This window comes from uncultured Hymenobacter sp. (genome assembly GCF_964243305.1).
Classification (GTDB): domain Bacteria; phylum Bacteroidota; class Bacteroidia; order Cytophagales; family Hymenobacteraceae; genus Hymenobacter.
In genome coordinates, this window is the sequence record NZ_CAXTEF010000022.1 from 1 (window position 1) to 49322 (window position 49322).

At 61.5% G+C, this 49322-nt stretch carries 48 protein-coding genes and 1 tRNA gene; 32 read left to right on the top strand and 17 right to left on the bottom strand.

Going from position 1 to position 49322, the window contains the following annotated elements; genetic code table 11:
* Nucleotides 1–527, top strand: a 527-nt coding sequence (locus ACFE70_RS13030) for a hypothetical protein (RefSeq protein ID WP_375418191.1), incomplete at its 5' end; no start/stop codon positions are given.
* An 18-nt stretch (nucleotides 528–545) separates the two neighbouring features.
* On the opposite strand, the gene ACFE70_RS13035 is transcribed toward ACFE70_RS13030, so the two are convergent.
* Complete coding sequence (locus tag ACFE70_RS13035; RefSeq protein WP_375418192.1) at nucleotides 546–3176, bottom strand: polynucleotide kinase-phosphatase; 2631 nt, start codon at nucleotides 3174–3176, stop codon at nucleotides 546–548.
* Between the two features lie 44 nt (nucleotides 3177–3220).
* Between ACFE70_RS13035 and ACFE70_RS13040 the strand changes: the two genes are divergently transcribed.
* From ACFE70_RS13040 to ACFE70_RS13050, 3 genes are read left to right on the top strand one after another with little or no spacing between them, the layout of a single operon-like run.
* A complete protein-coding gene (locus ACFE70_RS13040) occupies nucleotides 3221–3571 on the top strand; it encodes a type II toxin-antitoxin system RelE/ParE family toxin (protein ID WP_375418193.1) in 351 nt (116 codons plus the stop codon).
* Nucleotides 3555–3857, top strand: a complete 303-nt coding sequence (locus ACFE70_RS13045; RefSeq protein ID WP_375418194.1) for a helix-turn-helix domain-containing protein — start codon at nucleotides 3555–3557, stop codon at nucleotides 3855–3857. The genes ACFE70_RS13040 and ACFE70_RS13045 overlap by 17 nt, the downstream gene beginning before the upstream one ends.
* 13 nt (nucleotides 3858–3870) lie before the next feature.
* Nucleotides 3871–4404, top strand: a complete 534-nt coding sequence (locus ACFE70_RS13050; RefSeq protein WP_375418195.1) for a hypothetical protein — start codon at nucleotides 3871–3873, stop codon at nucleotides 4402–4404.
* Here ACFE70_RS13050 and ACFE70_RS13055 read toward each other — a convergent pair.
* The 4 genes from ACFE70_RS13055 to ACFE70_RS13070 form a co-directional block, all read right to left on the bottom strand.
* Nucleotides 4382–5893: a 3' terminal RNA ribose 2'-O-methyltransferase Hen1 gene (locus ACFE70_RS13055; RefSeq protein ID WP_375418196.1), complete on the bottom strand. Its 1512-nt coding sequence runs from the start codon at nucleotides 5891–5893 to the stop codon at nucleotides 4382–4384. The two genes, ACFE70_RS13050 and ACFE70_RS13055, sit on opposite strands and share 23 nt — an antisense overlap.
* Before the next feature lie 235 nt (nucleotides 5894–6128).
* Nucleotides 6129–6210, bottom strand: a tRNA-Leu gene (locus tag ACFE70_RS13060).
* A 37-nt stretch (nucleotides 6211–6247) separates the two neighbouring features.
* On the bottom strand, nucleotides 6248–6781 hold the full coding sequence (locus ACFE70_RS13065; RefSeq protein ID WP_375418197.1) for an iron-sulfur cluster co-chaperone HscB C-terminal domain-containing protein: 534 nt from the start codon (nucleotides 6779–6781) through the stop codon (nucleotides 6248–6250).
* A gap of 115 nt (nucleotides 6782–6896) precedes the next feature.
* Nucleotides 6897–7193 carry a putative quinol monooxygenase gene (locus tag ACFE70_RS13070; RefSeq protein ID WP_375418198.1) on the bottom strand — a complete coding sequence of 99 codons (297 nt, stop codon included), beginning with the start codon at nucleotides 7191–7193 and terminating at the stop codon, nucleotides 6897–6899.
* Nucleotides 7194–7353: 160 nt separating this feature from the next.
* Here ACFE70_RS13070 and ACFE70_RS13075 point away from each other — a divergent pair, with 160 nt between their 5' ends.
* Nucleotides 7354–8520, top strand: a complete 1167-nt coding sequence (locus ACFE70_RS13075; RefSeq protein ID WP_375418199.1) for an alpha/beta hydrolase — start codon at nucleotides 7354–7356, stop codon at nucleotides 8518–8520.
* Between the two features lie 161 nt (nucleotides 8521–8681).
* On the opposite strand, the gene ACFE70_RS13080 is transcribed toward ACFE70_RS13075, so the two are convergent.
* Complete coding sequence (locus ACFE70_RS13080) at nucleotides 8682–9467, bottom strand: S-adenosyl-l-methionine hydroxide adenosyltransferase family protein (RefSeq protein ID WP_375418200.1); 786 nt, start codon at nucleotides 9465–9467, stop codon at nucleotides 8682–8684.
* 235 nt (nucleotides 9468–9702) lie between these two features.
* On the opposite strand from ACFE70_RS13080, the gene ACFE70_RS13085 reads away from it, so the two are divergent.
* From ACFE70_RS13085 to ACFE70_RS13145, 13 genes are all read left to right on the top strand, one after another.
* On the top strand, nucleotides 9703–10785 hold the full coding sequence (locus tag ACFE70_RS13085) for a PhoH family protein (RefSeq protein ID WP_375418201.1): 1083 nt from the start codon (nucleotides 9703–9705) through the stop codon (nucleotides 10783–10785).
* 415 nt (nucleotides 10786–11200) lie between these two features.
* A complete protein-coding gene (locus ACFE70_RS13090; protein WP_375418202.1) occupies nucleotides 11201–11887 on the top strand; it encodes a hypothetical protein in 687 nt (228 codons plus the stop codon).
* 11 nt (nucleotides 11888–11898) lie between these two features.
* A complete protein-coding gene (locus tag ACFE70_RS13095) occupies nucleotides 11899–12336 on the top strand; it encodes a GNAT family N-acetyltransferase (protein WP_375418203.1) in 438 nt (145 codons plus the stop codon).
* A 60-nt stretch (nucleotides 12337–12396) separates the two neighbouring features.
* A complete protein-coding gene (locus ACFE70_RS13100) occupies nucleotides 12397–14682 on the top strand; it encodes a ComEC/Rec2 family competence protein (protein ID WP_375418204.1) in 2286 nt (761 codons plus the stop codon).
* A gap of 151 nt (nucleotides 14683–14833) precedes the next feature.
* Entirely contained in the window at nucleotides 14834–15640 is an 807-nt protein-coding gene (locus ACFE70_RS13105; RefSeq protein WP_375418205.1) for an enoyl-CoA hydratase/isomerase family protein, read from the top strand.
* Nucleotides 15641–15731: 91 nt separating this feature from the next.
* Nucleotides 15732–16217 carry a sterol desaturase family protein gene (locus ACFE70_RS13110; protein ID WP_375418206.1) on the top strand — a complete coding sequence of 162 codons (486 nt, stop codon included), beginning with the start codon at nucleotides 15732–15734 and terminating at the stop codon, nucleotides 16215–16217.
* A gap of 98 nt (nucleotides 16218–16315) precedes the next feature.
* A complete protein-coding gene (locus tag ACFE70_RS13115) occupies nucleotides 16316–17221 on the top strand; it encodes a MerR family transcriptional regulator (RefSeq protein WP_375418207.1) in 906 nt (301 codons plus the stop codon).
* 206 nt (nucleotides 17222–17427) lie between these two features.
* Nucleotides 17428–17982: an RNA polymerase sigma factor gene (locus ACFE70_RS13120; protein ID WP_375418208.1), complete on the top strand. Its 555-nt coding sequence runs from the start codon at nucleotides 17428–17430 to the stop codon at nucleotides 17980–17982.
* Nucleotides 17983–18156: 174 nt separating this feature from the next.
* A complete protein-coding gene (locus tag ACFE70_RS13125) occupies nucleotides 18157–19653 on the top strand; it encodes a phytoene desaturase family protein (RefSeq protein ID WP_375418209.1) in 1497 nt (498 codons plus the stop codon).
* Nucleotides 19654–19738: 85 nt separating this feature from the next.
* Nucleotides 19739–20581, top strand: coding sequence for a phytoene/squalene synthase family protein (locus ACFE70_RS13130; RefSeq protein WP_375418210.1), 843 nt, complete (start codon nucleotides 19739–19741; stop codon nucleotides 20579–20581).
* A gap of 89 nt (nucleotides 20582–20670) precedes the next feature.
* Nucleotides 20671–21264, top strand: a complete 594-nt coding sequence (locus ACFE70_RS13135) for a hypothetical protein (protein ID WP_375418211.1) — start codon at nucleotides 20671–20673, stop codon at nucleotides 21262–21264.
* Nucleotides 21265–21383: 119 nt separating this feature from the next.
* Complete coding sequence (locus tag ACFE70_RS13140) at nucleotides 21384–22235, top strand: 4-hydroxy-3-methylbut-2-enyl diphosphate reductase (protein ID WP_375418212.1); 852 nt, start codon at nucleotides 21384–21386, stop codon at nucleotides 22233–22235.
* Nucleotides 22236–22249: 14 nt separating this feature from the next.
* The gene (locus ACFE70_RS13145) at nucleotides 22250–22990 is read left to right on the top strand and encodes a fatty acid desaturase (RefSeq protein WP_375418213.1); all 741 of its coding nucleotides are present in this window, start codon (nucleotides 22250–22252) and stop codon (nucleotides 22988–22990) included.
* 141 nt (nucleotides 22991–23131) lie between these two features.
* Here the strand turns inward: ACFE70_RS13145 and ACFE70_RS13150 are convergent, their stop codons facing one another.
* The 3 genes from ACFE70_RS13150 to ACFE70_RS13160 form a co-directional block, all read right to left on the bottom strand.
* Nucleotides 23132–23515: a heavy-metal-associated domain-containing protein gene (locus tag ACFE70_RS13150; protein WP_375418214.1), complete on the bottom strand. Its 384-nt coding sequence runs from the start codon at nucleotides 23513–23515 to the stop codon at nucleotides 23132–23134.
* 155 nt (nucleotides 23516–23670) lie between these two features.
* Nucleotides 23671–25995 (bottom strand): TonB-dependent receptor domain-containing protein, encoded by a 2325-nt coding sequence (locus ACFE70_RS13155; RefSeq protein WP_375418215.1) that lies wholly within the window; start codon nucleotides 25993–25995, stop codon nucleotides 23671–23673.
* Between the two features lie 93 nt (nucleotides 25996–26088).
* Nucleotides 26089–26520: a hypothetical protein gene (locus tag ACFE70_RS13160; RefSeq protein ID WP_375418216.1), complete on the bottom strand. Its 432-nt coding sequence runs from the start codon at nucleotides 26518–26520 to the stop codon at nucleotides 26089–26091.
* A 381-nt stretch (nucleotides 26521–26901) separates the two neighbouring features.
* Here ACFE70_RS13160 and mraZ point away from each other — a divergent pair, with 381 nt between their 5' ends.
* The 14 genes from mraZ (at nucleotide 26902) to ftsZ (ending at nucleotide 45245) form a co-directional block, all read left to right on the top strand.
* Complete coding sequence (gene mraZ / locus ACFE70_RS13165; protein ID WP_375418217.1) at nucleotides 26902–27375, top strand: division/cell wall cluster transcriptional repressor MraZ; 474 nt, start codon at nucleotides 26902–26904, stop codon at nucleotides 27373–27375.
* Nucleotides 27372–28352 carry a 16S rRNA (cytosine(1402)-N(4))-methyltransferase RsmH gene (rsmH, locus tag ACFE70_RS13170; protein WP_375418218.1) on the top strand — a complete coding sequence of 327 codons (981 nt, stop codon included), beginning with the start codon at nucleotides 27372–27374 and terminating at the stop codon, nucleotides 28350–28352. Before mraZ ends, rsmH begins: the two co-directional genes overlap by 4 nt.
* A 140-nt stretch (nucleotides 28353–28492) precedes the next feature.
* Complete coding sequence (locus ACFE70_RS13175) at nucleotides 28493–29494, top strand: FtsL-like putative cell division protein (protein ID WP_375418219.1); 1002 nt, start codon at nucleotides 28493–28495, stop codon at nucleotides 29492–29494.
* A gap of 139 nt (nucleotides 29495–29633) precedes the next feature.
* Nucleotides 29634–32132 (top strand): penicillin-binding transpeptidase domain-containing protein, encoded by a 2499-nt coding sequence (locus tag ACFE70_RS13180; RefSeq protein WP_375418220.1) that lies wholly within the window; start codon nucleotides 29634–29636, stop codon nucleotides 32130–32132.
* A 103-nt stretch (nucleotides 32133–32235) separates the two neighbouring features.
* Nucleotides 32236–33726, top strand: coding sequence for a UDP-N-acetylmuramoyl-L-alanyl-D-glutamate--2,6-diaminopimelate ligase (locus ACFE70_RS13185; RefSeq protein WP_375418221.1), 1491 nt, complete (start codon nucleotides 32236–32238; stop codon nucleotides 33724–33726).
* A gap of 186 nt (nucleotides 33727–33912) precedes the next feature.
* Nucleotides 33913–35133: a phospho-N-acetylmuramoyl-pentapeptide-transferase gene (gene mraY, locus ACFE70_RS13190; protein ID WP_375418222.1), complete on the top strand. Its 1221-nt coding sequence runs from the start codon at nucleotides 33913–33915 to the stop codon at nucleotides 35131–35133.
* Between the two features lie 114 nt (nucleotides 35134–35247).
* Nucleotides 35248–36621, top strand: a complete 1374-nt coding sequence (gene murD / locus ACFE70_RS13195; RefSeq protein ID WP_375418223.1) for a UDP-N-acetylmuramoyl-L-alanine--D-glutamate ligase — start codon at nucleotides 35248–35250, stop codon at nucleotides 36619–36621.
* A gap of 19 nt (nucleotides 36622–36640) precedes the next feature.
* Nucleotides 36641–37030 carry a hypothetical protein gene (locus ACFE70_RS13200; RefSeq protein WP_375418224.1) on the top strand — a complete coding sequence of 130 codons (390 nt, stop codon included), beginning with the start codon at nucleotides 36641–36643 and terminating at the stop codon, nucleotides 37028–37030.
* A gap of 14 nt (nucleotides 37031–37044) precedes the next feature.
* On the top strand, nucleotides 37045–38229 hold the full coding sequence (locus tag ACFE70_RS13205) for an FtsW/RodA/SpoVE family cell cycle protein (RefSeq protein ID WP_375418225.1): 1185 nt from the start codon (nucleotides 37045–37047) through the stop codon (nucleotides 38227–38229).
* A 180-nt stretch (nucleotides 38230–38409) separates the two neighbouring features.
* Nucleotides 38410–39516: an undecaprenyldiphospho-muramoylpentapeptide beta-N-acetylglucosaminyltransferase gene (gene murG / locus ACFE70_RS13210; protein WP_375418226.1), complete on the top strand. Its 1107-nt coding sequence runs from the start codon at nucleotides 38410–38412 to the stop codon at nucleotides 39514–39516.
* Between the two features lie 168 nt (nucleotides 39517–39684).
* A complete protein-coding gene (gene murC / locus ACFE70_RS13215) occupies nucleotides 39685–41118 on the top strand; it encodes a UDP-N-acetylmuramate--L-alanine ligase (protein WP_375418227.1) in 1434 nt (477 codons plus the stop codon).
* A 153-nt stretch (nucleotides 41119–41271) separates the two neighbouring features.
* The gene (locus ACFE70_RS13220) at nucleotides 41272–42030 is read left to right on the top strand and encodes a cell division protein FtsQ/DivIB (protein WP_375418228.1); all 759 of its coding nucleotides are present in this window, start codon (nucleotides 41272–41274) and stop codon (nucleotides 42028–42030) included.
* Nucleotides 42031–42136: 106 nt separating this feature from the next.
* Complete coding sequence (ftsA, locus tag ACFE70_RS13225) at nucleotides 42137–43540, top strand: cell division protein FtsA (RefSeq protein WP_375418229.1); 1404 nt, start codon at nucleotides 42137–42139, stop codon at nucleotides 43538–43540.
* A gap of 160 nt (nucleotides 43541–43700) precedes the next feature.
* Nucleotides 43701–45245 (top strand): cell division protein FtsZ, encoded by a 1545-nt coding sequence (gene ftsZ, locus ACFE70_RS13230; protein WP_375418230.1) that lies wholly within the window; start codon nucleotides 43701–43703, stop codon nucleotides 45243–45245.
* A 91-nt stretch (nucleotides 45246–45336) separates the two neighbouring features.
* On the opposite strand, the gene ACFE70_RS13235 is transcribed toward ftsZ, so the two are convergent.
* The 8 genes from ACFE70_RS13235 to ACFE70_RS13270 form a co-directional block, all read right to left on the bottom strand.
* On the bottom strand, nucleotides 45337–45720 hold the full coding sequence (locus ACFE70_RS13235) for a hypothetical protein (protein ID WP_375418231.1): 384 nt from the start codon (nucleotides 45718–45720) through the stop codon (nucleotides 45337–45339).
* A gap of 147 nt (nucleotides 45721–45867) precedes the next feature.
* A complete protein-coding gene (locus tag ACFE70_RS13240) occupies nucleotides 45868–46194 on the bottom strand; it encodes a DUF5615 family PIN-like protein (RefSeq protein WP_375418232.1) in 327 nt (108 codons plus the stop codon).
* On the bottom strand, nucleotides 46178–46417 hold the full coding sequence (locus ACFE70_RS13245) for a DUF433 domain-containing protein (RefSeq protein ID WP_375418233.1): 240 nt from the start codon (nucleotides 46415–46417) through the stop codon (nucleotides 46178–46180). Before ACFE70_RS13245 ends, ACFE70_RS13240 begins: the two co-directional genes overlap by 17 nt.
* A 50-nt stretch (nucleotides 46418–46467) precedes the next feature.
* On the bottom strand, nucleotides 46468–46623 hold the full coding sequence (locus tag ACFE70_RS13250) for a hypothetical protein (RefSeq protein WP_375418234.1): 156 nt from the start codon (nucleotides 46621–46623) through the stop codon (nucleotides 46468–46470).
* Between the two features lie 24 nt (nucleotides 46624–46647).
* Nucleotides 46648–47019, bottom strand: a complete 372-nt coding sequence (locus ACFE70_RS13255) for a hypothetical protein (protein WP_375418235.1) — start codon at nucleotides 47017–47019, stop codon at nucleotides 46648–46650.
* A gap of 348 nt (nucleotides 47020–47367) precedes the next feature.
* Nucleotides 47368–47895, bottom strand: coding sequence for an NADPH-dependent FMN reductase (locus ACFE70_RS13260; RefSeq protein WP_375418236.1), 528 nt, complete (start codon nucleotides 47893–47895; stop codon nucleotides 47368–47370).
* An 88-nt stretch (nucleotides 47896–47983) separates the two neighbouring features.
* On the bottom strand, nucleotides 47984–48289 hold the full coding sequence (locus ACFE70_RS13265; protein ID WP_375418237.1) for a DUF3817 domain-containing protein: 306 nt from the start codon (nucleotides 48287–48289) through the stop codon (nucleotides 47984–47986).
* Between the two features lie 88 nt (nucleotides 48290–48377).
* Entirely contained in the window at nucleotides 48378–49133 is a 756-nt protein-coding gene (locus ACFE70_RS13270) for a succinate dehydrogenase/fumarate reductase iron-sulfur subunit (protein WP_375418254.1), read from the bottom strand.
* Nucleotides 49134–49322 lie beyond the last annotated feature (189 nt).

Sequence of the window (49322 nt, forward strand, 5' to 3'; positions counted from 1 at the left end):
TCTTAGACAAAAGAAGTTATTGGCTAAGTCTTGATGCAACATCTGGAGAATACTTAACCGTCTTCAGCTTTCACTATAAGCCTAAACTGCGTTACAGAGGAAAAGGACATGCAAACACTTCTGGTGATTACGAAACCAAGTATCTAACCAATATCAGTAGTTTCAACAGCCCAGATTATGAATCTAATGATATTGTCAAGAAGTATTTTGGGCAAGAAATTGAGGTGAAATATCCGGCAATACTTTTTTTTCAAGTTCAAAACAATCAAGTGATAGACTACACTATGATTGAGCTTGAAGAGAATATGATTGAACAGTCATTTTTAGAGCTTCAGCAATACATTAGTGCAGCTGTTAATGTATTGAAAAATATTGACGAGGAGAATCGAAATAATAGCAAGGAAATATTTCACTTGGTCAATCTGCGGGTAGGCGATATGAGAAGCCGCCGAACAGCAAGAAAAGCTCTTAGGAGAATTACATCTGTAGCTGAACTTGGGTCCACAATAATGGGACTTGGGGCATAGAAACATGCTTCATTATATCTACAGCCGCGGGTCCACAGCCTCGCTTTCCAGCGCGAGCACGCCGAACACGCACTGATGCACCCGGCGCAGCGGCTGCCCGGCCACGAAGCGCTCCAGCCCTTCCACGCCCAGGGCAAACTCGCGCAGCGCCAGGTTGCGCTTGCCCTTCACGTTGCGCTGCTTGAGGCGTTCCAGGTTGCCGGGCAGCAGGTAGTCGGGGCCGTAAATGATGCGCAGGTATTCCCTACCCCGGCACTTGAGCGCTGGCTGCAAGATGCCTTTGCGGTTGCTGGCCACGAAGTCGTAGGGCTTCACTACCATGCCCTCGCCGCCGGCCGCCGTCAGCTCGGTCCACCACTGGATGGCCGCCTCTACCTCGGCCGGGTCGGCCAGGGGCACGACGCGGTAGGGCGTGGCGCGCAGCAGGCCAGGGTCGGCCAGGCTCAGGGCGCGCAGGGTTTCCATATGCCAGGCGTGGTCGCGGTCGAAGTACGTTTTGCCCTCCGTGGCCAGCAGGTGAAAGGGCGCCAGCTTCAAATCATCGAGCGAATGCACGGGCCAGCAGTAGCGGCGGTAGGCGTCGGCGTAGTAGGCGGCGGCTTCGCGGCGGGCCGTGGTGCGGGCCAGCAGGGCTTCGGCGCCATCGAGGTCGCGGGCGGCGGCCTGCGCGAGTACGGCCTCGACCTGGGGCAGGGCGGCGCCCGCTGCCGCCGCCACGGCCGCGTACTGGTTCTTCACCAGCTCCTGCGCCTTGGCCGACCACGGCAGCAGCTCGGCATCCAGGCACACCCAGTCGGTATCAAACTTCTCCCAGAAGCCGGCCGAACTCAGCGCATCGCGCAGCCGGGTCAGAAACGCGGTTTCCAGCGCCGAATCAGTGAAGAAGTTGCGGCCCGTGCGAGTGTAGCATTTCCCTACCCCCTCGCCGGCCGGCAAGCCCAGCCGCCGCCGAATGGCTTCCTCATTCTTGCCCAGCACCACCACCACGCGGCTGCCCATGTGCTTTTCCTCGCATACCACCCGCTCCACGCCCAATTGCTTGTAATAGGCCAGGGCCTCGGCCGGGTGCTCCAGCAGGTCGGGCAGCTCCGACGTTTCCGTGGGCGACATCGTGGGCGGCAGATACAGCAGCCACTTCGGATGCAGGGCAAATCGCGACATCACCTCCAGCGCCGCCACCGCGTTTTCCTCCCGAATGGTGACGCCGCGCAGCAGCCGGGTCTCGATAAACTGCTTGCCCGTCACGTCCTGAATGTCGAGCAAATCGTCCTGCTGCTGCTGCGCGCTTAGCTCGTCCGCGCCCATCCCTACCCCCCCGTCCGGGAGCAGCCGCGCGGCCGGGCGGTAGTTAAGCGGGCGCACCGGCTCGCAGTACACCCGCGCGGCGGGCACGCTCACCAGCTCGCGCTCCGGGTAGCGCAGCGCCGTCAGCCGGCCGCCAAACACGCAGCCCGTGTCGATATCAATGGTGTTGTTGAGCCACTCCGGGTCGGGCACGGGCGTGTGGCCGTAGGCTACCAGGGCCCGGCCGCGGTACTCGCGCGCCCACTCGTAGCGCACGGGCAACCCAAACTCGTCAATCTCGCCCGTCGTCTCGCCAAACAAGGCGAAGGCTCGCACCGCCCCCGAGCCGCGGCCCTGCATGTCTTCGGTCAGGCCCGCGTGGGCCACCACCAGCCGGCCGCCGTCGAGCACGTAGTGGCTCACCAGCCCATCCAGAAACTGCCGCACCTGCCCGCCAAACGCCGCCGGCTCGGCTTCCAATTGCGCCAGCGTCTCGCCCAGGCCGTGGTTTATGCTCACTTTCTTGCCGCTTAAGTGGCGCAGCAGCTTGATGTCGTGGTTGCCGGGCACGCACAGCGCCACCCCGTCGCGCACCATGCGCATCACCAGGCGCAGCACCTGCGGCGAGGCCGGGCCGCGGTCCACGAGGTCGCCCAGAAACACGGCCCGCCGCCCCGCCGGCGGCGTCACCCGCACGCCCAGGTCGCGGTCGTCGGCCACCGGCTCGGCCTCCACTTGGTAGTCCAGCTGCCCGAGCAGGGCCAGCAGCTCGTCGTAGCAGCCGTGCACGTCGCCGATGATGTCGAAGGGCCCAGTTTCCTCCTGGCGGTTGTTATAAAGCCGTTCGCGCTGAATGCCTTGCACCACGTCCACTTCCTCCACGCCGCGCAGGTGATGCACGTGCCGAAAGCCTTCCTGCTTGAGGTTGCGCAGGCTCTTGCGCAAATCCTGGCGGTGCCGCGCCACCACGTGCGGCCCCAAGTGCCGCCGCTCGGGCCGGCCGGCGTTGCGCGCGTGGGCCACGGCCTCGGGCACGTCGAGCACGACGGCCACCGGCAGCACGTGGTACTGCCGGGCCAGGGCCACCAGCGGCTTGCGCCCTTCGGCCTGCACGTTGGTCGCGTCCACCACCGTGAGCAGTCCGCGCTTCAGGCGCATGGCCACTAGGTAGTGCAGCAGCTCAAAGGCGTCCTTGCTGGCCGACTGGTCGTTTTCATTGTCGGCCACCAGCCCCCGGCAAGTGTCCGACGACACAATCTCCGTGGGCTTGAACAAGCGCCGCGCAAACGTAGACTTGCCCGCCCCCGTGCTGCCAATGAGGAGAATAAGGGAGAGTTTGGGAAGCTTTAGGATATCTTGGGGCATTGTTTAGGCGTATAGAATGTTAGCTGATGCGCTAACTTTGGCGCATGGCTGAAGAGTTTGTTCGTAACGTATTTTACTACCGTCGCTTTTATCTGGATTTCTTCGCCACGCTCAAACCAGAGGTGCAAAGGAAATTCAACTGGACTCTAAAGCTGCTAGCCACTGTCGAGCGGGTGCCAGAAAAGTACTTCAAGCATCTCGCCGGCAGCTCAGGGCTGTATGAAATCCGGGTCGAAGTCGGCTCCGACATCTACCGCGTCTTCAGTTTCTTCGACAAAGGCCAGCTTATCATCCTCGTCAACGGCTTTCAAAAGAAGACCCAGAAAACGCCAAAAAACGAGTTGGAATTAGCTGAGAAAATCAAACAGCAATACTTCAATGAAAAAGCCAACTAATCACCTTACTTCCCTCGCCGACCATCTTGACGAGCAATATGGCAAGCCCGGCGCCCCCGCCCGCGAAGAGTTTGAAGAAGGCTTTGAAGCCTTTAAGCTCGGGGTTATGCTGCAAGAACTGCGTAAGGAAAAAGGCTTAACTCAGGCGCAGTTGGCCGAAAAGTGTGGCACCACTAAAACCTACATTTCCCGCATCGAAAACGACGCCTCGGATATCCGGCTCTCAACGCTGATGCGAATTATCCGGGAGGGATTAGGCGGGCATTTGAAGCTGAGTGTGGAGTAGCTATCTGTGGTAAATGATTTCCTATTCTGCAAACAGACAGCTATTTCTTAGTTCAGTGATGATTATAGGACTTGCAAGCTATGTTACACAGTCTGATGTCAAGATTCCTGTCACATCCCGGCTAGTAGCTAAGTATCAGGTATTGGACGAAGAAATGAGTCCGCATCATACCAAGTGCGGCGACATCGTCAAAGAATTTCTACAAGCGGATTCTTACACGTGCTCCTTCAAAGTGCAGGAGCTAGAGTTTGACATTGAAAATAAGTACGTCGTTGATAGCACAGGACATTTACAGGAATTTCGCACCTACTTGGCAGAAGGTCCGGTTGCATATAGTCTTGAAGAACTCGCTGAAGATTCAACCTTTATGCGTGACAAGAATTTAGATAGATTTCACATTGCCCTCATAAACAACGCGCAGAGTATACTTGACGGCAGCGACACAATTCATATCGAGCGAGTTTTCCCGGCAGAAAAACTAATCCTAGCCTATAGGAGTGCACACCTAACGCCTGGTCGCCGCTTCATTTACCAGTATCAGGAATAGCTGCCATCGCAAACACCGCCATCTGCGAGGGCGTGCCTACCCCCTCCACTTCGTCGCCCATCCCCGCGAGCCGCACCTGATAGTCGTGGCGCGCGGCCACGCCCGCGGCCCAGGTCGCAAACTCGGCGCGGCGCCACTCAAAGCGGTGGTCGTCGTGGCGAAACTCGCCGGCGTTGAGCTTCTCGAAGAGCTGGTTGTAGTCGGCGTTGGGCGTCGTCACGAACACGTGCGCCGGCCGGGCCTGCCCGAACACGACGTGTTCCAGCGCCGCCAGACGGTTTTCGTCGAGGTGCTCGATGACTTCGACCAGCGCCGCCGCGTCGAAGCCGGCCAGCCGGGCGTCCCGGTAGAGCAACGACCCCTGAATCAGCTCGATGCGGGCGCGCTGGCGCGGGGGCATCTCGGCCAGGTGCAGGCGCTGGGCGGCCCGGCTCAGCGCCTGGTGCGACACATCCATACCAAGGATAAACTCAATTTTGGGCTGGCGCAGCAGCAGGCGCAGGAGCTTGCCCTCGCCGCAGCCCAGGTCCAGCACGCGCTTAGGGCCGAGCTGGTAGATTTCGTTGGCCACTTGCTGCAAGCGTTGGTCGTGCAGCGAGAGTTTCGGCGCCGCCAGCGCCTCATTCCCTACCCCCCTTTCCAGAGCGGAAGGGAGGGCAGGCCCTGCGCCGCTGACGGTTTTGGCATCGGCTGGCACTATTTCTTCTGGTGCCCCTTCATCATTGGCGGGGGGGTAGGGAAATGGCGTTTCCGCAACCTCGTCTTCCAAGAGCCGAGCCAGGGTCGGGTTCACGATGCCGGCCAGGTAGCGCAGGTAGCGCCGCGTGATAAAGCTGCGCTCCGGGTGCTGCGGCAGCCACTCGCCGCCGCGGTGCAGCAGCTTGTCGGCTTCCTGCTGGTCCACGTAGTAGTGCTTATCGTTGTCAAGCACCGGCAGCAGCACGTACAGGTGCGTGAGCAAGTCCTGCAACCGCACGGCCTCGTGCTGTAGGGTCAGGGTGTAGTAGGCGCTGTCGCCCCACTCCGGCACGGTCGGGTCGAGCGGCGTCGTCTCGATTTCCACGGCGTAGCCCAGCGGCTCAAACAGCCGGCGCGGCCAGTCGGGGCCGGGCGCTGATACCACGGCCACCCGCGCCGAGAGGGGTAGGGGCTGCGCCGGCAGGGTGGGCCGGTCCTTGCAGGTGCCGTTCATGGCCGTGCCGAAGGCTTTGCTCAGCGCCACGCTCAGAAACGAGGAGGCCACGTAGGGCCGGTCGTTGACGTACTGCTCCAGCGCAAACCCCTCGCTGCCACCGCGGCCCCGCACCAGCCCCACGGGGTCCAGGTCCAGCAGCAGGGCCACCGTGCAGCGCTCGGCCGTGGCTTCGGGATAGAAAATATGGGCCACGCCGCCGGCCACTTCCACGGTTTGCAGGCGGGCCGGGTTCTTGTGCAGCAAATAGCCCAGGTCAGTGGCCGGCGAATAAGTGGTGGTAAGCGTCAGCAGCATGGGGTAGGAGAGAAGCTTGTGAAAAGCCGAAAGTAGCAACTGCTGCTAGTTCTGAGCCTCAAACCTAATGCTCGCTACCTCAGTCAATCTTCAGCCCGGCAGCAGCTCGAATGAGCAGATAGCCTAACCCGCCTGCCACTTTCCTACCCCCCCCCGAAACCAACGACCCAAATAGCGTCTCAAACGCAAAAGCCCCCGAAAAGCTGGTTTTCGGGAGCTTCGCAATGTGTCAATGTACCCGGAGCCGGAGTCGAACCGGCACACCTTGCGGTATTGGTGTTTGAGACCAACGCGTCTACCGGTTCCGCCATCCGGGCAGGATGATTTCAGCAGCCAAATTCCGCTCTGCCGGTATCAGGAGCGGGCGGCAAAGGTAGAGAGCTGCTGGCGAAGCCGCAAGAGGTAGCGCTTTTTTAGGTAGTAGGTCTGGATTTGCTGCAAGGCGGCGGGGCGATGGTCGGCGGGCAAACCTTCGTAGCCAGCCAGCACGGGCCCGATGCCCGCGTCGAGCGTGTCGCTCAGGGCTGTGACTTCGGCGTCGAGCGCCGCTACGGCTGCCGGGTCGCCGCCCTGGGCTTCCATAAGCTGCTCGTTGAGGTCCATGACCTCCATGAGAAAATCGGGGGGTAGGGATTCCTGGCCGCCGCCCTCACTCAGCAGGCCGTGCTGGCGCAGCAGGTAGGCCATGCGGGCGTCGGGGTCCGAAAGGATGCGGTAGGCGTCGGTGTTGAGCGTGCTCAGGCGCAGCATCTCGGCCTGCTCGGCCGGGCTTTTGGTGGCGTGGAAGTCGGGGTGGTACTCCCGGCTCAGGCGGTAGTAGGTGGCCTGAAGCGCGGCGGCATCGGGAGTGAAGGTTTCGGGCAGGCCGTAGAGTTCAAAATAAATCACAGATGGTGCAGATTAACCGGGATGACGCAGATTCGTTCTGCTGGCATTTAGACACCAGCCTTTTAATCCTACAGCAGAACGAATCCTACAGCAGAACGAATTTGCGGCATCCCGGTTAATCTGCACCATCTGTGATTCGGGAGGAGAAGGCCAGGGGCGGGGCGGCAAACAGCCTTTTGGTAGCCGGCCACACCCGCCCAAACAGTGCTGAACGCCGGTAGGCGTCGAGCGCGGCCTGGTCGTCCCAGTGGCTGTGGGTGCAGAAGATGTGGGGCTGGTCGGCATCCTGCCACAGCTCCAGCAAGCGGCAGCCGGGCTGCTGGCGAATCAGGTCCTGGGTTTGGGCGAACAGGGCCTGAAACGCGGGCACCTGAGCCGGGTCGAAGGTCATGCGCACGAGGCGAATCAGCATTTTTTGGGAGTGAGAGGGGCTTGGCGCAGCGGTGGGGGGTAGGAAATATAGCTGAGCTTAGAATTTCGGCAATGTTACCACCAACCGTCGGGCGGGCTGCTTCGTAGATGAGCTGGCAATTTCTGCTAGCTCTTTCTTCTTTCTTTACCAAACACCTCCCATGCATACCTTTTCCGCCCGCCTCGTGCTGGCTAGCTTGGCCAGCGCCGCGCTGCTGACCGCCTGCGACAGCAAGCCTGCCGCCACGGCTACCGACTCTACGGCTACCGTAGTGGGCGACAGCCCCGCCGCTCCCACGGTGGGCGATACCACCGGCGCAATGGCTGCGGGCGGCGCGGCGGGCGCCGTGAAGCCCACCGGCGCCAAGCCCGCCTGGGGCCCCAACATCACGCCTCAGATGCAGGCCGTAGTTGAGCAGCTGGCCAGCTTCAATCCCAAGCCCCTACCCACGCTCACCGCGAAAGAGGCCCGCAAGCAGCCCGGCGCCAAGGAAGCCGTTGAAAAGCAAATGCGGATGAGCAAAATCCCGATGCCGCCCATGAACTGCGACACGGCCGGCAAGGCCCTGAGCGGCGGCATCAAGGCCCGCATCTACACGCCCAAAGGCGGCACGGCGCCTTATCCCGTCATCGTCTATTACCACGGCGGCGGCTGGGTTATTGCCAACCTCGATACCTATCACGCCTCGGCGCAGGCACTGTGCGAGCAGGCCGGCGCCGTAGTGGTGTCGGTGGCCTACCGCCAGGGACCGGAGCATAAGTTTCCGACCGCCCACGACGACTCGTTTGCGGCCTATCAGTTCGTGCTCAAGAACGCGGCTAGTATGAAGGGCGACCCCAGCAAGGTGGCCGTGGTGGGCGAAAGCGCCGGCGGCGGCTTGGCCTGCGCCGTGAGTATGATGGCCCGCGACCGGAAAGTGGCGCTGCCCAAGTATCAGGTTTTGGTGTACCCGATTGCCGGCTACGACCAGAATACGCCCTCCTACCAGGCTAGTGAGGCCGGCTACAAGCCCCTTGACAAAGGTGGCATGGGGTGGTTCTTCAAGAACTACCTGCGCACGCCCGCCGACGGCAAAGACCCGCGCATTGATTTGGTGAACGCTAACCTGAAAGGTCTACCCCCCACCACCATCATCGCCGCTGACTACGACCCGCTCAAGAGCGAGGGCAAGACCTTGGCCGACAAGCTGCAAGCTGCCGGCGTAAAAGTGAACTACAAGCTCTACCCCGGCACGGTGCACGAGTTCTTCGGCATGGCCGCCGTAGTGCCCGAAGCTAAGCAGGCGCAAGGGGTAGTCGTGGACGATTTGAAAGGCGGGCTGAGGTAGGTAATCTGCTTTTTCAATTAGAAAATAAAGAATTGTCCGTCATCCTGAGCTTGCGAAGGACCTTATCACCAAAGAACGATAGTCAAAACAACGACTCGTTTCAGCGTGATAAGGTCCTTCGCAAGCTCAGGATGACGGACAATTATTTGTTTCCTGCCCCCTCAATCGGCCACAAACCGCACGTCCACCTGCGAATCGTAGTACAGGCCCAGCAGCTCGGCGGCGTGGCCCTGGCCGATGCCGATGCAGAGGCAGTCGCGGGAGTTGAAGGTGCAAACGGCGGCGCCGGGCTCGCCGGCGGCGAAGTGGGGGAGCAGCTCGCGCACGGTTTCGCGGGCGAAGTGCACGGCCGGCGGGCGGCCCCGGCCCACCACCTCCACGGCGCTGCGCGAGATGTTGGTAATCAGGTTGCCGTAGTGGTCGACGTGGATAACGTGGCCGGTGATGCGGTTGTCTTGCAGCCGCAGCTGCCGGTTGAGTAGCTGGTGCAGGTCCGGGGCGGGCGGGCCCAGGGCGCTGAGCGGCTCGCCCTGGGCCAGGCGCACGGCGGCGGGCGCGAGCACGTCGCGGGTGGGCGAGGCAAGGTTACTGCCGCCGGGGGGGGGTAGGGAAATCAGCTCCTCGGGGCGGCCGTCGCAGAGCAGGTTGAGCAGGCCGTTGTCGGCGCTCACGAAGTAGTGGCCCTGGTAGTGGGCGGCGTGCCAGACCGGCTCGGCGCCGTGGCCCCGGCCCAGGTCCGAGACGCCAACCAGGTGCACCGTGCCGGCCGGGAAATCCTGGTACACTGAGCTGAGCACGTACACGGCGTGGGCGATGTTGAAAGCTTCGACGGCGTGGCTGATATCGAGCAGTTGAAGGGCGGGCTCCAGGTGCAGCAGGCGCGCCTTCAGCGCCGCCACGTAGTGGTCGCGGTAGCCGAAATCAGTAAGCAGCGTCAGGAGCGCCATTCCCAGGTGAGAAGTTTTGCGTAGTATTGTTTAGCCGCGCCAGTCGGGGGCGGGCGGCTGCAAAAGTAGCCGGTTTCCGGCCAGGCGCGGCGGCTTTTTCGGGCCGGCAAGCCAACTGCCTGAGACTTTCCGGGTTACTTTTTGGTTGTGTTTCCGTCATCGTTGGCTGAGGCTCAACGGTGGGCGCCCGCTGCTATTTCATTTCCTACCCCCCTTATTCCCCCCCGAACCTCCTTTGGTCGAAAAAGTCATCACCCTTGAAAACGTGTCCCTGCTGGATTTCCTGGGGCCCGACAACCAGAATATTCGCCAGCTGGCGGCGGCTTTTCCGGGCTCGAAAATCATCTCGCGGGGCAACGAAATCAAGATTCAGGGCCAGACGCCGGCCATCGCCCGCATCAACGAGATTCTGTCCTCGCTGATTGAGCACTACCACCAGTACGGGCAAATCAGCGACAAAACCATCCACGAGTACCTCTCGGCCACCAGTGAGGAGGCCGAAAGCCGGGTGCTCGCCGCCTCGCCCGACGTAATTCTGTTCGGGGCCAAGGGCGGCGTCATCAAGGCCAAGACGCCCAATCAGCAGAAGCTGGTCGATGCGGTGATGAGGCATGATTTGACCTTCACGCTCGGCCCCGCCGGCACCGGCAAAACCTACATCTCGGTGGCGCTGGCCGTGCGGGCGCTCAAGAACAAAGAGGTCAAGAAGATCATTATTTCCCGTCCCGTCGTGGAAGCCGGCGAAAGCCTGGGCTTTCTGCCGGGAGATATGAAGGAGAAGGTTGACCCCTACCTGCGCCCGATTTACGACGCCCTGGAGGACATGATTCCGGCCGAAAAGCTGAAATTCTACCAGGAAAACAAGATTATTGAAATCGCGCCCCTGGCCTATATGCGCGGCCGGACCCTGAACAACGCCTTCGTGCTGCTCGATGAGGCCCAGAACACCACGCCTTCGCAACTGAAGATGTTTCTCACCCGCATGGGCCCCACGGCCAAGGTGATGGTCAACGGCGACCGCAGCCAGATTGACTTGCCCACGCGCCAGAAGTCGGGCCTGATGCAGGCGTTGGACATCCTCAAGGACGTGCCCGGCATCGGCTACGTCGAGATGAGCGTCGAGGACGTGGTGCGCCACCGCTTGGTGAAGGAAATCGTAACGGCCTACGACCGCTTCGACGAACAGCAGCAGCGCGAGCAGGCCCAGCAGCAGCAGCGCCCGGCCCAGAACTACCGCCGCGAAGGCTACCCCGAGCGGCGCCCCGAAACAGGCGCCGCCGCACCGGCGCTGCCCGTAAACCACGAGCAAACTTTGTAAAACGCTCAGCCCTGGCAACTTGCCAGGGCTTTTTTGTGGAAAAAGTGGGGGCATCTCGGGCGCGCCCTAATCAGACTGATTAGCCTTGCTCACCACTCAAATGGATAGTTCAACCCTGGCCCGCCTAGCCGACTAAATCGGCCGGCTGCATGAGCACCCGGCCCGCGCCGCCCAGCAAGCCAGCTACTGGCTTATCATCCGCAACTGCTGCATTGGCCGCTACGTGACTAAATACGAGGTTCATAGCGCTGACCGAGCCGAATATGGCGGGCGGCTCGTGTCGGAACTGGCCAGTCGACACGCCGCTCAAGCGCGCCTCCTACGAGGTGCAGGCCGTGAAAACAACTAGCCTTTATGGTGCTACTATTGCGTAAAATTACCCGGCCTCCTACTTCCTGAACAGCTTCACTAGCAAATGACTACCAACCCCTGGTTGGCGCTGCCTAATCAAGCGCCGTTCGTGCTTCCGCAAGACGCGCCGTTCCTTGACGTTCACGATGCGATTCGCAACCCCCGCCCTACGGCCTACCGGCTGCACCTGCCACCGCTGCCGTTTCAGGGTCGGCCCGACGCGCCCGTCGTGCTGCTGGGGCTGAACCCTGGTTATGCCGAAAGTGACGAAACCCTCCAAACCACGCCCTATTTTCTGGAGACTAATTTCCGCAACTACCGCCACGACCCGACGCTGCCTTATCCACTGTTTTTTCTCGACCCTGCGATTGAAGGCGGGGTGCCAGGGGCCGGGCAGCAGTGGTGGCACCGGCGCTTAAAGCCGTTGCGGGCTCACTACGATGACCGGCTGCTGGCGCGGGCCATTTTGAATGTTCAGTACGCACCTTACCGGTCTACATCATACCAGCCCACACGGCAGTGCCTGCCCACGCAGGAATACGGCTTCGCACTGGTGCGGCAGGCTACAGAGCGTAAAGCGCTGATTATTGGACTGCGTTCTAAGCGGTTGTGGGAGGCGGCCGTGCCGGAATTGATAAATTATAAACGATTCTACCCGGTTTCCAGCCCACGTACTCCTGTTTTGAGCGAAAAGCAGTTGGGAAGTGAGGGCTACGTGGAATTGCGCGCCGAATTCGACAAGCTGCGATAAACTGTTGCCCCATGCCTACCGCTCAGCGCGTAACCGACCTGCGCGACCTCGACGCCGCCTTCACCATCCGTGAGCGGGTATTCGTGCACGAGCAGGGCGTGCCCGCCGAGCTGGAATATGACGCCCACGACCGCCAGGCCACCACGCGCCACTACCTGGCCCACGCCACCAACGGCACGCCCGCCGGTGCCGCCCGCTGGCGCGAAACCGAAAACGGCGTGAAGCTGGAGCGCTTCGCCGTGCTGCCCGATTTTCGCAACCAAGAAGTCGGCGCCGCCTTGCTAAAGCAGGTGGTGGCCGATGTGCGGCAGCAGGCGCCCGGCGAGTTGGTGTACCTGCATGCGCAGCTGCGGGCGGTGCCGTTTTATGAGCGCCACGGCTTTGCGCGGGTCGGGGAGCTGTTTGAAGAGGCCGGCATTCAGCACTATAAAATGGCGCTGAAGGGATGAAGTAAGGGGTAGCACGAGGTTTGGCCGCTATCTTGGGGCCGCACTTTTCCCGCCCAACTCATGATTGCCTGGCCGCTGTTTCCGTTCGTGCGGCTGACGCCGGCGCTGCTGCTGGGCATCGTGGCCTACCTCTACCTGGGCGAAAAGGCACCCGACCTGCTGCCGGCGCTAGTCGGCGCCGTTGGGCTATATGCTATGGTGGCGCTGTACGCGGCCCGGCGGCCAGCCGCTTCAGCGGCGACCGATATGGCCGGCTGGCTAGCCTTGCTGACCGTGGGCTTGGCGGGCTTCGTGCTCACGCAGCAGCGCACCGGGAGCCGTCGTGCTGACCACATCGGCCACTTTACCAGCCAGATAGAGGCTTACGAAGCCACCGTGGACGACTACCCCGTGGCGCGCCCCAAAACCTACGCCACCACACTGCGGGTGCGCAGCGTGCGGCTGAATGGCCGCTGGCAGACGGCTACCGGCGGCATCCGCATCAGCTTGCCACGGGCAGGGGGGGTAGGGATGCCGCAGTACGGGCAGGTATGGCTCGTGCGCGGCCACCCCGACTTGAGCAAGGCCCCGCTCAACCCCAGCGAGTTCGACTACCGCCGTTATTTGGAATACCGGCAGGTTTACCATCAGCAGTTCATCCACCCCGATCAGTACCGGGTGCTGCGCACCGAGCCTGGCAGCCTGCTGCGGGCCATGAGCTTCCGGGCCGCGCGGGTGCTCGACGGCGTGTTTCGGCAGTATATCCAAAGCCCTCGCGAGTACGCCCTGGCCTCGGCGCTGGTGCTGGGCCTCAAGGATGAGATTGACGACGAAACCAAGCAGGCCTACGCCAGCACCGGCACCACCCACATTATGGCCGTGTCGGGCCTGCAGGTGGGGCTCTTGTTTGGGGCGCTGACCTGGCTGCTGCGGCGCTTTTTCGGAGCCGTGCGCGGGTTTCGGTGGTGGTCGGCGGCGCTGGGGCTAGCCACTGTCTGGAGCTACGCTTTCGTGACGGGGCTCTCGGCGTCGGTGCTGCGGGCCACGGTGATGTTCAGCTTCATTATCGTAGCGCGGGCCTGGGGTAAGCAGAGCAGCATCTTCAATACGCTGGCCGTGGCGGCGTTCTGCCTGCTGGTATACGACCCGTACCTGGTGGCCGACGTGGGCTTTCAGCTCTCGTTTCTGGCCGTGCTCAGCATCGTGTATTTGCAGCCGCGCATCGCCAATTGGGTTGACGCCAGAGCCTGGTTCGACAACCGGTGCCGGCCCTGGCAGCCGCGGCCGGTGCAGGCGCTGTGGCGGGCCGGCGCCTGGAGCGCCCACGCCGTCTGGCAGGCCACGGCCTTGTCGCTGGCGGCGCAGGTAGCCACGTTTCCGCTGGGGCTGTTCTATTTTCATCAGTTTCCGCTCAGCTTCCTGTTTTCCAACCTGGTGGCGGTACCCATTTCCAGCGGCGCGGTGTACGTGGGGCTGATTTTGCTGGCTTTGAAAGGCCTGGTGGCGCTGGTCGGGCTGCTGCTGCCGGCCGCCGCGAGCCACGCGCTGGACCGGCTGCCGCAGGGCGTGGCTTGGTTGTTTGAGAAGACCATCTGGCTGTTCAACGAATACATTTTCTGGATTGGCCGCGCGCTGCCGCAGGCCCTGGTTTCGGGCATTCACGTCACGGCCCTGCAAACGGCGCTCATCTTCGCTTTCATCGGCGCGCTGCTCGTGTTTTTCAGCACCCGCCGCCTGTCCTGGCTGGGCGCCGCGGCCGGCCTGCTGCTGGGCTACGGTGGCAGCCGCGCCGCCTACGCCCGCCAAATCGCGCCCGACGAGCGCCTCATCATCTACAGCATTCCGCGCCGCTCGGTGGTGGGCTTCTGGCAGGGCAGCGCCGCCGAGTTCATCACCGTCGATTCCCTACCCCTCACCGACACCGAGCGCACCTACCGCCTCGTGCCCGGCCTCATCCGGCGCGAGGCGCAGCAGTCAGCTATCCGCGTGGGCTGGCGCGGGGCGCGGGTGCCCGTGCGCCGCCTGGCCGACCCTGACAGCGCCAACCCGCGCCTGTATGCGCCGCCTGCGCCGCTGGTGCTGGCCGCGTGGCGGGGCCGGCGGCTGGCGTTCGTGTCGGGCCGGCCGGGCGCCGGGCTGAGCCGGGCCGCGGCGCCCGGCCCGGTCGAGGTGCTGGTGTTGCGCCGCAACGCGCGGGTGAAAGCCGAGCAATTAGCTGCCGCTTTCGGCACCGGGCCACAGGTTGTGTTTGATTCTTCGTGCAAGCCCTGGTACGTGGCCCGGCTTGATTCCAGCCTGCGCGCCGCCGGCTTCCGCACCTGGGACGTGACGGCGCAGGGAGCGTTTGAACTGGTTATCAGTAAGTAGGGGGGTAGGGAAATAAGCAGGACCGGCTTTTGCCCCGGCTTATTTCCCTACCCCCCCCCTCCCTGACTCAACCCCCACTTTGCTCGTTTAGCTGATAAATCAGCCCGGCCGCGAACCATTCGCCCCCGGTTTTTGCGTTGCTTTGCTTATCATGGAAAACCTGCTGACCCCCGAGCTCGAAGCCCTGCGCTACATCCGCTACGAGGCCGACGAGCGCATCGGCTACATCACCCTCCACCGTCCCGACAAGCGCAACGCGCTAAACTCCGAAGTTGTGAGCGAGCTGAAACAGGCTTTTGAACACGCCGAGAATGATGACAGCTGCCGAATTATCGTGCTGCGCGCGGCCGGCGACGTGTTTTGCGCCGGCGCCGACCTGGCCTACATCCAGGAGCTGCAAGGCTACGGCTACACCGATAATCTGCTGGATTCAACCCATCTGATGCAGCTTTTTCATCAGATTTATACGCTCAAGAAAGTCGTTATCGGGCAGGTGCAGGGCCACGCGCTGGCCGGCGGCTGCGGCCTGGCCGCCATCTGCGACATCACTTTCGCCGTGCCCGAAGCCAAGTTCGGCTACACGGAAGTGAAAATCGGGTTTCTGCCCGCCATCGTGAGCGTGTTTTTGCTGCGCAAAATCGGCGAGGCCCGCACCAAGCAATTGCTCTTGAGCGGCGACGTGGTGTCGGCCCAGACTGCCCTCGACCTGGGCCTCATCACCTTCCTGGCGCCGGCCGATACGCTGGCCGCCGACGTGCGCGCCTACGCCCAGCGCCTGGCCCGCGAAAACTCGGCGCAGAGCATGGAAGTGACCAAGGAAATGCTGGCCTCGCTGCCCGAAATGGCCCTCGAAGAAGGCCTGCGCTACGCCACCCGCCGCAACGCCGAAGCCCGCGGCTCCGACGACTGCCGCCGCGGCATCGCCGCGTTTCTAAACAAGGAAAAGATTAGTTGGTAACTTTTTTAGTGCTTGGTGCTTGGTGCATAGTGCTTAGCTGGTTCTGCCCGCCGAACTACTAAGCACCAGGCACCAAGCACCAAGCACTACTATGAATCTTTTCGCCGCCGCCGCTATCACCCTGGGCACGTTCGCCTTCATGGAGTTCTGGGCTTGGTTTATGCACCGCTTTGTGCAGCACGGGCCGCTGTGGGTGTTGCACCGCTCGCACCACGTGCGGCCCAGCCCGCGGCCGTTCGAGCGCAACGACTGGTTTTTTGTCATTTACGGCACCTTGTCGGCCGGGCTGTGGATGAGTGGCGCGAACGGGCAGCGCTGGTGGTTCTGGGTGGGGGTAGGGATTGCGGCCTACGGCACGGTTTATTTTTTCGTGCACGACGTGCTTATTCACGGCCGGCTGCGCTTCTGGAAAAAATCCGACAACACCTACCTGCGGGCCCTGAACATGGCCCACAAGATGCACCACAAAACTCAGGGCCGCGACGATTCAGCCGAGTTCGGCCTGCTCTGGGTGTCTCCCAAATATCTAGCTCTGGCCCGAGAGAAAAAATTAAAAACTGTAAATGAAAAATTATAGATTAATTCTTGCACTCAGCGTATCGGCCGCTTCTTGTACCTCTACTTCGGCTGGTTAATTTCTAATTCATAATTCTTAATTCATAATTAAAAAGCTGAGTGGGCCACTATTCGATAAGTGAGCTGGAGCAGCTCTCCGGCGTGAAGGCCCACACCATTCGCATCTGGGAGCAGCGCTACGGTCTGCTGCAGCCGCAGCGCACCAGCACCAATATTCGCCTCTACGACGACGAGGCGCTGCGCCATTTGCTCAACGTGGCCACGCTCTGCGGGCGCGGCCACCGTATCTCGAAGGTGGCCGGCATGAGCCCCGCCGAGCGGGGCCGCGCCGTGCTCGACTGCTACGACGACGCCCACGACCACACCGCCCGCGTCAATGCGCTGGTCGCGGCTATGATAGGCTTCGATGAGCCGCGCCTGAGTGAGCTGCTCGATGAGGCTGCCGCCGGCCTGGGCTTCGAGGAAGCGCTGCTCTACATTGCCTACCCCCTCTTGCAGCGCCTGGGCCTGTCGTGGCAGGCGGGTAGCATCATTGCGGCCCACGAGCACCTGATTTCGCATTTGCTGCGCCAGAAGATACTGGCCGCCACCAATTCCCTACCCCCCTCCGTGGCCACCGGGCCGGGCCAGGGCTGGGTTTTGTTTGTGCCCGAGGGCGAGCTGCACGAGCTGGCCCTGCTGTTTATCAACTACGCCCTGCGCCGCCGGGGCCAGCACACGCTGTATCTGGGCCAGAATCAACCAGTTGAGGACCTGGCCACAGTCTGCGAAATCTACCAGCCTCACACGCTGCTCGGCGTGCTCACGGCCCGCCCGGCTTTGGCCGAGGTGCCGGCCCTGGCGGCCGGGCTGCTGGCCATCCGGCCGGGCCAGCAGCGCCTGCTGCTCTACGGGCCGCTGGCCCAGCACGTAGCTTCGCGCCTACCCCCCGGCTGCGTTGCGCCCGCCCGCATGACCGATTTTCTGGCCCTGATTCCAAACCTGAAAGAGGCAGTTGGCGGCTAGGTATAACTAAATTGTAAATTAATTATACTAAACAAATCAGGGAGCGGGCAGCCAGCACTGGCCGAGTGCACCCCGGCGCTCAGCCGGCAAAAGCCGGCGCTCAGCCGGCCGCGTCCAAAATCAAGAGGAAAATTGACCTTTTCCCGGTTGTTTTCCCCGCTGCTGCGTATATTTGTTTAACATTCTGCTACGCTATCTTAAACAGTATGACTTCGCTCGAATTCACCACCCAAGTGCAGAAAATCTCGCAGACGCTCCGGCCCGTGGCCATGAATCTGACACGTGACGCCGACGACGCCAAGGACCTGGTGCAGGAAACCCTGCTCAAGGCGCTGCTCAACCAAGACAAGTTCAAGGCCGGTACCAACCTAAAGGCGTGGTTGTATACCATCATGCGCAACACCTTCATCAACAACTACAACAAGATTACCAAGCGCAGCTCTAATATTGATTCGACGGAGTATTTCCAGTATTTCAATACCGACCAGAACTACATCACCCACAACGGCGCCACGTCCGATTTTGTAGTGCGCGACATCAACGAGGCCATTGCCAGCCTCGGCACCGACTACCGCACCCCGTTTATGATGTACTACATCGGCTACAAGTACCTGGAAATTGCTGAGAAGCTGCAAATCCCGATTGGCACCGTCAAAAACCGCATCCACATTGCTCGCAAGGAGCTGAAAACTGCCCTGAGCGTGTATGCGCCCACCGGCGGCAGCGCGGCATCCGACACCGCCGAAATTGACGAAGATTAGCCTTCAGGCAAACCATTTGGTATTCTAAGCTGTCATTCTGCTACTGGTCATCCTGAGCAACGCAAGGGACCTTATCTCGTCAGAACGAGTCGTTTCTACGATTATCGCTCTGACGAGATAAGGTCCTTCGCGTTACTCAGGATGACCAGTAGCAGAATATCTTATTTTTAGGCATTGAATAATCAAAACCATAAACACGCCGTCGTGGTCGGCGCCGGCTTCGCGGGGCTGGCGGCGGCCAGCAGCTTAGCCCAGGCCGGCTGGCGCGTGACCTTGCTGGAGAAAAATGGCGGCCCCGGCGGGCGCGCCCGTGTGTTCCGCGCCCAGGGCTTTACCTTCGACATGGGGCCGAGCTGGTACTGGATGCCCGATGTGTTCGAGCAGTACTTTGCCCGTTTTGGCAAGAAGGTGAGCGACTACTACGAGCTGGTCCGGCTCGACCCTTCGTATCAGGTCGTGTTCGGTTTGGGCGGCGAGCGGCGTGAGGACGTGCTGAAAATCCCGGCCGGCATGGCCGAGCTGCGGGCCATGTTTGAGGAGCTGGAGCCGGGCAGCGCGGCGCGGCTCGATGCGTTTTTGGCGCAGGCGGCTTATAAATACGAGGTTGGCATCAACAAATTCGTGCACCTGCCGGGCCGCTCGCTGCTGGAGTTTGCCGATTGGCGCCTGCTTACGGGCGCGCTGCGGCTGGACCTTTGGCAAAGTATGAGCAAGCACGTGCGCAAGTTCTTCTCAAATGAGAAGCTGCTCAAGCTGGTCGAGTTTCCGGTCCTTTTCTTGGGGGCGACGCCCGAAAACACGCCCGCCCTCTACTCGCTCATGAACTACGCCGACCTGGCCCTGGGCACCTGGTACCCGCTGGGCGGGATGCACCGCATCGTGGAAGGCATGGTCAGCGTGGCCGAGGAGCTGGGCGTGGAAATCAGATACGACCAGGAAGTACAGGAAATTGTGGTCGAAAACGGCCGCGCCACCGCCGTGCGCACCGCCACCGGCCTGGTGCCGGCCGATGTGGTAGTGGCCGGCGCCGACTACCACCACGTCGAGCAGCGCCTGCTCAAGCCCGAGCACCGCCGCTACTCCGCCGCGTACTGGGACCAGCGCACGATGGCGCCCTCCTCGTTGCTGTTCTACCTGGGGGTAGGGAAAAAGCTGGCCAACCTGCTGCACCACAACCTGTTCTTCGACGAGGACTTTGCCCGCCACGCCCACGAGATTTACGAGTCGCCGCAGTGGCCGAGCCGGCCCTTGTTCTACGCCTCAGTGCCGAGCAAAACCGACCCGAGCGTAGCGCCCGAGGGCCAGGAAAACCTGTTCCTGCTCATGCCCGTCGCCCCCGGCCTGGCCGACGACGAGACGACCCGCGAGAAATACTACAACCTGATGATGGACCGCCTCGAACAGCACTGCGGCCACAGCGTGCGCGACGCGGTGGTGTTCAAGCGCAGCTACGCCCACCAGGATTTCCTGGCCGATTATAACTCCTTCAAAGGCAACGCCTACGGTCTGGCCAACACGCTGCGCCAAACGGCCAACCTGAAGCCGGGCTTGAAGAGTAAAAAGGTGAAAAACTTGTACTTTACCGGCCAGCTTACCGTGCCGGGGCCAGGCGTGCCGCCCTCGCTTATTTCCGGGCAGGTGGTGGCGAAGGAAGTGTTGAAAGAAAATTAATCTGTCATGTTAAATTCAGAACGTCATGGCTGAGCGCAGCGAAGTCGAAGCAGGACGTTCTGAATCTAACAAACATCCGTCGCCTGTGGACCACGTAAAGCTCTTTCTCGACACCAGCTTGGCGTGCAGCAAGCTCATTACCAGCCGCTACAGCACCTCGTTTACGCTCGGCATCCGCACGCTCGACCCCGCGCTGCACCTGCCCGTGTACGCCGTATATGGCTTCGTGCGCTGGGCCGATGAGATAGTCGATACGTTTCACGACCTCGACAAAGCAACCCTGCTGGCCGACTTTCAGCGGCAGACCTACGCGGCGCTCGACGCTGGTTTCAGCCTCAACCCGGTGCTGCACTCCTTCCAGGCCGTGGTGCGCGAGTATGGCATCGACCGCGAGTTTATCGCCGCCTTTTTGCGCAGCATGGAAATGGATTTGGAAGACCAGAGCTACCACGCCGACTTGTATGAGCAGTACATCTATGGCTCGGCCGAGGTGGTGGGGCTCATGTGCCTGCGCATCTTCTGCCAGCACGACGAGGCCTTGTTTGAGTGGCTGCGCGCGCCGGCCCGGCGCCTGGGCGCGGCGTTTCAGAAAGTGAATTTTCTGCGCGACCTGCGCTCTGATTATGAGGATAGGGGTAGGGTTTATTTTCCCGGCCTGCGCTACGAGTTGTTTGACGATGAAGCCAAGCGCGGGATTGAGGCTGACATTCGGGCTGATTTTGAGGCTGCCTACCTGGGCATTCAGCAGCTGCCGCGGCCGGCGCGGCTGGGCGTTTATCTGGCCTACGTTTATTACTTAAAGCTTTTCTACAAAATCCGGCAGCTGCCGGCGCAAGCCATTCTGGGGCAGCGGGTGCGCGTGCCGGACAATACCAAGCTGCTGCTGCTGCTGGGCTCGTACTTCCGCTACCGGCTGCGCGCCATCTGAGGACGCATCATTTGGCCGGAAAGTGGCGTTGAACCGGCCATAACCCGGCGTGTGTTGGGCTGGGTGTTCACCCTTTGCTGCCTTGTGCGATGATTACTTCCTTTTTTCAGCGGCGCCTGCTGCTTCTCTGGCTGGGATTGGCCCTGCCGGCGGCCAGCCAGGCTGGCCCCGCCCTGCGCTTGCCGGCGCGGCACTCTGCTCATTTTCCTACCCCTATGTCGCCTCTCGAACCCGCTACCCTGCGCCGCCACTACGAAGCCGCCGCCACCGACAAGGCTGCCGGCGAGAAATTCTACCAGCTGCTGGCCGACTACCAGGACAAGGATGCGCTGGTGCTGGCCTACAAAGGCGCCGCCCAGGCCATCCGCGCCCGCGATGCGGCCATGCTCCACAAGCTGGAGTACGTGAAGCAGGCGGCCCACACCTTCGAGCAGGCCGTAGCTCTGGATTCGGAGAACGCCGAAATCCGGTTTCTGCGCTTTTCGGTCGAAAGTAATCTGCCCGCTTTTCTGGGGCTGAGCAAGCACCTGGACGAGGACCGCACCCTGCTGTTGCGGTCGGCGCTGGCTTATCCCAACTCCGATCTTGATGCCGAGGCGTTTCGCACGGTGCGCAACTTTCTGGTGGTCCGCGGCCACGTGAGCGAGCAGGAAGCCCGGCAGTTAAGCAAGGCTAAAGCTTAACTGACTGCTAGTAAGGGGGTAGGGAATTCGGGCTGTCTTAAGACAAGGCGAGTCCTGGCCAGCGGAAAGTCAGGCCGGCACCGCAACCTTCGGCCAAGCGGACCGGTTATAACTCCCGTATGTCCCATTTGCACCTGAGCGTCCGCATTGATCCGAATTCCGGATTCTGCTTTGGCGTAATCTACGCCATTCAGATGGCCGAGGACCTGCTCGACGAGCAGGGCTACCTTCATTGTCTGGGCGATATTGTGCACAACGACGAAGAAGTGCAGCGCCTCGAAGCCCGCGGCCTGCGCATCATTGGCTACGATGAGCTGCGTGAGTTGCGCGACGAGGCCGTGCTCATTCGGGCCCACGGCGAGCCGCCGAGCACCTACGAAATGGCGATGCGCAACAACCTGACCTTAATTGATGCCTCGTGTCCGGTCGTGCTCAAGCTGCAAAACCGCATCAAGACCAGCTACGACAAGCAGGAGCGGATTTTCATCTACGGCAAGCACGGCCACGCCGAAGTGCTGGGGTTGCTGGGCCAGACCAGCGGCCGGGCCGTCGTATTCGAGAACCTGAGCGAGCTGCTCAGCCACGAGTTGCCGGCCAACATCACCCTCTACAGCCAGACCACTAAAAGCACCGACTCTTTCTACCGCATCAAAGGCGAGCTGGAGCAGCGCGGCTTCCAGGTGAACGCCAACGACACGATTTGCCGGCAGGTGAGCAACCGTGACAAGGACTTGCGGCGCTTTGCCGCGCAGTTCGACCAGATTGTGTTCGTTTCGGGCACGAAAAGCTCCAACGGCAAGGTGCTTTACCAGGTTTGCCAGGATACCAACCCGCAAACCCACTTCATCTCCAACGTCGAGCAGCTCGATGCCGGCTGGTTTAAGCCCGGCCAAAGCGTTGGCATCTGCGGTGCCACGAGCACCCCGATGTGGCTCATGGAGCAGGTACGCGAGGCCTTGGTCACGCTGTAACTCTACTGACTCATATGTCCGCTCCCATCGTTTCCCTACCCCCCCCCGCCCGCCGCGTCGCGCCGGCCCCGCTGGGCCACAAGGGAGTGCTGAGCGCGGGGCTGATTTTTGGGGCCTGGCTGGCGCTGCTCACCTTCCTGCTGGCCTTCTACCAGCCCAATTGGCAGTCGCCCGCGCCCTACCTGCTGGCCCTGGTGCAAGCGCACCTCTACACCGGCCTCTACATCACGGCCCACGACGCCATGCACGGCGTGGTCAGCCCCAATAAGCGCCTCAATAATGCCATCGGCACGGTGGCGGCGCTGCTCTTTGCTTATAACTGGTTTGCCAACCAGCTGCCCAAGCACCATGCCCACCACCGCCACGTCGGTACCCCGGACGACCCGGATTTTCACCCCGAAAACTACTCTGGCTTCCTGCCCTGGCTGGCCCGTTTTGCCTGGAACTACGTCACCTGGTGGCAGATAGCCCTGATGGCTCTGACGTATAACGTGCTCAAGCTGTACTTCCCGCAGACCAACGTCATCGCCTTCTGGATGCTGCCCGTGATAGGAGCCACGTTACAGCTGTTCTTCTTCGGCACCTACCTGCCCCACCGCGGCGAGCACGAGCCCACCAACCAGCACCGCTCGCACAGCCAGCTGCGGCACCACGCCTGGGCATTCCTGAGCTGCTACTTCTTCGGCTACCACTACGAGCACCACGACCAGCCCTATCTGCCCTGGTGGCGCCTGTGGCGCACGAAGCAGGGGTAGGGGCGGAAGCGCAGCCCCACGACCCGTCCGGGCAGCGCACAGCCTAATCCCTACCCCCCCCCCCCCACTTCTCAAGCCAACGGCCCGCCGACGAGCATTCGTCAGCGGGCCGTTGGTCGTTGCGGGCGGGTAAGAGCGGGCTTACTTGCCGTCGGCGTGCACCGCGTTGGTTTTCTTGCAGCACTCCGGCAGGCGGGTGTAGGCACGGGGCTCGGCGGGCTGGGCGTCGGCGTCGTAGCCGGTTTTCTGCACGGCGGTGCGCAGTGCCGCCAAGCTGGTTTTGTCGGGGCGGAAGGTCACGGTCAGCACTTGGCTGGGCACGTCGAGCGTGGCGCTTTGCACGCCTTTTTCGTAGGCCAGGCCCTTTTCGAGGCGGGCCTTGCACATGTCGCACACGGCCGAGGTCTTGAGCTGAGCTGTCTCAGCGGCCGGGCCCTTGGCTTTGGCAGCGGGCGCGGTTTGAGCCTGCGCCGTCAGGCCGGTAAGGGCGAGGAAAGCAGCGAGAATGGAGGGATGTAATTTCATAGGAAGTAGAGTTTCAAGAAAACCAGCAGATAAAAAGTCAACAAGAGCGACCAGCGAAAAGTCGCGGCCTCATCGCAAAATGCGCGCCGATAAGCAGCAGCGCTGGGCCGTCGGCTTCGTCGGGCAAGGGGGGGTAGGCAAGGGGAGCAGCGGCACTACTCCAGCCGGTAGCGCAGCCCGGCGTAGGTCAGGCGCCCATATACCGGACCCCATACCATCGCCGCGTCAAAGGCCGGCCCAAACGGCGCGGTGGCCCCTTCAATGGGGTTGCGCTGGCGGAAATTGGTCAGGTTTTCGACGCCCGCATACACGTCCAATCGCTTGAAGCCGCGGGTTACTTGCGTGTTGAGCAGGGCGTAGCGCGGGGCGTAGGACAAGGGCCGGTAGGCGCCGCCGTGCTGCTGATGGTCTTCGGCGGTGATGTGAGCCAGCGGGCGCTGCCCAAACCACTGCACTGTGGCGTCGGCCCGCCATTTATCGAAGCGCGTGGCGTAGGCCAGGTTGAGGAAGGCGCGGTTGCGGGGCGTGAGCGGCTTGGGCAGGCGCTGCCCGGCATAGTCGGTTCGCACGTCCTGGAGCTTGTAGGCGCCCTTCACCTGTAAGCCCTTCAGCAGCTCAACTTGCAGCTCAGCTTGCAGGCTGCGGGCAAAAGAGCGGCCACCCGGCGCCAGATTATCCAGGTAAAGCACGCCCGGCGCGCTGTACATATCAGCCACGAGCTGATTATCAAACTCGGTGTGGTAGTAGTCGGTGATGAACGTGGCCGGACGGCCCAGCAACGTAAAGTACTGCGTCACGGAGCCGCCCACATTCCAGGCTTTTTCAGGCCGCAAACCCGGACGGATATCCAATTCGCGGCTGCTCACCAGCATGGCTACGTTGTCGGCAATGGGGTTGGGCACCCGGAAGCCGCGGCCAGCGGCGGCGCGCAACACCGTGTTCTTGGCCGCGTCGAGCTTGACGTTCAGGCGCGGCGTGACTTGCAGGCCGAATAGGTTATGGTAGTCGGCGCGCAGGCCGGCCACCACGGTCAGGTTGCGCGAATTCTGGTACGTGTATTCGCCGAACACGCCCGGCACCAGCTCGCGGCGGTTGCGGTGCTCGCGGGCGTAGCGCTCGGCGGCGCTCTCAGTCGAGTAAAGCACGCCCGTCGCGTAAAATTCCCGGAAATCATCGGCCAGAAAGCTGGTCCCCAGCCGGTAGGTGTGGGCCGTGGAGCCGATGACGCTCTGAAACAACAGCGTGGCCTGCCCGGTGCGCTCGGTGCCGTTGTAGGTGCGCCGGCCGTAGGCGGAGGTGAAGTCATGGTTCGTGGCATTCACCAGCAGGCCCAGGCTCTGGAATGGCTTGGTGGGCCAGGTGTAGGACGTTTTGCTGAAGCCCGTGAGGCGGTTGGTCAGGCCCGTGGTGCCGTAAAATGGCCCGCTTTGCCCGCCGGCCTGACCTTCCCGGAACGCTACCTGCCCGCCCTGCCGGGTTTCGCGCAGCGCCCCGAAGCCAAACTCACTCACCAGGCCGGTACCGGACTTGTACTTCCACTTATTATAGGCATTGAGCTGCGTGGCGAGCGGCAAATCCAGGAAGCCGTCGGCGTTGCGGTCCGCGCGCCGGCCCAGGTGGTCGGAGTGGAGCAGCAGCAGCGTGCTCCACTTGGGGCTAAGCTGGGTGGCGGCGTTCAGGTTAAAGTCGGTTTTGCCTAAATCGTTGCCATACACATTGACGAGCAGCCGCTCGGCCAAATCCGGCTCTTTGAGGCGCACGTTCACCTGGCCCGAAATGGCTTCGTAGCCGTTCACGACCGAGCCCGTACCCTTGATTATCTCGATATTATCAATCCACGGCCCCGCCAGGTAGCCCAGGCGGTAGGGCGCCGCCAGCCCGCGCAAGGCCGGCTGATTATCGATAGTGAGCAGCGAATAAGCGCCATCGAGCCCCAGCAGCTGAATCTGCCGGGCGCCCGACACGGCGTCAGTCGTTGAAACCTCCACGGCCGCGTTGGTCTCGAAGCTTTCGGCCAAGTTGCAGCAGGCCGATTTGGTCAAATCGCGGCTGCTAATCATCTGGGCGTTGGCCGGCGTCAGGGCCGAGTAGGCCGGGCCGCGGGCCGTCACGGTGACTTCGCCCAGCGCCTGCCTAGCTTGCAGCCGAACGCGCAGGTAGGGCGCGCCGCCGGCCGGCACCAGCACCGTATCGGCCCGGTAGCCCAGGGCGCTGATAACGAGCCGGTCGGCGGCCAGCGCTGGCCGCGCTAGCGTGAAGCTGCCGCTGGCAGCTGTAATAGTAGAGGGTAGGGAGCCGGCTGGGCTATCAGCCGGCGCCAGCCAGCGCACCACGGCGCCGGGCACCGCCATCGGGGTGGCGGCTTCGGTTACTTCGCCGCGCACTGCGGCCGGCGCGGCCGACTGCGCCAGGGTGGGGAGCGCCAGCAGCGGGGCCGCCAGCGCAAACAGCAGCGGCCACGGGCCGCGCAAAAGTTTCATAAAATCAGTAGAATAGCGTTTTCTGAAAACATAAATTATGCCCGCGCCCCTTGCTGAGCGAAGCCCAGCGACGCGGAGATTCAGCAGAAAAAGCTAGACGACCAGTACGCCGATGCGCGCGAGCAGCGCGCGGCCTCCGGGCAGGGGAGGGGGGGTAGGGAAAGCCAGGGGCGCCGCGCGCGACGTCAAGGCCCCCGGCGATGACGCCCGCAAGCCAAACTCATCCGCCGAAGGCAGCAGCGCCAGCGGGCCAGGCGCGGCGGGTAGCAGCTTCGTGGCGCCCGCTTCCGGCGCCAGCGTGCTGAGCTGATGCAGCTCTAGGCTGTAGGCGTAGCAGTGGCCGGCCAGCGTAGCCGAGCCGCTATTGGCCTTGGAAGGCCCCGCTACGCCCCACGCAATGCGCGCCGTACTGCGCCCGCTGAGCCGGCACGTGCGCCGCTGCACCGGCAAGCCAATGCTGGCCGCCAGCACCAGCAGGGCCAGGCTCAGGCTGGTAAAACGATGGAGCAGGGGGTAGGGACGCATCGGAGTTGGAGCAGTTGCGGGAGCCACAAAGGTAGCTGCCGCAGTAGCGGTGGGTTATAGAAGAAACAGGCGCGGCAGGTACAAAATTCACGGCTGGCGTATGAGTTGAGAACCGAGTCTGCCGCTGGCCGGATGCTTCGGGAGGACCCGTCCTGACCTTCTCACGGAGCCATCACAGCACGTCTGAAATTAAGCTGACATTCTGACAAAATCAGCCTAGCAGACGCCGGCGCACGGCCCAGCTTGCCAGCAAAATGCGTTTTCTAGCTTGTTGAGCTAGTTTTTGGTATGTGGTAGAAAATGGTAAATCGTGGTTGCCTTTTCAGGGGCAATCCGTACTTTTGCCAGGCTCACCTACTTCGCGCCGCCCGGCAGCCTGCCATGTCCCTGCTTCTCTCCGGCGAATACGAATGCAAGCTTGACCCCAAGGGGCGGCTGGTGTTGCCGGCGAAGGTGAAGAGCAACCTGCCCGAAACGTCGGGCAATCAGCTAGTGCTGGTGCGCGGCTTCGAGCCTTGCCTGGTTTTGTACCCGCGGGCCGCCTGGCGCGTCATCCACGAGAAGGTGATGGCGCTGGACGAGTTCAATGAGGAGTACCGGCAGTTTCAGCGCAACTTTTTCCGGGGCATGACCGAGGTTGAACTGGATTCTATCAGCCGGTTTATGCTGCCGCGCACCATGCTGCGCTACGCCGGCATCGAGAAGGAAGCCATCATCGTGGGCCTGGGCAACCGCTGCGAAGTCTGGGACCCAGCCCGCTACGACGAGTTCCTGATTAAGGACCAGGCCAGCTTCTCGAAGCTGGCGCAGAAGTTCTTGAGCACCGAAATGCCGGCCGCCGGCGCCCCGGCATGAGCGAGAACTTCGACTTTCCTACCCCCCCCGGCGGCGCCGAAGCCCCTGATGCCTACGCCAACGATGCGGCCTATCACCGCCCGGTGATGCTGCGCGAGTGCCTGGAGGCCATGCAGTTGCAGCCCAACGGCCGCTACGTGGACGTAACCTTTGGCGGCGGCGGCCACTCGGCCCGCATTCTGGAAAAGCTCACCGACAGCCGCGGGCACCTCTACAGCTTCGACCAGGACGCCGCTGCCGAGCAGGAAGCCGCGAAGCTGGTTGGCCCGAACTTCACCTTCGTCCGCGCTAATTTCCGCGACCTGCACACCGAGCTGACCCGGCGCGAAGCCTTGCCCGTCGATGCGCTGCTGGCCGATTTGGGCGTATCGTCGCATCAGTTCGACACTGCCGAACGCGGCTTCTCGACCCGCTTCGACGGGCCGCTGGACATGCGCATGGACCCTGACGGCGACCTGACCGCCGCCACGATTCTGAACGAGTACAAGGAAGCCGACCTGCACCGCCTCTTCGGTATGTACGGCGAAGTGACCAACGCCCGCACCCTGGCCCAGACCGTGGCCGCCGCCCGCCGCGCCCGCTCGCTGCGCACGATTCAGGAGCTGAAAGACGCCATCCGGCCCTGCACACCGCGCGGTAAAGAGAATAAATACCTGGCGCAAGTCTTTCAGGCTCTGCGCATTGAGGTGAATCAGGAACTGATGGCCTTGCAGGAAATGCTAGCCCAAACCGCCGACGTGCTGCGGCCCGGCGGCCGCCTTGTCGTGCTCAGCTATCACTCACTGGAAGACCGCTTGGTAAAGAATTTTCTGGCCAAGGGCAAGTTTTTCGGTGACGCCGACAAGGACCTTTTCGGTCGCGAAAGCAAGCCCTTCGAGCCGCTGACCCGCAAGCCGGAAGAAGCCTCGGCGGAAGAAGTGGCCGTGAACAGCCGCGCCCGCAGCGCCAAGCTGCGGGTCGGAGTGAGAGCGGAATGAGGAATTAAGAATGAAAAATTGGTAGTTAAGCTAAGTAAGAAAGCATGAAAAACATTAAGAATAAGCAGTTTAGGTCTCCCCAAGTTAGCGCGTAGGCCCGCTAATCCTTCATTCCTCATTCTTAATTTCCCATTAAAGAAATGGCCGCTAACGTCTTCAAGCCTGCCCCTGAGATGCCGCGCCGCGCTAATGTGGCCCGGCCGGTAGCGCCCGTACCGGCGCCTACCCCCCCGCCCGCGCCGAGGCCGGTCGCCGTGGCCGAGCCTTTGGCAGAAGTAGAGCCGGAAGTTGCGGTTGCCGCGGAGGCGCCGGAAGCGCCCGAAACCCCACGCGCCGCGCCACGCCCGGCCCGGCCGCGCTCGACGTGGAGCATCTTCTCGCTGCTTGACCGGGTGACGAGCGTGGACGGCCTGTTCAGCCAGGGCCTGCCAGTGCGCTTCTTACCCCATCTGCTGTTCGTGATGCTGCTCACGCTGCTCTACATCGGCAACACGCACTACGGCAACCGCATGAGCCGCAACATCCAGAAGCTCAAGCAGGAAACCGAGGACCTGCGCGCCGACTACACGACCCTGAAATCGGACTACATGGAAGCTAGCAAGCAGAGTGAAGTCGCCCGCAAAGTGGCTGCCATCGGTCTCGTGGAAAGCTCCTCGCCGCCCTTTCGCATCGCCGTGCCCGCCGGCCGCCTCGATGAGGCCGAGCTGGAACTGATGCCGGTGCTCACGGCCGACACGCTGGCCGCCCGTGCCGCCCGCGACTCGGCCGCCGTGCACCGGGCCGATTCGCTGGCCGGCCGGCAGCGCCGGCAGCTGCTGAACCTGCCGCTGGACGACACGCCCGAAGCCGGGCCGCCGCCGCCCGGCCTGGATTCGCTGGCCGTGGCCAGCGGCGCAGGGGATGAAAATGCTGGTAGGGCGTCGGCTTCGGTCCGCAAGGCGGCGGGCCGGGCTAAGGTGAAAGCGGCCAAAACCTCTTCGGCGGCCGCCGGGCCCAGGGCGAAAATAGCCAAAGACAAAACCGGCAATAAAGCATCGGCTAAGGGCAAGCCAGGTGCTAAGAATGACAAGAGCAACAAAGCCGCTGCTGAAAAGACGGCTTCGGCGGCGAAAACGAAAATTAAGTCAGCCGGAAGTCACTAAAATAAGCTCAACAGTAAAATTTAGTACAAAACAGTATAAGGAAGCTCTAGTGGTAAATCATTGTGAATAAGCCGCTCAGCTGCCGCATCTGTAGTTCCTACCCCCTCTCCTAGCTCTTAAGCCCCTAGACCCAGATTATATGAAAGGCAGCGTCAAAAAATCCATCGTTACGCGGGTGCGGCTGGCGTTTCTGGGCGTGGCCTTATTTTCGGCGGCCATCTTCTGGAAGGCCAGCAAGATTCAGTTTCAGGAAGGCGCCAAGTGGCGCGCCTTGGAGCAGGAGCGGCGCATCAGCTACCAGCCGGTGTCGGCCACGCGGGGCAATATCTACTCGGATAACGAGAGTATTATGGCCACTTCGCTGCCCTTCTACCGCGTGGCCTGGGACCCTGGCGTGGTAGACGATGAATTGTTCAAGGCGGGCGTGGATTCACTGGCCTGGCACCTGTCGCACTTCTTCAACGACCGCAGCGTGCAGGACTACCGGCGCCGGCTCGTGAATGCGCACAACTCGCGCGACCCGCAGGTGCGCTACCTGCGGCTGAACTCGCGGCAAATTAATTTTCAGGAGAAAAAGCAGCTGGCGAACTGGCCCATCTTCCGGGCCAGGCGCGGGCGCGGCGGGGCCATTTTCGAGAAAGTGGACAAGCGCTTCAAGCCCTTCGGCGGGCTGGCGCAGCGCACCATTGGCTTCGTGAACGAGGACCAGAACGGCGCCGGGTTGGAGGTGACCTTCAACAAGGACCTACGCGGCAAGGACGGCGAGGCGCTGTTTGAGCGGGTACCGGGCGGCGTGAAGCCCATCTTCGACGGCACCGAAACCAAGCCGCAGGCCGGCTATGATATTAAAACCACGCTCGACATCAACTTGCAGGATGTGGCCGAGGACGCGCTTTATAAGTCGCTGGTGAGCAACAATGCGCAATACGGCTGCGTGATTCTGATGGAAGTGGCGACCGGCGAAATCAAGGCCGTGGCCAACCTGGGCAAATCCGGCGAGGGTGTGTATAAGGAAGACTATAACTACGCGTTTGCCGACCAGGGCCGCACCGAGCCGGGCTCGACGTTTAAGCTGGCCTCGATGATGGCCTTGTTTGAGGCGCGGCCCGATTTGACGCTTGATGACATTGTGGACACCGGCAACGGACGTATGTTGATAGGCGGGGCCGTCAAATCAGACACGCACGGCAATGGGCGCATTACGTTGCAGCAGGTATTTGAGAAGTCGAGCAACATTGGCGTGGCCAAGCTCGTGGACAAGTATTTCAGCGGCAACCCCAGCGAGTATACCGACTATCTCAAAAAATTTGGCTTAGACAAGCCGCTGGGCTTTCAGATGGCGGGCGAAGCCCGGCCCTACGTGAAAGACCCGACCGATAAGAGTTGGAGCCGCACTTCGCTCACGACCATGAGCATTGGCTACGAGATGAAGCTGGCGCCGCTGCAAACGCTGGCTTTCTACAATGCCGTGGCCAACGGCGGCGTGAAGGTGCAGCCGCTCATCGTGAAAGAAATCAAGCAGGCCGACCAGGTGCTGATGCGCCACGAGCCGAAAGTATTGAACCCCAAAATCTGCTCCGACGCGACGCTGAGCAAGGTGAAGTCGATGATGGAAGGCGTGGTGCTGGTCGGCACCGCCCGCAGCATTCGGCCCAAAGACTACGGCATCGCCGGTAAGACCGGGACGGCCTGGAAGTTTAAGAATGGGCGATATACCAAGACGTATTCGACCAGCTTCTGCGGCTATTTCCCGGCCGACCGGCCCAAATACAGCTGCATTGTGGTGATTGACTCGCCGAGCAAGGGCAACTGGTCGGGCGCGGAAGTGTCGGCGCCGGTGTTCCGCGAAGTGGCCGACAAGTGCATGGCTCGCGACCAGGCCAGCCAGCGCCCGCTGCTGGCCCGGGTGCCGCCGCGCAAAACGCCCGTGCCGCTGGTGCGCGCCGGCTTGCAGGACGAAATTGCGCTTGTGTGTCAGAAAATGGGCCTCGCCGGCCAGACCAAAGCCACGGGCGGGGAAGAGTGGGTGCGCGCCGCCTTTAATACCGAAACCGACACCGCCTTCCGCGCCCGCACCGTGGCCCTGGTGCCCAACGCCACCGCCGCCCGCCCCGGCCGGATGCCCGATGTGCGCGGCCTGACGTTGCGCGACGCGCTGTTTTTGCTCGAGAATCGCGGCTTGAAAGTGCGCAGCGCCGGCACCGGCCGCGTGCGCGAGCAGTCGGTGCCGGCCGGCGAGGCGGTGCAGCGCGGCGGGGTAGTGGCCTTGGCCTTGCAGCCCACCGCAACCGTGGCAGCTGCGCCCGTGGCCCTGGCCGCGCCGCAGCACATTGAAGTGGCGGAGAATGCGCTTTTGACCGTGCCGGACCCAGAGCCGATGGGTAAGAAAATCGCGGCAGCAACGGCCAAAACGGGCACTAAAGCCAAACCCGCCCGAACTTCGCCCCCGGTCAAGGCCAAGCCGGAACCAGCTAGCAAGCCCAAAACAACGGCTAAAGCCGTGGCAAAAGTGGCGGCTGCGACCACGAAAAGTAAGAAAGCCGGGCAGTCCAAGCCCGCTGATAAGCCAGCCACGTCACCCAAAAAACCAGCCGACAAAAAAGCCCCTGATTCCAAAGCGCCAACCCGCCGCGCCTGAGAGAATCCCATTTTCCTACCCCCTCCCTACGCGACGAAGGGGTAGGGAAAAAAGCGTTTCGCCCGAGTAACCAACCTGCCGTTCCCCAGCTCCCCGCCCGACTTTGCCCGCCCCCGAATCCCTACCCCTCTTCGCGCTCCTGACGGACGTGGCCGTGCTTCAGCAGCCCGGCCGGCCCGACGTGCCCGTGACCAGCCTCACGCTCGACTCGCGGGCGGCGGGGCCGGGCGCGGCGTTTTTTGCCCTGCGTGGCGCCAGCGTGGATGGGCACGACTTTATTGAGAAAGCTGTGGGTCAGGGTGCCGAAGTCGTGGTGTGCGAGACGCTGCCGCCGGCGCTAAATCCGGCCGTAACTTACGTGCAGGTAGCCGACAGCGCCGCCGCGCTCGGCCACGTGGCGGCGGCGTTTTATGGCCATCCGAGCCGGCAGCTGACCTTGCTGGGCGTGACGGGCACCAACGGCAAAACGACCTGCGCCACGCTGCTGCACCGGCTCTTGCGCGAGCTGGGCTACCACTGCGGCCTGCTCAGCACGGTGCAGAATCAGATTGACGAGCAGGTCATCCCCAGCACCCACACCACGCCCGATGCCATCCGCCTCAATGCGCTATTGGCTGACATGGTGAAGGCTGGTTGCACCCACGCCTGCATGGAAGTCAGCTCCCACGCCGTGGCCCAGCACCGCATCACGGGTTTACGCTTCGCGGGCGGCGTTTTCACGAATCTGACCCACGACCACCTCGACTACCACGGCACGTTCGATGCGTATCTGAAAGCCAAAAAAGGCTTTTTCGATGCCTTGCCCAAAACCGCCTTTGCCCTCACCAACGCCGACGACAAGCGCGGCGCGGTGATGCTGCAAAACACCGCCGCCCGCCGCGAAACCTACTCGCTGCGCTCCTCGGCCACGTTCCGGGCCCGGCTGATTGAGAACGATGTGCAAGGTTTGCTCTTGGAAATCGAGGGGCGCGAGGTGCAGTTCCGGCTCATCGGCGTCTTCAATGCCTACAACCTGCTGGCCGTGTATGGCGCGGCCGTGCTGCTGGGCGAAGAGCCGCTGGAAGTGCTGACCATCCTGTCAGGGCTGCAAACTGCCCCCGGCCGCTTCGAGCCGGTCGTGTCGGGCGGGGGGAGTAGGGAATTTATCACCGGCATCGTGGACTACGCCCACACGCCCGACGCGCTGGAAAACGTGCTCCAGACCATCCGCCAGATTCGGCGGCCCGAGCAGCGCCTCATCACCGTCGTGGGCTGCGGCGGCAACCGCGACGCGGCCAAGCGTCCCGAAATGGCCCGCCTAGCCTGCCAGCTTTCCGACGAAGTGATTCTCACCTCCGATAATCCCCGCTTCGAAGAACCGGCCGACATTCTGCGCCAAATGCAAGCTGGTGTGCCCGTCGCCGACGCCGGCCGGGTGCGGGTGCTCGAAGACCGCCGCGCCGCCATTGAGGCGGCCGTCGCGGCGGCGGCGCCGGGCGACATCGTGCTGGTCGCGGGCAAAGGCCACGAAACCTACCAGGAAGTGCGCGGCGTGAAGGCGCCGTTCGATGATAAGGCGGTGCTGAAAGAAGTTTTTTTGAAATTGAGTAAATAGAAAATAGAGGCAAAAAGAACGTCATGCTTATCTGGCGTCCGCCTAAGCGAAGCATCTCTACCGCTGACTAATCAGGAGTAAACAACGATGGAATTACTACCCTTGGCAAGATGCTTCGCTTAGGCGGACACCAGATAAGCATGACGTTCTTTCCGTGTTCTCGTCCAGCACCTGACAATACCCCGAATGCTCTACTACCTCTTCCGCTACCTGCATGAACACTTTCACCTGCCGGGTACGGGCGTGTTCCAATTCATCTCGTTCCGGGCCGCGCTGGCCGTGGTTTTCTCGCTGCTCATTGCCCAGACTTTCGGCGCCAAGCTCATCCGCATTTTGCAGCGCAAGCAGGTCGGCGAGAGCATCCGCGACCTGGGCTTGCAGGGGCAGATGGAGAAGAAAGGCACGCCCACGATGGGCGGCCTGATTATCCTGCTCGCCATCCTGGTGCCGGTGCTGCTGCTGGCCCGGCTGCGTAACATCTACATCATCCTCATGCTGCTGAGCACGGTTTGGCTGGGGCTGATTGGCTTCCTGGATGACTACATCAAGGTCTTCCAGAAGAATAAGGAAGGACTGAGCGGGCGCTTCAAGATTTTGGGGCAGGTCGGGCTGGGCGTGACGGTGGGCTGGGTCTTGTTTTTCTCAAATGAAGTCACTGTCCGCCAATACCTTTTGCCCGATGGCAGCCTCTCAGCCGTCGATGCGAGCAAGGTGTACCAGGACGTGAAGCTGATGATTACGACCGTGCCGTTTCTGAAAAACAACGAGCTGAATTACGGCGACCTGTTCGCCACGGCGGGCACGTTTTTCAATGGCCTCTACGCCTTTCTCTACATCCCGATTGTCATCCTCATCGTCACGGCCGTCAGCAACGGCGCCAACCTCACCGACGGCCTCGACGGGCTGGCGGCGGGCACTTCGGCCATCATCGGCACGACGCTGGCTGTGTTTGCCTTCGTGTCGGGCAACGCCTTTCTGGCCGATTACCTGGACGTAATGTTCATCCCGGATTCGGGCGAGCTGGTGATTTTCTGCACCGCGTTCGTGGGCGCCTGCGTGGGCTTTCTCTGGTATAATTCTTACCCCGCCCAGGTTTTTATGGGCGACACGGGCTCGCTGGCGCTGGGCGGCATCATCGCGGTGCTGGCGCTCATCGTGCGCAAGGAATTGCTCATTCCGGTGCTCTGCGGCGTGTTTCTGATTGAGAGTCTGTCGGTGATGGTGCAGGTCAGCTGGTTTAAGTACACCCGTCGCAAGTACGGCGAGGGGCGCCGGCTGCTGCGCATGTCGCCGCTGCACCATCACTACCAGAAGCTGGGCTACCACGAATCCAAGATTGTGTCGCGGTTCTGGATTGTCGGCATCGCGCTGGCCGTCTTGACTTTGGTTACCTTGAAAACGCGCTAATGAAGCTGTAGGGTGCGGGGCTCGCCCCCGCCCGCCGCCTGCGCCGCCGTCACAACATCGCTCACACGGCGGGCGGGGGCAAGCCCCGCACCCTACATCATCAATGAACAAGCTATGAACCTCGTCATTCTCGGAGCTGCTGAAAGTGGGGTAGGGGCCGCGCTGCTCGCGCAGGCGCAGGGCCACGCCGTGTTTGTCTCGGACCGCGGCGCCATCAAGCCCGAGTACCGCCAGAAGCTCACCCAGGCCGGCATTGCGTTCGAGGAAAACCAGCACTCGCCCGAGAAAATCCTGGCGGCCGATGAGGTCATCAAAAGCCCGGGCATCTCCGAAAAAGCTGAGATAATTCAGGCGCTGCGGACCCAGAACACGCCCATCATTTCGGAGATTGAGTTTGCCGGCCGCTACACCAGCGCCAAGTGCATCTGCATCACCGGCACCAATGGCAAGACCACGACTACACTGCTCACCTATCATTTGCTGAAGGAAGCGGGCCTGCGCGTGGGCCTGGCCGGCAACGTGGGCTACTCGCTGGCCGAGCAAATTATCAAAGACGAACACGACTACTACGTGGTCGAACTCAGCTCCTTCCAGCTCGACGATATGCCCGACTTCCGGCCCTGGGTCGCGGTGCTGCTCAACATCACGCCCGACCACTTAGACCGCTACAACTATAGCCTGGAGGAGTACGCCCGGGCCAAGCTGCGCATCGCCCGCAACCTGGATTCGGCAAATGCCTTCATCTACAACGCCGACGACGAGGTGACCGGCCGCTACCTGCAAACCGCCTTTATGACGGCGCGCCTGCTGCCCTTCGCCCAATACGAGCGCCCCGACGCCCCGCTGGCCGCCTACTACGCCGGGGCAGAGGCGCTGCACTCCACGCTCACGCCCGGCTTCTCGGATATTCACGATGAGCAGGACCTCGACATCAGCGCCTCCCCGCTCATCGGCCAGCACAACCGCCAGAACCTGGCCGCCGCTGTGCTCTGCGCCCGCCTGGCCGGCCTCGATGCTGCCCAAATTCAGGCTGGCCTGGCCACTTTCCAAAACGCCGACCATCGCCTGCAACTCGTGGGCGAAATCAACGGCGTCCGCTTCCTCAACGACAGCAAGGCCACGAACGTGGAAGCCGCCTGGTACGCCCTGGATGGGGTAGGGGCGCCCATCGTCTGGATTGCCGGCGGCACCGACAAGGGTAATGATTACACTTCGCTCGTGCCGCTGGCCCATCGCAAAGTCAAGGCCCTCATCTGCCTCGGCGTGGACAATGAAAAGCTCAAGGCGGCCTTCACCGCCGCCGTGCCGCACCTGGAAGAAACCCACGACGTGTCCGAAGCCGTGCGCCGCGGCCTGGCCCTGGCCGCGCCCGGCGATACGGTGCTGCTCTCGCCCGCCTGCGCGTCGTTTGACTTGTTTAAAAACTACGAAGACCGCGGCCGGCAGTTCGCGGCGGCAGTTTCTATGTTGATGAAAAATGAAAATTAGTTTTATATCAATTTTGGAAATGGAAGCGCTTCAAGATTTTCGGCAACAATACGGCGACCTGCACGATGCAATGATTTGGTCTATCTGTTATCGATATTCAAGAAGCAACTATAAGCGTGTTTTAGAGATGGAGGTTGAGTGTCACCAAATAGAAGGGGATGGTCCTTACCCGTGGCAAAGTATCAAGTTATATTTCGTAGGAGTAAATGAGTTTATGTTCTTTGAAAAGTTAAATACTACTAATCAAATCATTTTTGCAGCAAATTACCTATTCCAAGACGGCTGTTACTATTTTGATTTTGACTATGCGACAGAGGATGTTCTAAATGTCACACAAATGCGTGAAACGTCAACTTTTCATCTCACATGCAAAGAGTTTGCATTTGAAGTAATAAATACAATCAGCTGAAACAGTAGACTATTATGGAACACGTTAAAAACTGGCTGCAACGCAACCTCAAAGGCGACCCGATTTTGTGGGCCATTGTCATTCTGTTTTCGCTCATCAGCATTGCCGTGGTGTATTCGGCCACCGGCACGCTGGCCTACAAGAAGATGAACGGCAACACCGAGGCCTTTCTCTTCAAGCACACCAGCCTGATTCTGCTCGGGTTGGGCTTCATGTGGCTGGCGCACCGCATCGACTACCGCTACTATTCGCGGCTGTCGCTCTACGCGCTGCTGCTGAGCGTGCCGCTGCTCTTGTTCACGTTTTTCATGGGCGGCACCACGCTCAACGAGGCCTCGCGCTGGCTCACCATCCCGATTATCAACCAAACCTTCCAGCCCTCGGATTTGGCCAAGTTGGCGCTGATTACGCACCTGGCGAGTATGCTCAGCCGGCGCCAGCAGCACCTGCACGACTTTAAATCAACCCTGCTGCCGGTGATGCTCTGGGTCGGCGTCATCTGCGGGCTCATTATTCTGAGTAATGCGTCCACGGCGCTGCTCTTGTTTGCCACGTGCATGTTGCTCATGTTCATTGGCCGCGTGCCGCTCAAGCAGATGGCCGTGATGGTCATTATCGGCGTGGTGCTGGGCGGCGCGGGGCTGGCCGCCGGGCAGCGCCTGGGCACCGTGATGTCGCGCGTGAGCAGCTTCTCCGACCCGACCAAGAAGACGCCCTTTCAGCTCGAACACTCCTACATCGCCATCGCCACGGGCGGCATCGCCGGCAAGGGTCCCGGCAAAAGCACCGAGCGCAACATCCTGCCGCACCCGTATTCTGACTTCATCTTCGCCATCATCATCGAAGAATACGGCCTGATTGGCGCCGCCGTCATCCTATTTCTGTACTTGGCTTTCCTATATCGAGGGCTGAAAACGGTGATGAACAGCTCCGGCGCGTTCGGCGGACTGCTCTCGGCGGGCCTGTGCTTTTCGCTGGTCTTGCAGGCGCTGGTAAATATGGGCGTGGCCGTGGGCCTGGGCCCCATCACAGGCCTGCCGCTGCCGCTGCTGAGCATGGGCGGCACTTCGCTCATCTTCACGGGCATCAGCATCGGCATCATCCTGGCCGTGAGCCGCGGCGAGCGCGAAGTGCGCCCGATGACCGGTGAGCCCGAGGATACGGCGCGTATTCCGAGTAAGCGGGCGGCTTATAATTAAGGGTCAGATGCCGTAAATAAGGCGGTCATGCAGAGCGCAACGAAGTGGAGCGAAGCATCTCGCGGGCAGCAGTAATCAGCTTCTGCAACGATTGAATTACTACCCCGAGCGAGATGCTTCGCTCCACTTCGTTGCGCTCTGCATGACGTTCTAGTGTTCGACGTTCTGAAAATCAACTAAATGCCCATTCCTACCCCCCTGCGCATCATCATCTCCGGCGGCGGCACGGGCGGGCACATCTTCCCGGCCGTGGCCATTGCCAACGAGCTGCGCCGCCGCTACCCCGACGCCGACATCCTGTTCGTGGGCGCCAACGGCCGCATGGAGATGACCCGCGTGCCGGAAGCCGGCTACGAAATTGTGGGCCTGGACATCAGCGGCTTGCAGCGGCGCCTGACGCCAGAAAACCTGCTGTTTCCGTTGCGCGTGCTGCGCGCTGTGCGCAAGGCCGGCCAGTTGATTGAGCAGTTCCGGCCCGACGCGGTGGTAGGGGTAGGCGGCTACGCCTCGGCGCCGGTGCTGCTGGCCGCCACCTCGCGCCGCATTCCCAGCCTGATTCAGGAGCAAAATTCCTACGCCGGCTTGGTTAATAAACTATTAGCGAAGCGAGTTAATAAAATCTGCGTGGCCTACGAGGGCATGGCGAAGTTCTTTCCCGCCGATAAGCTTGTGCTCACCGGCAACCCCGTGCGCACCGAAATTGCCCGCGCCGACCGCGCCGAAGCCCAACGCTTCTTCGGCCTCGACCCGGCCCGCAAAACGCTGCTGGTCGTTGGTGGCAGCCTCGGCGCGCGCACCCTGAACCAAGCCACGGCTGCCGCCCTACCCCGCCTGCGCGAGGCCGGCGTGCAGCTGCTCTGGCAAACCGGCAAACTCTACTACCCGCTGGCCCAGGAGCAAGCGGCCGGCTTTGCCGCCGATAATTTACAAGCCCTGGAATTCATTCAGCGTATGGATTTGGCCTACGCCGCCGCCGATGTCGTCATCAGCCGGGCTGGTGCCTTATCGGTGTCGGAGCTGTGCCTGACCGGCAAGCCCGCCGTGCTAGTGCCCTCGCCCAACGTGGCCGAAGACCACCAAACCAAAAACGCGCTGGCCCTGGTCAGCAAAGGCGCCGCCGTGCTCATCACCGACGAGCACGCCCCGCAGCGCCTCTACGACGAAGCGTTGCGCCTGCTGGCGGATGAGCCGCGCCAGCAGCAGCTCAGCCAAAGAATCCGTGAGTTGGCCAAGCTCGAAGCCACCGCCGCCATCGTGGATGAGCTTTTGAAATTGATTAAGAAATGAGCAGAAAGACCGTCATGCTGAGCGTAGCGCAGCGGAGTGAAGCATCTCGCGTGCAGCACTAATCCAAATGACTGAACAATGATTGATTTACTTCCCCTGACGAGATGCTTCGACTTCGCTGCGCTACGCTCAGCATGACGGTCTTCAAATCAACTACCCGAATCTAACTTGAAACCCTTCCGCTACATCTACTTCCTCGGCATCGGCGGCATCGGCATGTCGGCCCTGGCGCGCTGGTTTCAGGCCAGCGGGCAGCAGGTGAGCGGCTACGACAAAACCCCTACCCCCCTCACCGACGCCCTACAGGCCGAAGGCATCGTCGTGCACTTCGAGGACCAGGGTGCGGCCAGCCTGCCCGAAGAAGTACGCCAGCATAAAGCCCAGACGCTGGTTGTGCTCACGCCCGCCATCCCGGCGGACCACCAGGAATGGGCCTGGCTGGTGCAGCAGGGCTACGACATTCGCAAGCGCAGCCAGGTGCTGGGCGTGCTTACCCAGGGCCAGCCGACCATCGCCGTGGCCGGCACCCACGGCAAAACCACGACCAGCAGCATGGTCGCCCACCTGCTGCACCACGCGGGCGTGCCGTGCGCGGCGTTTCTGGGCGGCATCGCGGTCAATCTGGGCTCGAATCTGCTCCTACCCCCCGTGCCGCAGCCGGGCCAGCCGACGCCGCTCATCGTGGTCGAGGCCGACGAGTACGACCGCAGCTTCCTGACATTGCACCCCACCATCGCTATCGTCACGAGCACCGACGCCGACCACCTCGACATCTACGGCGACCAAGCCGCGCTGATTGAGTCGTTCCGGCAGTTCGTAAGCCAGATTCAGCCAGGGGGTACCTTGCTTCTCAATCACATCGCCGACGCCAGCGTGGCGGCCGCCGCGCCGGCCGGCGTGCGCGTGCTGCGCTACGGCTTGAGCGCCGAGCAAGGCCCGGATTTGTACGCCGACAACATCACCACCCAGGGCCACCGCTTTCACTTCGACTTGCACGGCTCCGCCGGCGCGGTGCCCAATTTAGAGCTGGCCGTGCCTGGCTACCACAACGTGGAAAATATGCTGGCCGCCGCGGCCGCCTCACAGCTGGCGGGGGGGGTAGAGAATGCGCAGCTTGCCGCTGCCGTGGCCGCCTACCGCGGCGTGAAGCGGCGCTTCGAGTTCATCGTGACCAGCCCGGATAAGGTGTACGTGGACGATTACGCCCATCATCCGCGCGAAATCGAAGCCTTTCTGCGTTCGTTGCGCGCCTTGTATCCCGGCAAAAAGCTGCGCGTCATTTTCCAGCCGCACCTCTTCACGCGCACCCGCGACTTCGCGCCGGGCTTCGCTGAAAGCCTGAGCCTAGCCGATGAAGTGGTGCTGCTCGACATCTACCCGGCCCGCGAAAAGCCGCTACCCGGCGTCACGTCAGCCATCATTCTAAACCAAATCACGGCGCCCCAAAAGTCCTTGCAAACCAAAGCCGAAGTGCTCGAAGCCGCCGCTCACGATGCCGACTACGACGTGCTGGCTACCGTCGGCGCCGGCGATATCGACACGTTGGTGCCGGAGCTGCGCGCCTTGCTCACCGCCCGCTGGCGACAGAACACGCTTTTATGACTTAAAAAAAAGCCGGTCATGCTGAGCTTGTCGAAGCATCTCTACCGCTGACTAATCAGAGACAATCCACGATTAAATTACTTACGCAGCCAAGATGCTTCGACTCCACTTCGTTGCGCTCAGCATGACGGTTTTTAAATACACGAATTGACCATGAACAAAACTCTTCGCAACGTCCTCTTCACCGCCTTGTGCCTGCTCGTACTCGGCGCGCTGGGCGTGTTCGCGGCCCTGCGCCAGCACCAGCGGCCCGTGGATGAGGTCGTCGTCAACGTGCAGGATGAATTCGACAACTACTTCATTTCCGGGCGCGGCGTGACGGCTCTGCTCACCAAGGGGGGTAGGGAACCCGTGGTCGGCACCCGGCCCGAAGGCCCACGCCTGCGCGAGCTGGAAGCGCGTTTGAAAGCGCATCCGTTCGTGAAAGATGCGCAGGTGTACCGCGACCTGGCCGGCAACCTGCACGCCGACGTGCGCCAGAACCGGCCCATTGCCCGACTCATTCATGCTGATGCGCGGCTCGATTCCTACGTCGATGCCGACGGCCGCGCCCTGCCGCTCTCGCCACTCTACACCGCCCGCGTGGCGACCGTGGCGCGAGCCGGCGGCGGGGCCTTGCCGGGCGCTTTTTTTCAGGATAGCACCGGGCGGCGCTACCTCGAATTCCTGCGCTACGTAGACGAGCACCCGTTTTGGCGCGCGCAAGTGGCCGAGGTGTTCGTGGAGCCCGGCGGCAAGCTCAGTTTCACCCAACAAATCGGCGACCAGCGCATAGAATTCGGCCCTCCGGCCGATATTTCCGATAAATTCGCCAAGCTGATGGTATTTTACCGCCAGATTCCGTCCGTGCTGGGCTGGGATACTTACCACCGCGTAAACGTAGAGTACCAAAATCAAATCATTTGCGAATAGCTATTCGCGCTTAAACACCACCTAATCAGGGGTTAACCCCGCGCTGACGCCTGATTAGGCCCATTTCCTACCCGGCTCTTTCTCCCGCCTCGCCCCCTACTGCCCCATGCAACAAGACAAAATTGTCGTCGGCCTCGACATCGGCACCACCAAAATCTGCGCCCTCGTGGGCCGCAAAAACGAATTCGGCAAACTCGAAATTCTGGGCATGGGCAAGGCCGTGTCGGAGGGCGTGTCGCGGGGCATTGTGGTCAATATTTACAAAACCGTCGATGCCATCAAGCGCGCCATTGCCTTGGCCGAGGAGCAGTCGGGCATCAGCATTGGCGTGGTGAACGTGGGCATTGCCGGGCAGCACATCAAGAGCCTGCACCATAATGGCAGCATCACCCGCGAGTCGGGCGACACCGAGATTACGGAGGGCGACGTGAGCCGGCTCACCAACGACATGTACCGGCTCGTGACGCCGCCCGGCTCGCAGATTATCCACGTCATGCCGCAGGAATACAAGGTTGATTACGGCGAGACGACCCTGGAGCCCGTGGGCCGCGCTGGCGTCCGTTTGGAAGGCAACTTCCACATTATCACGGCCCAAAGCGCCGCCATCAACGACATCTACAAGTGCGTCACCCGCGCCAACCTCACCATTGCCGACCTGATTCTGGAGCCGCTGGCCAGCAGCGTGTCCATCCTCTCGGATGAGGAAAAGGAAGCCGGCGTAGCGTTGATTGACATCGGCGGCGGCACCACCGATTTGGCCGTGTTCAAGGACGGCATCATCCGCCACGCGGCGGTGCTGCCCTTCGGCGGCAACATCATCACCTCCGATATCAAGCAGGGCTGCAACGTGACGCCCACCCAGGCCGAGCAGCTTAAAGTCAAGTTCGGCAAAGCCATTGCCGATGAGGCCTCGGACCTGGAAATCGTGAGCATCCCCGGCCTGCCCAATCGTCCGCCCAAGGAAGTTTCGCTCAAAAACCTGGCTTTCATCATCGAAGCCCGAATGTCGGAAATCATGGAGCTGGTCTACGCCGAAATTGCCCGCATGGGCCTGGCCGACAAGCTGTCCGCTGGCATCGTGCTCACCGGCGGCGGCTCGCAGCTTCAGAATCTGGAGCAGCTCACCGAGTACATCACCGGCCTCGACACGCGCATCGGCTATCCCAATCAGCACCTGGGCAAGACCCGCATCGAGTCGGTGAAGTCGCCGATGTACGCCACCGGCGTGGGCCTCGTGCTCTCTGGCTACACCGCTGCCGACGAGCGCAACGGCCGCCTCAGCTATGAGGATGAGTACTCGTACCAGGCGCCGGCTACGGCCTCCCCGGCTGCGGCACCCACGGCCAGCACTGCTTCAGCCGCCGAACCCGCGCGCACCCCTACCCCCCCCGCCAAGCCCGAAGCCCCTAAAGCGCCCAAGCAGCCCAGCCGCGCCGCGGGCTTCTTCAAGGATATCATCAGCAAAACCAAGGGCTTGCTGATTGACGATTACGACGACAAGCAATATTAAACCCGTCTGTCATGCTGATGAAGGAAGCATCCTATCCCCGTTGCGCCGTTCGTCAGGCTGAGAAATCAAGCGTTTTTCGCTCCGTTTCTTAGAATTACTATTCAATGCGGCGCCGACGTGAAAAGATGTTTCGCTGCGCCCAACATGACATAAAAACCTTATGAACTTTAAATTCGACATTCCCGCCCAAAACAAGTCCATCATCAAGGTGATTGGCGTGGGCGGCGGGGGCTCCAACGCCGTGAAGCACATGCACAAGCAGGGCATCAAGGATGTGGAGTTTATCATCTGCAACACCGACCGGCAGGCGCTGGAAAGCTCCACGGTGCCGCACAAACTCCAGATTGGCGCCGAGCTGACCGAGGGCCTCGGGGCCGGCGCCAAGCCGGAGCGCGGCCGGCAGGCGGCCATCGAGAGCAAGGAAGAAATCCGCAACCTGCTCAATCAGGGCACCAAGATGCTGTTCATTACGGCCGGCATGGGCGGCGGCACCGGCACCGGCGCGGCCCCCGTCATTGCGCAAGTGGCGCAGGAGCTGGGCATCCTGACCGTGGGCATCGTGACGGCGCCTTTCGTGTTCGAGGGCAAGCGCAAGCGCGAGCAAGCCGAGCAGGGCATCCGCGAGCTGAGCGAGCACTGCGACACGGTGCTCGTGATTCTTAACGACAAGCTGCGCCAGCTCTACGGCAACCTGGCGATGGGCGCCGCCTTCGCTAAGGCCGACACGGTGCTGACCACGGCGGCCAAATCCATTGCCGAGATTATTACGGTCACGAGCGACGTGAACGTGGACTTTGAGGACGTGAAAACGGTGATGAAGGAATCCGGCGCCGCCGTCATGGGCAGCAGCATCACGGAGGGCGAAAACCGCGCCCGCCGCGCCGCCGAGGAAGCCCTGAACTCGCCGCTGCTCAACAATACCGATATTCAGGGGGCGCAGAAAATCCTGCTCTCCATCATGTCGGGCCAGGACCACGAGCTAGAAATGGACGAGCTGACCGAAATCACGGCCTACATTCAGGAGAAAGCCGGCCAGGATGCGGAGATGATTTTCGGCCACGGCGTGGACGACACGCTCGGCCAGAGCATCCGCGTGACGGTCATTGCCACGGGCTTCGCCCGCGACGCCCACACCATCAACTCGCCGCAACCGGCCGCCGCCCGCCCCGCTGCGCCCGCCGGCCCCGACCCGCAAATCAACATCTTCGACCGCGAGCGCCAGGATGCCGCGCCTACCCCCCCCGCGCCGGCCAATGCCCCCAGCGCGCCCGTGCTGCCCACGTTCGGCAACAGCCCCAGCGCCAGCAGCACCGCCAGCCTGCCCGCCGAAACGCCCCGTGTTACCTTCGACCTGAATGGTCCTGGCGCTCCGGTTGCGGCCGTGGCGCCGCAGGCCAGCCTGCCCGTCACGCCCTCGCCGGAGCCGGTGCTCGTCACGGCGCCCAGCGCGCCCGCGCCGCCGACCCAGCGCCCGCGCCCCGCCCTCGATGCCCAGGCCGAGGAGCGCCGCCGCCGCCTCACCGAACTCAGCAGCGGCCTACCCCCCGATGCCGTCACGCAGCTCGAAACCCCGGCCTACCTGCGCCGCCACGTCAAGCTCGAAACCGTCGTGCCCAGCAGCGCCCAGAATATCTCCCGCTTTAATTTATCGGATGATAACGAGCTACTGGGAGATAACCGGTTTCTGCATGATAATGTGGATTAGGTAGGTTTTGGAATTTGGTATAATGAGAAAGGGCCACTGCTGAAACTCTCAGCAGCGGCCCTTTCTCATTATTTAATTTCCGCGAAAGGTCTTATTGGTGTTGTTGGTCAAATAGGTCCCAGCAGGTTTGAAATAGCTCGTGTGAAATAGTCGAAGTCTCGAAATAATTACGAAAGTCAGCAAGCACGAGGTTGTTATCTGTCCAATAGCCATAATTGTCGCGCCACGGCATAATCATGATTGCTAAGCCTGACTCGTTTAAGCCTATCTCCCTAGTAGGAAAACCTTCAATATTAAATTCAATAAGCCAGACTTTGACATCATCAATTTTATCTTCAAAATCGGGATTAGCAACAGGCAGTACAGATGAAGCAATCTTGGCAATTATACTCCAAAATGCTCGTTTCACAACTCCTTCCTGAATTGGCGACGCAATAGACTTAGGCTCATTGAACTTGAGATATGTTGTCTCCATAGAGCTTAGTTATTATGGCCAGAGTATGTTCCTGCTCTGGTAAGCTTTTTATCAACCGAATCCCTAAGTACTATCTGCGGCGCGCTGATTTCCTGGTCGAGGTCGAGCTGCTGAGGCCGGCCGCGCGTGGACTTGGCGCTGAAACTATTATTGTGAAATGATAATGGGGCCGGCGGTCATCCTGCCGCTATTCAAATGCTTCTCAACCTTTGCTGATAAGCCGGTCAAAACTTCATACGTGCTAATCCTGGCAGTTAACACAAAGACGGTGATGGTGTATTTGGAGAAGTTCTGTTGGTATTGCAGGTTTTTATCGAAGGTCAGCAGGGCATGAAAGCCATCAGCTACCATTAACTTCAACAGCTCCCCGTTTTTAATTCCGTTCCACTGCTTGTCACGCACGGTAAATACTTCGTGCGCCGGAAAATCTTGTTTCAGGCGCTTTGGCAGATTCTCGTCAAGCAGCAGCCGCATACAGTTGCTCCACGTTTTTAGCGGTGAGAAGCTTAGTCGCCGTTTCTAGCAACGCGATTGCTTGGGCCTTTGTCACGGTTGGAAAATCTTCCAAGAAGTCATTAAGCGAAACGCCGGCTTCCAGATGGTCGAATAGGGATTCGACTGGCACGCGGGTACCGGCGAAAACGGGCTGGCCGCCGAGGATATCACTGTCGATGGTGATGAGCGTTTTGAGGTCCATATTTTAAAGTTAAAGCTATTTGCTGCTTGAGGGCGTAGCTGCGTTAGCATTTAATCAACCGAATCCTTGGGCGCCACCCGCGGCGCGCTGATTTCCTGGTCGGGGTCGAGCTGCCGGGGGCGGCCGCGCGGGGGCTTAGCGCTGAAGCAGCCCGTGGCAGCTAGTGCCAGCGCGGCTAGTAAGCAGCAGATTTTCGCGTAGCGCATGAGGCTAAGATAGTAGGGCTGTGGCTAACCCGGCCGGGGCCGCAGCCATTGCGTGAGTGGCTCTTCCACGAAGCGGTAGGCGAGGTAGGAGACAAGCTGTACCGCCAGCAGCCGCAGGGGTAGGTAATCGGGCAGACGCTCATACACCCAAAAGGAGAGCGGGCCGGCGGGCAGCAGGTAAAGGGCGTAGGAGCTGCGACCCAGTGCCTGCATAGCGCGGCTGCTGAGCAGGCGGCGAAACCAGCTGTTTTCGCGCAGCAAGCCAGCGAACAGCGGATAAACCTGTGTCAGCCGCGCTTGCAAGTACGGCCGCCAGCCGCCGCACGGGCGAAAATTGGCGCTGCCATTATCGTAGCGCAGGACGATAAGGAAGCCACTGAGCAGCAGCCCGTGCACCCCACGCGCCGGACAGTAGGCCGGGCGGAAGGCTCTGCCGACCGACCCCGCGCCAGCCGCGCCACAAGGGTAATGTTGCAAAAATACCAGCCCCGCCATCACGGCGCTCAGTCCGGTGAGTACCGGCAGATAGAACGTCCGCGCCACCGGCTCGGCCGCAGGGGTAGGGGCGGGAAGCAGAAGACATGGGCAGCGGCGGCGAACCCCACGAAGATATGCCCCTGGCGAAAGCCGCCTTCCAACACCTGTGCCTGCTGCCGAAAGCTGTTGGTGCCAGCCTGAAGTCGGGCAGCCGGGTTCGCCGGCCAGGCTTGCGGCAGGGAGGGGGGTAGGGAATCAGGCGGGCTGCTAAAACGCCAGCAGCGCCTCGGCCTGCTCGCGCAGCAGCTGCCGGGGCAGCTCATTAAGCAGCTCACCGCTCGTCGTCAGCTCTTTGCCAATAAAAGGCAGGCGCACGCGCTGGGGCAGCACGGTCGTGCCCAGATACATCAAGACATCGGTTAAGTGGCTCATGGCCAGCAGGCCGCCCTGCCCGCCGTCGCTTACGCCTATCAGTGCGGCCTTCTTGCCGCGGAGGCCGCCGGGGTAAGGCAGGCCGTCCATGAACGCCTTGAGCACGCCGGGGAAAGAACCGTTGTATTCGGGCACGATAATGACCAGCTTATTCGTGTCATCGAGCTTGACGGCCAGCTGATTATAGTCCTCATTGCGGCCCGCGTTGGCATAGAGCGCGGAAATGGTGAAGTCGGCGGGCAGCTCGGCCAGGTCGAGAATCTGAGACGCCTCACCCAGCTCCGTGAGCAAGCCAGCGTAGATGGTAGCGATGCGCCCGGCGCGGGAGCGGGGGCGGTTGGTGCCGATGAGAATATTAATCAAAGCGAAAAAGCTAAAGGAAAGTAGTGCCGGGCGTGAACCGCCAAACGGCCGACAGGTTGCAAAAACGGGCCCTAACCGCGTTGAAATTTCAGGAAGGGGTAGGGCGGAACAGGCGGCGGTCGGCCCAGAACGTGCCCAGCGGCACGAGCGAGGCCACAAAGCCCAGTGCCGCCTTGCGCCACGACCAGCCGTGCTCAATCGTGTTCTGAATCAGCAGGAAGACGTAGAGCACAAACAGCAGGCCGTGCGCCATCCCCACCATGCGCACCGCCGCGGGCTGCCCGGCCAGGTATTTCAGGGGCATGGCAATCAGCAGCAAAACCAGAAAAGAAACACCTTCCAGAAAGCCAACTAGGCGCAGTCGGCCCAGCGCGGTTTGCAGCAAGTGCAGCATAAAGAAAAAGGAGGGGGTAGGGAATAATGGCGCAACAAAAAAGCGCAACGAGTGCTCGCTGCGCTTCTTTGATTGCATTAAATTACACTTATGCCAGGTTATTGGACGTGGCCTTGGCCGACAGGAACTCGCGGTTAAGAATGGCAATATTCTCCAGCGAGATGCCCACCGGGCACTCGGCGGCGCAGGAGCCAATGTTGGAACAGGCACCGAAGCCCTCCTTGTCCATCTGCGCCACCATGTTCTCGACGCGCGACTTGCGCTCGACTTGGCCCTGCGGCAGCAAGGCCAGCTGCGAGACTTTGGCCGAAACGAAGAGCATGGCCGAGGCATTCTTGCAGGCCGCGACGCAGGCGCCGCACGAAATGCAAGTGGCCGCCTCAAACGCGCGCTCGGCAATATCCTTCGGAATCGGAATCTCGTTGCCGTCGGGCGCGCCGCCGGTGTTCACGCTAATGTAGCCGCCCGCCTGAATGATGCGGTCGAAAGCGGAGCGGTCCACGCTCAGGTCCTTGTTGACGGGAAAAGAAGTTGCGCGCCAGGGCTCGATGGTGATGGTGTCGCCATCCGAGAACTTGCGCATGTGCAGCTGGCAGGTCGTGGTGCCCTTCTCCGGGCCGTGCGAGCGGCCATTGATAAACAAGTCACAGGAGCCGCAGATACCCTCGCGGCAGTCGTGGTCAAAGGCCACGGGGTCCTGGCCGGCGTGCAGCAGGTCTTCGTTGAGCACGTCCAGCATCTCCAGAAACGACATTTCGGGCGAAATGTCCTTCACATGATAATCTACAATCTGGCCCTGGGTCTGGCGGTTGGGCTGCCGCCAGATTTTCAGGGTCAGATTCATCGGTTTAGCATCGGTTTGTCCGGCCATTTTCTTAAGTTATGAGTTATGAGTTAAAAGTCATAAGTCAAAAGGTGTGATGGGTGAGCGAGCATACCAGCAGCCAACTCATACCTTTTAACTCATAACTCATAGCCCAAAATTACTTGTAGCTGCGCTGCGTCAGCTTCACATTCTCAAACGAGAGTTCTT

What these genes read in the sequence shown, in the direction of transcription:
- ACFE70_RS13265 (WP_375418237.1), bottom strand. Translation starts at nt 48,289, where the DNA reads ATGCTGCACTTGCTGCAAACCGCGCTGGGCCGACTGCGCCTAGTTGGC.
- ACFE70_RS13180 (WP_375418220.1), top strand. Translation starts at nt 29,634, where the DNA reads ATGAAAGGCAGCGTCAAAAAATCCATCGTTACGCGGGTGCGGCTGGCG.
- murG (WP_375418226.1), top strand. Translation starts at nt 38,410, where the DNA reads ATGCCCATTCCTACCCCCCTGCGCATCATCATCTCCGGCGGCGGCACG.
- ACFE70_RS13100 (WP_375418204.1), top strand. Translation starts at nt 12,397, where the DNA reads ATGATTGCCTGGCCGCTGTTTCCGTTCGTGCGGCTGACGCCGGCGCTG.
- ACFE70_RS13090 (WP_375418202.1), top strand. Translation starts at nt 11,201, where the DNA reads ATGACTACCAACCCCTGGTTGGCGCTGCCTAATCAAGCGCCGTTCGTG.
- rsmH (WP_375418218.1), top strand. Translation starts at nt 27,372, where the DNA reads ATGAGCGAGAACTTCGACTTTCCTACCCCCCCCGGCGGCGCCGAAGCC.
- ACFE70_RS13160 (WP_375418216.1), bottom strand. Translation starts at nt 26,520, where the DNA reads ATGCGTCCCTACCCCCTGCTCCATCGTTTTACCAGCCTGAGCCTGGCC.
- ACFE70_RS13110 (WP_375418206.1), top strand. Translation starts at nt 15,732, where the DNA reads ATGAATCTTTTCGCCGCCGCCGCTATCACCCTGGGCACGTTCGCCTTC.
- ACFE70_RS13040 (WP_375418193.1), top strand. Translation starts at nt 3,221, where the DNA reads ATGGCTGAAGAGTTTGTTCGTAACGTATTTTACTACCGTCGCTTTTAT.
- ACFE70_RS13150 (WP_375418214.1), bottom strand. Translation starts at nt 23,515, where the DNA reads ATGAAATTACATCCCTCCATTCTCGCTGCTTTCCTCGCCCTTACCGGC.
- ACFE70_RS13145 (WP_375418213.1), top strand. Translation starts at nt 22,250, where the DNA reads ATGTCCGCTCCCATCGTTTCCCTACCCCCCCCCGCCCGCCGCGTCGCG.
- ACFE70_RS13050 (WP_375418195.1), top strand. Translation starts at nt 3,871, where the DNA reads ATGATTTCCTATTCTGCAAACAGACAGCTATTTCTTAGTTCAGTGATG.
- ACFE70_RS13055 (WP_375418196.1), bottom strand. Translation starts at nt 5,893, where the DNA reads ATGCTGCTGACGCTTACCACCACTTATTCGCCGGCCACTGACCTGGGC.
- ACFE70_RS13220 (WP_375418228.1), top strand. Translation starts at nt 41,272, where the DNA reads ATGAACAAAACTCTTCGCAACGTCCTCTTCACCGCCTTGTGCCTGCTC.
- ACFE70_RS13270 (WP_375418254.1), bottom strand. Translation starts at nt 49,133, where the DNA reads ATGAATCTGACCCTGAAAATCTGGCGGCAGCCCAACCGCCAGACCCAG.
- ftsZ (WP_375418230.1), top strand. Translation starts at nt 43,701, where the DNA reads ATGAACTTTAAATTCGACATTCCCGCCCAAAACAAGTCCATCATCAAG.
- ACFE70_RS13200 (WP_375418224.1), top strand. Translation starts at nt 36,641, where the DNA reads ATGGAAGCGCTTCAAGATTTTCGGCAACAATACGGCGACCTGCACGAT.
- murD (WP_375418223.1), top strand. Translation starts at nt 35,248, where the DNA reads ATGAACCTCGTCATTCTCGGAGCTGCTGAAAGTGGGGTAGGGGCCGCG.
- ACFE70_RS13155 (WP_375418215.1), bottom strand. Translation starts at nt 25,995, where the DNA reads ATGAAACTTTTGCGCGGCCCGTGGCCGCTGCTGTTTGCGCTGGCGGCC.
- ACFE70_RS13205 (WP_375418225.1), top strand. Translation starts at nt 37,045, where the DNA reads ATGGAACACGTTAAAAACTGGCTGCAACGCAACCTCAAAGGCGACCCG.
- ACFE70_RS13235 (WP_375418231.1), bottom strand. Translation starts at nt 45,720, where the DNA reads ATGGAGACAACATATCTCAAGTTCAATGAGCCTAAGTCTATTGCGTCG.
- ACFE70_RS13135 (WP_375418211.1), top strand. Translation starts at nt 20,671, where the DNA reads ATGATTACTTCCTTTTTTCAGCGGCGCCTGCTGCTTCTCTGGCTGGGA.
- ACFE70_RS13045 (WP_375418194.1), top strand. Translation starts at nt 3,555, where the DNA reads ATGAAAAAGCCAACTAATCACCTTACTTCCCTCGCCGACCATCTTGAC.
- ACFE70_RS13240 (WP_375418232.1), bottom strand. Translation starts at nt 46,194, where the DNA reads ATGCGGCTGCTGCTTGACGAGAATCTGCCAAAGCGCCTGAAACAAGAT.
- ACFE70_RS13075 (WP_375418199.1), top strand. Translation starts at nt 7,354, where the DNA reads ATGCATACCTTTTCCGCCCGCCTCGTGCTGGCTAGCTTGGCCAGCGCC.
- ACFE70_RS13095 (WP_375418203.1), top strand. Translation starts at nt 11,899, where the DNA reads ATGCCTACCGCTCAGCGCGTAACCGACCTGCGCGACCTCGACGCCGCC.
- ACFE70_RS13140 (WP_375418212.1), top strand. Translation starts at nt 21,384, where the DNA reads ATGTCCCATTTGCACCTGAGCGTCCGCATTGATCCGAATTCCGGATTC.
- mraZ (WP_375418217.1), top strand. Translation starts at nt 26,902, where the DNA reads ATGTCCCTGCTTCTCTCCGGCGAATACGAATGCAAGCTTGACCCCAAG.
- ftsA (WP_375418229.1), top strand. Translation starts at nt 42,137, where the DNA reads ATGCAACAAGACAAAATTGTCGTCGGCCTCGACATCGGCACCACCAAA.
- ACFE70_RS13120 (WP_375418208.1), top strand. Translation starts at nt 17,428, where the DNA reads ATGACTTCGCTCGAATTCACCACCCAAGTGCAGAAAATCTCGCAGACG.
- ACFE70_RS13070 (WP_375418198.1), bottom strand. Translation starts at nt 7,193, where the DNA reads ATGCTGATTCGCCTCGTGCGCATGACCTTCGACCCGGCTCAGGTGCCC.
- ACFE70_RS13105 (WP_375418205.1), top strand. Translation starts at nt 14,834, where the DNA reads ATGGAAAACCTGCTGACCCCCGAGCTCGAAGCCCTGCGCTACATCCGC.
- ACFE70_RS13080 (WP_375418200.1), bottom strand. Translation starts at nt 9,467, where the DNA reads ATGGCGCTCCTGACGCTGCTTACTGATTTCGGCTACCGCGACCACTAC.
- mraY (WP_375418222.1), top strand. Translation starts at nt 33,913, where the DNA reads ATGCTCTACTACCTCTTCCGCTACCTGCATGAACACTTTCACCTGCCG.
- ACFE70_RS13245 (WP_375418233.1), bottom strand. Translation starts at nt 46,417, where the DNA reads ATGGACCTCAAAACGCTCATCACCATCGACAGTGATATCCTCGGCGGC.
- ACFE70_RS13035 (WP_375418192.1), bottom strand. Translation starts at nt 3,176, where the DNA reads ATGCCCCAAGATATCCTAAAGCTTCCCAAACTCTCCCTTATTCTCCTC.
- ACFE70_RS13175 (WP_375418219.1), top strand. Translation starts at nt 28,493, where the DNA reads ATGGCCGCTAACGTCTTCAAGCCTGCCCCTGAGATGCCGCGCCGCGCT.
- ACFE70_RS13250 (WP_375418234.1), bottom strand. Translation starts at nt 46,623, where the DNA reads ATGCGCTACGCGAAAATCTGCTGCTTACTAGCCGCGCTGGCACTAGCT.